This is a genomic window from Citrobacter sp. Cpo147 (assembly GCF_030332405.1).
Taxonomy (GTDB): Bacteria; Pseudomonadota; Gammaproteobacteria; order Enterobacterales; family Enterobacteriaceae; genus Citrobacter; species Citrobacter portucalensis.
Window position 1 is genome coordinate 1,266,667 of the sequence record NZ_JAOWHX010000030.1, and the last position, 57,671, is coordinate 1,324,337.

At 52.4% G+C, this 57,671-nt stretch carries 54 protein-coding genes, 1 other RNA gene and 1 other annotated feature (2 of these 56 only partly in view); of the genes, 21 read left to right on the forward strand and 34 right to left on the reverse strand.

Translation table 11 applies throughout. From position 1 onward, the window contains the following. Together OGY06_RS08640 and ybaK are read left to right on the forward strand one after the other, a co-directional pair. Nucleotides 1-689 carry the 3' portion of a TraB/GumN family protein gene (locus tag OGY06_RS08640; protein WP_286605098.1) on the forward strand. 106 nt of this gene lie to the left of the window's left edge, so the window shows 689 of its 795 coding nt (coding positions 107-795); its start codon lies beyond the left edge, outside the window; its stop codon occupies nt 687-689. Between the two features lie 200 nt (nt 690-889). Further along, complete coding sequence (gene ybaK, locus OGY06_RS08645; RefSeq protein WP_003831056.1) at nt 890-1,369, forward strand: Cys-tRNA(Pro)/Cys-tRNA(Cys) deacylase YbaK; 480 nt, start codon at nt 890-892, stop codon at nt 1,367-1,369. A gap of 107 nt (nt 1,370-1,476) precedes the next feature. Here the strand turns inward: ybaK and ushA are convergent, their stop codons facing one another. After that, entirely contained in the window at nt 1,477-3,129 is a 1,653-nt protein-coding gene (gene ushA / locus OGY06_RS08650; RefSeq protein WP_063941324.1) for a bifunctional UDP-sugar hydrolase/5'-nucleotidase UshA, read from the reverse strand. A 174-nt stretch (nt 3,130-3,303) separates the two neighbouring features. Here ushA and fsr point away from each other — a divergent pair, with 174 nt between their 5' ends. After that, nucleotides 3,304-4,524: a fosmidomycin MFS transporter gene (gene fsr, locus OGY06_RS08655; protein WP_003021788.1), complete on the forward strand. Its 1,221-nt coding sequence runs from the start codon at nt 3,304-3,306 to the stop codon at nt 4,522-4,524. Nucleotides 4,525-4,749: 225 nt separating this feature from the next. Then, nucleotides 4,750-6,429, forward strand: a complete 1,680-nt coding sequence (gene ybaL / locus OGY06_RS08660) for a YbaL family putative K(+) efflux transporter (protein WP_003021783.1) — start codon at nt 4,750-4,752, stop codon at nt 6,427-6,429. A gap of 45 nt (nt 6,430-6,474) precedes the next feature. Here ybaL and gsk read toward each other — a convergent pair whose 3' ends face one another. Next, a complete protein-coding gene (gene gsk, locus OGY06_RS08665; RefSeq protein WP_003021781.1) occupies nt 6,475-7,779 on the reverse strand; it encodes an inosine/guanosine kinase in 1,305 nt (434 codons plus the stop codon). 152 nt (nt 7,780-7,931) lie between these two features. On the opposite strand from gsk, the gene aes reads away from it, so the two are divergent. Continuing rightward, complete coding sequence (gene aes, locus OGY06_RS08670) at nt 7,932-8,891, forward strand: acetyl esterase (RefSeq protein ID WP_063941323.1); 960 nt, start codon at nt 7,932-7,934, stop codon at nt 8,889-8,891. On the opposite strand, the gene hemH is transcribed toward aes, so the two are convergent. The 8 genes from hemH to OGY06_RS08710 all read right to left on the reverse strand — a co-directional run bounded on the left by hemH (nt 8,888) and on the right by OGY06_RS08710 (nt 17,078). After that, entirely contained in the window at nt 8,888-9,850 is a 963-nt protein-coding gene (gene hemH, locus OGY06_RS08675) for a ferrochelatase (protein ID WP_003831052.1), read from the reverse strand. The genes aes and hemH overlap by 4 nt on opposite strands. Nucleotides 9,851-10,012: 162 nt before the next feature. Next, nucleotides 10,013-10,657: an adenylate kinase gene (gene adk / locus OGY06_RS08680; protein WP_003021773.1), complete on the reverse strand. Its 645-nt coding sequence runs from the start codon at nt 10,655-10,657 to the stop codon at nt 10,013-10,015. A gap of 182 nt (nt 10,658-10,839) precedes the next feature. Continuing rightward, nucleotides 10,840-12,714, reverse strand: a complete 1,875-nt coding sequence (gene htpG / locus OGY06_RS08685; RefSeq protein WP_286605100.1) for a molecular chaperone HtpG — start codon at nt 12,712-12,714, stop codon at nt 10,840-10,842. 110 nt (nt 12,715-12,824) lie between these two features. Then, nucleotides 12,825-13,430, reverse strand: a complete 606-nt coding sequence (recR, locus tag OGY06_RS08690; RefSeq protein WP_003831050.1) for a recombination mediator RecR — start codon at nt 13,428-13,430, stop codon at nt 12,825-12,827. Beyond that, nucleotides 13,430-13,759: a YbaB/EbfC family nucleoid-associated protein gene (locus OGY06_RS08695; RefSeq protein ID WP_003021764.1), complete on the reverse strand. Its 330-nt coding sequence runs from the start codon at nt 13,757-13,759 to the stop codon at nt 13,430-13,432. Before OGY06_RS08695 ends, recR begins: the two co-directional genes overlap by 1 nt. Before the next feature lie 57 nt (nt 13,760-13,816). Next, a complete protein-coding gene (dnaX, locus tag OGY06_RS08700) occupies nt 13,817-15,745 on the reverse strand; it encodes a DNA polymerase III subunit gamma/tau (protein WP_003831049.1) in 1,929 nt (642 codons plus the stop codon). Then, nucleotides 14,420-14,484 (reverse strand) — a sequence feature (DnaX frameshifting element). It overlaps the preceding gene by 65 nt. A 210-nt stretch (nt 15,746-15,955) precedes the next feature. Further along, nucleotides 15,956-16,507: an adenine phosphoribosyltransferase gene (gene apt / locus OGY06_RS08705; RefSeq protein WP_003021759.1), complete on the reverse strand. Its 552-nt coding sequence runs from the start codon at nt 16,505-16,507 to the stop codon at nt 15,956-15,958. A gap of 193 nt (nt 16,508-16,700) precedes the next feature. Next, on the reverse strand, nt 16,701-17,078 hold the full coding sequence (locus OGY06_RS08710; RefSeq protein ID WP_032934350.1) for a DUF454 family protein: 378 nt from the start codon (nt 17,076-17,078) through the stop codon (nt 16,701-16,703). A 69-nt stretch (nt 17,079-17,147) separates the two neighbouring features. Between OGY06_RS08710 and priC the strand changes: the two genes are divergently transcribed. The 3 genes from priC to OGY06_RS08725 all read left to right on the forward strand — a co-directional run bounded on the left by priC (nt 17,148) and on the right by OGY06_RS08725 (nt 18,850). Continuing rightward, nucleotides 17,148-17,675, forward strand: a complete 528-nt coding sequence (gene priC, locus OGY06_RS08715) for a primosomal replication protein N'' (protein ID WP_175310247.1) — start codon at nt 17,148-17,150, stop codon at nt 17,673-17,675. Nucleotides 17,676-17,689: 14 nt separating this feature from the next. Next, nucleotides 17,690-17,857 (forward strand): pleiotropic regulatory protein RsmS, encoded by a 168-nt coding sequence (rsmS, locus tag OGY06_RS08720; protein WP_065772037.1) that lies wholly within the window; start codon nt 17,690-17,692, stop codon nt 17,855-17,857. A 69-nt stretch (nt 17,858-17,926) separates the two neighbouring features. After that, entirely contained in the window at nt 17,927-18,850 is a 924-nt protein-coding gene (locus OGY06_RS08725; RefSeq protein ID WP_286605102.1) for an Rpn family recombination-promoting nuclease/putative transposase, read from the forward strand. 39 nt (nt 18,851-18,889) lie between these two features. On the opposite strand, the gene mscK is transcribed toward OGY06_RS08725, so the two are convergent. Further along, nucleotides 18,890-22,255: a mechanosensitive channel MscK gene (mscK, locus tag OGY06_RS08730; protein ID WP_003831046.1), complete on the reverse strand. Its 3,366-nt coding sequence runs from the start codon at nt 22,253-22,255 to the stop codon at nt 18,890-18,892. Nucleotides 22,256-22,383: 128 nt separating this feature from the next. Then, the gene (gene acrR / locus OGY06_RS08735) at nt 22,384-23,034 is read right to left on the reverse strand and encodes a multidrug efflux transporter transcriptional repressor AcrR (protein WP_003831045.1); all 651 of its coding nucleotides are present in this window, start codon (nt 23,032-23,034) and stop codon (nt 22,384-22,386) included. 141 nt (nt 23,035-23,175) lie between these two features. On the opposite strand from acrR, the gene acrA reads away from it, so the two are divergent. The 6 genes from acrA (at nt 23,176) to OGY06_RS08765 (ending at nt 29,970) form a co-directional block, all read left to right on the forward strand. Further along, complete coding sequence (gene acrA / locus OGY06_RS08740; RefSeq protein ID WP_003831044.1) at nt 23,176-24,369, forward strand: multidrug efflux RND transporter periplasmic adaptor subunit AcrA; 1,194 nt, start codon at nt 23,176-23,178, stop codon at nt 24,367-24,369. A 22-nt stretch (nt 24,370-24,391) separates the two neighbouring features. Next, nucleotides 24,392-27,541, forward strand: coding sequence for an efflux RND transporter permease AcrB (acrB, locus tag OGY06_RS08745; protein WP_063941319.1), 3,150 nt, complete (start codon nt 24,392-24,394; stop codon nt 27,539-27,541). A gap of 488 nt (nt 27,542-28,029) precedes the next feature. Further along, nucleotides 28,030-28,404 (forward strand): Hha toxicity modulator TomB, encoded by a 375-nt coding sequence (tomB, locus tag OGY06_RS08750; RefSeq protein WP_003021733.1) that lies wholly within the window; start codon nt 28,030-28,032, stop codon nt 28,402-28,404. A gap of 27 nt (nt 28,405-28,431) precedes the next feature. After that, on the forward strand, nt 28,432-28,650 hold the full coding sequence (hha, locus tag OGY06_RS08755; RefSeq protein ID WP_002892050.1) for a hemolysin expression-modulating protein Hha: 219 nt from the start codon (nt 28,432-28,434) through the stop codon (nt 28,648-28,650). 181 nt (nt 28,651-28,831) lie between these two features. After that, nucleotides 28,832-29,383 (forward strand): maltose O-acetyltransferase, encoded by a 552-nt coding sequence (maa, locus tag OGY06_RS08760; RefSeq protein WP_003835924.1) that lies wholly within the window; start codon nt 28,832-28,834, stop codon nt 29,381-29,383. Between the two features lie 116 nt (nt 29,384-29,499). Further along, the gene (locus OGY06_RS08765) at nt 29,500-29,970 is read left to right on the forward strand and encodes a YlaC family protein (RefSeq protein WP_063941318.1); all 471 of its coding nucleotides are present in this window, start codon (nt 29,500-29,502) and stop codon (nt 29,968-29,970) included. Between the two features lie 78 nt (nt 29,971-30,048). On the opposite strand, the gene ykgO is transcribed toward OGY06_RS08765, so the two are convergent. Together ykgO and OGY06_RS08775 are read right to left on the reverse strand one after the other, a co-directional pair. Further along, entirely contained in the window at nt 30,049-30,189 is a 141-nt protein-coding gene (ykgO, locus tag OGY06_RS08770) for a type B 50S ribosomal protein L36 (protein WP_005125190.1), read from the reverse strand. Nucleotide 30,190: 1 nt separating this feature from the next. Continuing rightward, on the reverse strand, nt 30,191-30,451 hold the full coding sequence (locus tag OGY06_RS08775; protein ID WP_003831037.1) for a type B 50S ribosomal protein L31: 261 nt from the start codon (nt 30,449-30,451) through the stop codon (nt 30,191-30,193). Between the two features lie 188 nt (nt 30,452-30,639). On the opposite strand from OGY06_RS08775, the gene pdeB reads away from it, so the two are divergent. Then, nucleotides 30,640-32,193, forward strand: a complete 1,554-nt coding sequence (gene pdeB / locus OGY06_RS08780) for a cyclic di-3',5'-guanosine monophosphate phosphodiesterase PdeB (protein WP_003831035.1) — start codon at nt 30,640-30,642, stop codon at nt 32,191-32,193. A gap of 51 nt (nt 32,194-32,244) precedes the next feature. Here the strand turns inward: pdeB and OGY06_RS08785 are convergent, their stop codons facing one another. Beyond that, nucleotides 32,245-32,598, reverse strand: a complete 354-nt coding sequence (locus OGY06_RS08785; RefSeq protein WP_286605105.1) for a DUF1428 domain-containing protein — start codon at nt 32,596-32,598, stop codon at nt 32,245-32,247. A gap of 64 nt (nt 32,599-32,662) precedes the next feature. Beyond that, nucleotides 32,663-33,292, reverse strand: coding sequence for a membrane protein YczE (yczE, locus tag OGY06_RS08790; protein WP_286605107.1), 630 nt, complete (start codon nt 33,290-33,292; stop codon nt 32,663-32,665). Between the two features lie 86 nt (nt 33,293-33,378). Between yczE and yczR the strand changes: the two genes are divergently transcribed. Beyond that, nucleotides 33,379-34,806 (forward strand): MocR-like transcription factor YczR, encoded by a 1,428-nt coding sequence (yczR, locus tag OGY06_RS08795; protein WP_286605109.1) that lies wholly within the window; start codon nt 33,379-33,381, stop codon nt 34,804-34,806. A gap of 59 nt (nt 34,807-34,865) precedes the next feature. On the opposite strand, the gene OGY06_RS08800 is transcribed toward yczR, so the two are convergent. The 3 genes from OGY06_RS08800 to ffs all read right to left on the reverse strand — a co-directional run bounded on the left by OGY06_RS08800 (nt 34,866) and on the right by ffs (nt 35,627). Beyond that, nucleotides 34,866-35,084, reverse strand: coding sequence for a hypothetical protein (locus tag OGY06_RS08800; RefSeq protein ID WP_003831030.1), 219 nt, complete (start codon nt 35,082-35,084; stop codon nt 34,866-34,868). After that, complete coding sequence (locus OGY06_RS08805; RefSeq protein WP_286605112.1) at nt 35,081-35,332, reverse strand: hypothetical protein; 252 nt, start codon at nt 35,330-35,332, stop codon at nt 35,081-35,083. The genes OGY06_RS08800 and OGY06_RS08805 overlap by 4 nt, the downstream gene beginning before the upstream one ends. 198 nt (nt 35,333-35,530) lie before the next feature. Further along, nucleotides 35,531-35,627, reverse strand: an RNA gene (gene ffs / locus OGY06_RS08810) — signal recognition particle sRNA small type. Between the two features lie 162 nt (nt 35,628-35,789). Here ffs and OGY06_RS08815 point away from each other — a divergent pair. Further along, nucleotides 35,790-36,101, forward strand: a complete 312-nt coding sequence (locus tag OGY06_RS08815; protein WP_003831028.1) for an MGMT family protein — start codon at nt 35,790-35,792, stop codon at nt 36,099-36,101. A 31-nt stretch (nt 36,102-36,132) separates the two neighbouring features. Here OGY06_RS08815 and OGY06_RS08820 read toward each other — a convergent pair whose 3' ends face one another. After that, a complete protein-coding gene (locus tag OGY06_RS08820; protein WP_003021666.1) occupies nt 36,133-36,702 on the reverse strand; it encodes a YbaY family lipoprotein in 570 nt (189 codons plus the stop codon). Between the two features lie 212 nt (nt 36,703-36,914). On the opposite strand from OGY06_RS08820, the gene tesB reads away from it, so the two are divergent. After that, the gene (gene tesB / locus OGY06_RS08825) at nt 36,915-37,775 is read left to right on the forward strand and encodes an acyl-CoA thioesterase II (RefSeq protein ID WP_003831027.1); all 861 of its coding nucleotides are present in this window, start codon (nt 36,915-36,917) and stop codon (nt 37,773-37,775) included. A 50-nt stretch (nt 37,776-37,825) separates the two neighbouring features. Here the strand turns inward: tesB and amtB are convergent, their stop codons facing one another. The 5 genes from amtB to decR all read right to left on the reverse strand — a co-directional run bounded on the left by amtB (nt 37,826) and on the right by decR (nt 43,777). Next, entirely contained in the window at nt 37,826-39,112 is a 1,287-nt protein-coding gene (gene amtB, locus OGY06_RS08830; RefSeq protein WP_257661421.1) for an ammonium transporter AmtB, read from the reverse strand. Nucleotides 39,113-39,143: 31 nt separating this feature from the next. Then, nucleotides 39,144-39,482, reverse strand: coding sequence for a P-II family nitrogen regulator (gene glnK, locus OGY06_RS08835; RefSeq protein WP_003021657.1), 339 nt, complete (start codon nt 39,480-39,482; stop codon nt 39,144-39,146). 248 nt (nt 39,483-39,730) lie between these two features. Continuing rightward, nucleotides 39,731-41,509, reverse strand: a complete 1,779-nt coding sequence (locus OGY06_RS08840; RefSeq protein WP_008783952.1) for a SmdB family multidrug efflux ABC transporter permease/ATP-binding protein — start codon at nt 41,507-41,509, stop codon at nt 39,731-39,733. Next, nucleotides 41,502-43,274, reverse strand: a complete 1,773-nt coding sequence (locus tag OGY06_RS08845) for a SmdA family multidrug ABC transporter permease/ATP-binding protein (protein WP_126319017.1) — start codon at nt 43,272-43,274, stop codon at nt 41,502-41,504. Before OGY06_RS08845 ends, OGY06_RS08840 begins: the two co-directional genes overlap by 8 nt. A gap of 44 nt (nt 43,275-43,318) precedes the next feature. Continuing rightward, nucleotides 43,319-43,777, reverse strand: a complete 459-nt coding sequence (decR, locus tag OGY06_RS08850; RefSeq protein ID WP_003831023.1) for a DNA-binding transcriptional regulator DecR — start codon at nt 43,775-43,777, stop codon at nt 43,319-43,321. A gap of 116 nt (nt 43,778-43,893) precedes the next feature. On the opposite strand from decR, the gene OGY06_RS08855 reads away from it, so the two are divergent. Further along, on the forward strand, nt 43,894-44,949 hold the full coding sequence (locus OGY06_RS08855; RefSeq protein WP_122984023.1) for a PLP-dependent cysteine synthase family protein: 1,056 nt from the start codon (nt 43,894-43,896) through the stop codon (nt 44,947-44,949). Between the two features lie 50 nt (nt 44,950-44,999). On the opposite strand, the gene cof is transcribed toward OGY06_RS08855, so the two are convergent. Continuing rightward, on the reverse strand, nt 45,000-45,818 hold the full coding sequence (gene cof / locus OGY06_RS08860) for an HMP-PP phosphatase (RefSeq protein ID WP_286605114.1): 819 nt from the start codon (nt 45,816-45,818) through the stop codon (nt 45,000-45,002). 144 nt (nt 45,819-45,962) lie between these two features. Between cof and OGY06_RS08865 the strand changes: the two genes are divergently transcribed. Continuing rightward, on the forward strand, nt 45,963-47,663 hold the full coding sequence (locus OGY06_RS08865) for an SgrR family transcriptional regulator (RefSeq protein WP_286605116.1): 1,701 nt from the start codon (nt 45,963-45,965) through the stop codon (nt 47,661-47,663). Nucleotides 47,664-47,728: 65 nt separating this feature from the next. Further along, on the forward strand, nt 47,729-48,424 hold the full coding sequence (gene queC / locus OGY06_RS08870; RefSeq protein ID WP_003021638.1) for a 7-cyano-7-deazaguanine synthase QueC: 696 nt from the start codon (nt 47,729-47,731) through the stop codon (nt 48,422-48,424). A 105-nt stretch (nt 48,425-48,529) separates the two neighbouring features. On the opposite strand, the gene fadM is transcribed toward queC, so the two are convergent. The 8 genes from fadM to tig all read right to left on the reverse strand — a co-directional run. After that, nucleotides 48,530-48,928 carry a long-chain acyl-CoA thioesterase FadM gene (gene fadM, locus OGY06_RS08875; protein ID WP_003021636.1) on the reverse strand — a complete coding sequence of 133 codons (399 nt, stop codon included), beginning with the start codon at nt 48,926-48,928 and terminating at the stop codon, nt 48,530-48,532. 106 nt (nt 48,929-49,034) lie between these two features. Then, nucleotides 49,035-49,409, reverse strand: a complete 375-nt coding sequence (locus OGY06_RS08880; protein WP_003831017.1) for a helix-hairpin-helix domain-containing protein — start codon at nt 49,407-49,409, stop codon at nt 49,035-49,037. Nucleotides 49,410-49,555: 146 nt separating this feature from the next. Then, a complete protein-coding gene (gene ppiD, locus OGY06_RS08885) occupies nt 49,556-51,430 on the reverse strand; it encodes a peptidylprolyl isomerase (RefSeq protein ID WP_286605118.1) in 1,875 nt (624 codons plus the stop codon). 268 nt (nt 51,431-51,698) lie between these two features. Then, nucleotides 51,699-51,989, reverse strand: a complete 291-nt coding sequence (gene hupB, locus OGY06_RS08890; RefSeq protein ID WP_219352570.1) for a nucleoid-associated protein HU-beta — start codon at nt 51,987-51,989, stop codon at nt 51,699-51,701. A gap of 190 nt (nt 51,990-52,179) precedes the next feature. Then, on the reverse strand, nt 52,180-54,534 hold the full coding sequence (lon, locus tag OGY06_RS08895) for an endopeptidase La (protein WP_003831014.1): 2,355 nt from the start codon (nt 54,532-54,534) through the stop codon (nt 52,180-52,182). A 184-nt stretch (nt 54,535-54,718) separates the two neighbouring features. Beyond that, nucleotides 54,719-55,993 (reverse strand): ATP-dependent protease ATP-binding subunit ClpX, encoded by a 1,275-nt coding sequence (gene clpX, locus OGY06_RS08900; protein ID WP_003831013.1) that lies wholly within the window; start codon nt 55,991-55,993, stop codon nt 54,719-54,721. A 126-nt stretch (nt 55,994-56,119) separates the two neighbouring features. Beyond that, nucleotides 56,120-56,743, reverse strand: coding sequence for an ATP-dependent Clp endopeptidase proteolytic subunit ClpP (gene clpP, locus OGY06_RS08905; protein ID WP_003021624.1), 624 nt, complete (start codon nt 56,741-56,743; stop codon nt 56,120-56,122). Between the two features lie 247 nt (nt 56,744-56,990). Continuing rightward, nucleotides 56,991-57,671, reverse strand: the 3' portion of a protein-coding gene (gene tig, locus OGY06_RS08910) for a trigger factor (protein WP_003021622.1). Its footprint extends 618 nt past the window's final position; 681 of the gene's 1,299 nt are visible here — the last part of the coding sequence; its start codon lies beyond the right edge, outside the window; its stop codon occupies nt 56,991-56,993.

The following is a 57,671-nucleotide window of genomic DNA, read 5'->3' on the forward strand; positions in this document are numbered from 1 at the left end:
TGATTGGCAGTATTCACATGGGCAGTCGCGATATGGCACCTCTGCCTGCCAAATTACTCAAAAAACTCAACCATGCCGATGCGCTGATTGTCGAAGCGGATGTTTCCTGTAACGACGCGCCGTTTGCTAACCTTCCTACATTTGCCGCACTCGAAGAACGAATCAGCCCGGAGCAGTTAGAAAACCTGCGTAAAGTCACCAACGAACTGGGCATTTCCCCATCGCTGTTATCTACTCAGCCGTTGTGGCAAATCGCCATGGTATTACAGGCGACACAGGCACAGCAGTTGGGTCTACGGGCAGAATACGGGATTGATTACCAATTGCTGAAAGCGGCAAAACAAGCGCATAAACCCGTTATCGAGCTGGAAGGCGCATCCAGTCAAATCGAGCTGTTATGTCAGTTGCCTGATAACGGACTGGCCCTGTTGGACGATACTCTGACGCACTGGCATACCAATGCCAGATTGTTGCAACAAATGATGGGCTGGTGGCTTAAAACACCGCCACGCAATAGCGAACTGACGCTTCCCAATACCTTTAGCCAGTCGTTGTATGACGTATTGATGCATCAACGTAACACAGCCTGGCGCGATCGGCTCAGAGCGATGCCTGCTGGTCATTACGTCGTGGCCGTTGGCGCGTTGCATCTGTACGGAGAAGGAAATTTGCCGGAGATGTTACGGTAAAAAAATGGCCAATATTTCTATTGGCCCGTCAAAGAGGAATTTCATCATTATTATGATCCCAATGCTTAAAGCATCGGTGTAGTTCGATTGTCGCTCAAAGTCATCATCCTGCCAATACTATTGCGCAAGATGGTACTATTTTTTAGACAGACATCAGGCGTATGCTTGAGTCGTATTTTGTCTGGTCCAGGATAATTGCTATGACACCCGCCGTTAAATTACTCGAAAAAAACAAAATTTCTTTCCAGATCCATACCTACGATCACGATCCGTCCGAGACGAACTTTGGTGATGAAGTGGTGCGCAAGTTAGGTTTGAATGCGGACCAGGTCTACAAAACGCTGCTGGTTGCCGTGAATGGCGATATGAAGCATCTGGCAGTTGCGGTCACGCCTGTAGCCGGTCAACTGGATCTCAAAAAGGTCGCTAAGGCGCTGGGGGCTAAAAAGGTTGATATGGCCGATCCAATGGTTGCGCAACGAACCACCGGTTATCTGGTGGGGGGGATCAGCCCATTAGGACAGAAAAAGAGATTGCCAACGCTCATTGATGCCCCTGCCCAGACGTTTGACACCATTTATGTTTCCGGCGGCAAACGCGGGCTGGATATCGAACTGGCAGCAGGCGATCTGGCGAAAATTCTGGATGCGAAATTCGCCGACATCGCACGCCGTGATTAAGCGATTTTAGAATGATTGCCTGATGGCGCGCAGCTTTAAGGCCTACAAATCACACTGACTTGTAGGCCGAATAAGGTGCAAGCACCGCCATCCGGCGCTCCGCCCTGTTACTGCCAGGTAACTTCACCCTTCGGCTCATACATACTGGCATCCAGCGGTGAGTTCTTCTGCACGTACTCTTTCAGCACTTCAGCATCAATAAACCCGGTATTCACATAGCCTGGTTTGTTATCAATTCGCGGATAGCCATCGCCGCCGGTCGCATTGAAGCTCAGGGTCGCCATGCGATAGGTTTTGGCTGAGTCAACGGGTTCGCCTTTGATTTTCAAATCGTTAAGCTTGCCATCTTTCGCCACAAAGCTGACATTAGCAAACTGCGGATAGGCCCCGGAGTCCGGCTTCATTTGTGCTACAGCGGTCAGATAGTCAATCACTTCTTTCCCACTCATGTCTGCATACACCACGATGTTTCCGAACGGCTGTACTTTCAGCACGCTCTTATAAGAGATATCGCCACCTTCGATGGAATCACGGATGCCGCCGCCGCTCATTACGCCAAAATCAGCGCTGGTTCGCGCCATTTGCGCAGCCAGCAGTAAATGTCCCATGTTGGTCTGCACGAAACGGACTTTGCTTCGGTCGCCTTCGAGGCGCGCATTGACGCTACCGATTTTCACGTCGAGCTGCGCTTTACCTTTATTCTGGAACGGCGTCAGCAGCGAAAGCATTTGCTGATTTTCAGCTATTTCCGGGGTGTAGAGTACGCGCTCACTTTTACCGTTGTCCCAGGTCACTTTTTTCTTCAGGTTGACGGGGATGAGCTGGTAGTTAACCATTTTCATTTCGCCGTTACGGAACTCAAAGTCAGCCCGGCCCACATATTTCCCCCACTCGTGCGCCTGCACAATCCAGATCCCATTTTGCTTGTCTGGCGCACACGGCGTACCCGGTACGTAATCAACCTGCTTCTTGTTCTCTGAAGCCATACACACCGGATCCTGCGAGTGACCACCGACAATCATCGCCAACGATCCCGCCGGCAGGCTACGCGCCATTTCGACATCGCCAGGGGCGTTCGAGCCGTGGTTGCCGTTGTCATAATGTCCCATATGGGTGGTTGCGATAATGATGTCTGGCTTTTCACCCATATTCAGTTCCTGAATAACCAGTTTGGCTTCATCAGCAGGTTTACGGAACTCAATATCGGTAAAGAACTCGGGGTTGCCTATTTTCGCCGTATCGTCAGTAGTCAAACCGAGTACGGCAATTTTTAAATCCTGGCGCTTAAAGATAGCCCACGGCTTAAACAAACGCTCGCCGGTGCTTTTCTGATAGATATTGGCCGAGAGAAACGGGAATTTGGACCATTTTTCCTGCTGGCGCAGTACGGTCATGGGATTATCAAACTCGTGGTTTCCGACCGCCATCGCATCATAGCCAATCAGGTTCATCCCGCGAAAATCAGGTTCCGCATCCTGCAGATCGGACTCCGGTACGCCGGTATTAATATCGCCACCGGAAAGCAGCAGTACGCTTCCCCCTTCCTCTGCCACCTCTTTACGAATACCGTCCACCAGCGTTTTTTGTGCCGCCAGTCCGTATTCTCCGTATTCGCTGCGCCAGAAGTGACCGTGATGATCGTTGGTATGCAAAATGGTAATTTTATAGGTTTTATCTTTTTCGTACGCTTGTGCAGGCTGACCTGCCAGCGTAAATGCGGCTAATAACGCCAGCGCCACGCCCCGTTTTAAAAACTTCATATTTCTCTCCCTGAGCCAAAATCAACGACTGAAATTACAATGATATGAAATAATAGTCGAAAATGTTTTCAGAAATGAGACTTCCTTCAAACACCTTCCGCAGGTATGTTAGTCAGGTAATAATAACAAAATAGATTACCCTCATAATCGCAACCCAAACAGAAGTGACTTTCTATGGCAATAAGTGAACCAACCCAGCCTGTGGCTGGCGCGTCAGCGTCGGTTGCTAAAGCACGCACCTCATTTGGCATTTTAGGAGCGATCAGCCTCTCCCATTTGCTAAACGATATGATTCAGTCGCTGATTCTGGCGATTTATCCGCTATTGCAGTCAGAGTTCTCGCTAACGTTCATGCAGATCGGGATGATCACCCTAACCTTCCAGCTTGCTTCTTCGCTGCTGCAACCGGTGGTGGGTTACTGGACGGACAAATACCCGATGCCGTGGTCGCTGCCCATTGGGATGTGCTTCACGCTGAGCGGACTTGTTTTGCTAGCCATGGCCGGCAGCTTCCATATGGTGCTGCTCGCCGCGGCGCTGGTTGGCACCGGCTCTTCGGTATTTCATCCGGAATCGTCCCGCGTGGCACGCATGGCCTCCGGCGGTCGTCACGGCCTGGCACAGTCAATTTTCCAGGTTGGCGGCAACTTCGGTAGCTCTTTGGGACCCTTGCTGGCAGCTGTCATCATCGCGCCATATGGTAAGGGTAATGTGGCCTGGTTTGTTCTGGCTGCGTTATTAGCGATTGTCGTCCTGGCACAAATCAGCCGTTGGTACGCTGCGCAGCATCGGATGAGTAAAGGAAAACCGAAAGTCGCCATCGTAAATCCGTTACCGCGCAATAAAGTGGTGCTGGCGGTAAGCATCCTGCTGGTGCTGATTTTCTCCAAATACTTCTATATGGCGAGCATCAGCAGCTATTACACCTTTTATCTGATGCAAAAATTCGGATTATCGGTACAAAACGCCCAGTTTCACCTGTTTGCCTTCCTGTTTGCCGTCGCGGCCGGGACGGTGATTGGCGGACCATTGGGCGATAAAATTGGCAGAAAATATGTTATTTGGGGGTCTATCCTCGGCGTTGCGCCATTTACCCTCGTTTTACCCTACGCAACGCTGGAATGGACCGGGATTTTAACCGTGATCATTGGTTTTATCCTCGCATCGGCGTTTTCTGCTATTTTGGTCTACGCACAGGAACTGCTTCCTGGGCGTATCGGCATGGTTTCTGGGCTATTTTTCGGTTTTGCCTTTGGCATGGGCGGCTTGGGAGCCGCGGTGTTAGGGCTGATAGCCGACCATACCAGCATCGATTTGGTCTACAAAATATGTGCTTTCCTGCCACTTCTGGGGATACTGACCATATTCTTACCTGATAACCGACACAAAGCCTGATTTTCTGACGGCCAAAAGTAAATTTTGGCCGTCATTACTTGCAGTAGCCATCAGCCTTTACCTCTCACATATCACCGTACTTTTCCGATCCGTGCTTTTTTGCGCGTAAAATCCCGTTTTCTTCAAAATTCAATAATTATTCATAAACATAAACATTAAAATTGTCATAAACTATTACTCGTAGTTTGGGTTTTTAGGATCATCACAGCAACCAAAGGAGACGGAATGCATCACGCCACCCCGCTTATCACCACCATTGTCGGCGGCCTTGTGCTCGCTTTTATATTAGGCATGATTGCCAATAAACTGCGTATTTCTCCTCTGGTGGGATATCTGTTAGCGGGCGTTCTGGCCGGTCCATTTACACCTGGTTTTGTTGCTGATACTAAGCTCGCGCCTGAGCTGGCTGAGCTTGGCGTTATTCTGCTGATGTTCGGCGTGGGGCTACACTTTTCGTTGAAGGATTTGATGGCGGTAAAGTCTATCGCCATTCCCGGCGCGATTGCCCAGATAGCGGTGGCAACGCTGCTGGGTATGGCGCTTTCAGCCGTATTAGGCTGGTCGCTGATGGTGGGGATCGTGTTTGGTCTGTGTCTTTCAACCGCCAGTACCGTGGTGCTACTGCGCGCGCTTGAAGAACGACAGCTCATTGACAGCCAGCGAGGGCAAATTGCCATTGGCTGGCTGATTGTCGAAGATCTGATGATGGTGCTGACGCTGGTTCTCCTGCCAGCCGTCGCCGGGATGCTGGAAAAAGAAGATGTCGGCTTCGCTTCGCTGGCCGTCGATATGGGCATTACCATCGGTAAGGTGGTGGCGTTTATCGCGATTATGATGCTGGTGGGTCGTCGCCTGGTACCGTGGATTATGGCCCGCAGCGCCGCAACCGGTTCACGCGAACTGTTTACCCTCTCAGTCCTCGCCCTCGCCTTAGGTATCGCCTTTGGCGCAGTAGAGCTGTTCGATGTCTCCTTTGCGCTGGGCGCGTTCTTCGCTGGTATGGTGCTGAATGAATCTGAACTAAGCCACCGTGCGGCGCATGATACCCTGCCGCTGCGCGATGCGTTCGCCGTGCTGTTCTTCGTCTCCGTCGGGATGCTGTTCGATCCGTTAGTTCTGATCCAGCAGCCGTTGGCGGTACTGGGCACGCTGGCGATTATCATCTTTGGTAAATCCCTTGCCGCCTATTTCCTGGTGCGCCTGTTTGGTCACTCCCAACGCACGGCGCTCACTATTGCCACCAGCCTGGCGCAGATTGGTGAATTTGCCTTTATCCTGGCGGGTCTGGGAATGGCGTTAAACCTGCTGCCGCAGGCCGGACAGAATCTGGTACTGGCGGGGGCAATCCTGTCCATCATGCTCAACCCGGTGCTGTTCGCGGTGTTAGAAAAATATCTCGCCAAAACAGAAACGCTGGAAGAGCAGACGCTGGAAGAGGCTATCGAAGAAGAGAAGCAAATTCCGGTGGATATCTGCAATCATGCCCTGCTGGTTGGCTTTGGTCGCGTCGGCAGCCTGCTGGGTGAGAAATTGATGGCTGCAGGGATCCCGCTGGTGGTGATCGAAACCTCACGTACCCGGGTGGATGAACTGCGCGAGCGTGGGATCCGCGCGGTACTGGGAAATGCCGCCAACGAAGAGATTATGAATCTGGCGCATCTGGATTGCGCGCGCTGGCTGCTGCTGACCATTCCCAATGGTTATGAAGCGGGTGAAATTGTCGCTTCTGCACGTGAGAAATGCCCGTCGATTGAGATTATCGCCCGCGCGCATTATGACGATGAGGTGGAATATATTACCGAACGCGGCGCCAACCAGGTCGTCATGGGTGAGCGCGAAATCGCCCGTACCATGCTGGAGCTGATTGAAACGCCGCCTGCAGGTGAAGTTGCTACGGCCAGTTAGTGTCCGTGCCGGATAGCGTTATCGCTTATCCGGCCTATGCAAGATTTAACGGTCCCAGTACGACTCTTCCAGACTGTCTTCACGTTCCGGCAAACCGCGCGTCAGGCGCGGTGAATGCTGGTTCAGCACCTGATAACTCACGCGATTAGCATATTTACACACCTGGGCTAACGACGAATAGGTCAGCCAGGTGAACTTGTGCTTGCTGGAGTTAGGCACGTTGCTGCGGTGATAGCTGTTGGCGGTAATATCATGCAGCAATGCCGCCAGCGCGCCATCACCTGCGCCGTTGGTGTTCATTATCTTTTCAGGTCCGCCCATATACGGTGCGATGTGCGAATACACACGCAGCGGATTGGTACAGTCTTTATGGCGCATGGCGCGGCTGAATTCGTACTGGTTAAATTCGGCAATAGCACCGGGCAGCAGCGGATGCTGGGTTTTACGTTTGACTTCTTCTTCCGTAAAGCCCGCCATATACAGACCCGCCGGACCCGCCGTGCACAGCACCAGATCCACCCAATCCAGCGCCTTGTCAGATGCCAGCAGCGGATCGTTCTCGCCAGTCAGCGCTTCAGCCTCTTCTTCATTCATCGCCAGAATAGAGACATGCTCTTTCAGGAATGCCTGCCACCACTGCGGGTTATCGGCAATGACGAATTTGGTGCCCAGGGTCAGAACCACCGGCACATTGTGTTTTTTGGCATATTCAATCGCCTTCATGGTCGCTTCCGGCATCGGCTCACCCGGCTCGCAGCGCACCAGATAAGACGTCAGCACCAGCGCGGATGCTCCGGCAATCACCGATTCAGGGATGCTATCCGCCCGTAGCTTATTCATATGCCCAGGGCTGATTGCGAAGGTACGCTCACCTGACTCGCCAATCAGCGTAAAGCAGCGGCCAATCGGTCCGTTAACGCCTTGCAGGTAGTTCAGGTCGGTACGGCTGGAGGTATTGCATAAATAGCGGTACGCATAGCTGCCAATCTCGATATTGCTGCACATCACGCCCAGCAGCACCGAGCGGTCATCCGCCAGCACGGAGTAGTTGTGCATCGTGTTACCGATAGTACCGCCCGCAAACTGATGGGTGATCAAATTTTCACGCACCAGTTCCTGGTAGAGCGCTTCGGCGACATCATCGGCAATCACCAGAGAATGCCCGGCACTTAATCCATAACGTTTTACAAAGTCATCATCCACTTTGGCTTCAATATCCACCAGCGTCTGGTCGATGCCCACCACCCAGGCTGCGCTGGTTTCATTTTCTGGCTGAATTTGTTGCAGCAACGGATCGCGCGCGCTGACGGGAAAATAGTGTTTGGATTTGCGTTTACCGGGAAATTTCATGGTCGATTTTACGGGTGGTTAACTGAGCGATGCATGGTAGCACATTCCCTGCCACGCATGCGATGCGGCGCTAAGTTTCAATATCAGACGGTGAGATCGCAGTTTAAACGGGATTAATTTCTACAATAACTCACCTTCACAAGGAGCGTTTTATGAAGCCGGAAAACAAGATCCCCGTACTCGACAGAATTTCGGATGAAATGAAAAGCGTGGTGAATTTTCATCGCGACGATCTGCCGCCGTGGCCCGCTGCAGATGACTTCGTGGCCCAGCGCCAGCACTACATTCATGAACGGCAGCTGTGGAATGCCGATGCCCCAGAGATGAATACCCGCGAATGCGTTATTTCTACCGCATGCGGCCCCGTGGCCACACGTATTTACTCACCGCAGCCCCATAGCCTGGCAACGTTGTATTATCTGCACGGCGGCGGTTTTATTCTCGGTAATCTGGATACCCACGACCGTATTATGCGCTTGCTGGCGCGCTATACGCAGTGCACGGTAATTGGTATCGACTATTCGCTTGCGCCAGAAGCCCGTTTCCCGCAAGCCATCGAAGAGATTGCCGCCGTCTGCCAGTATTTTCATCAGCACGCTGGCGACTATTCTCTTAATGTGAATCATATCGGTTTTGCGGGCGATTCCGCCGGAGCCATGCTGGCGCTTGCCAGCGCGCTGTGGCTACGGGATAAACGCATTGTCTGCGGCAAGGTGGCTGGGGTGCTGTTGTGGTATGGGCTTTACGGCCTGCAGGATTCACTGAGCCGACGGCTGATGGGCGGAGCGTGGGATGGGTTAACCCGCGAGGACTTGCAGATGTACGAAAACGCGTACCTGCGTAGCGCTGACGATCGCGAGTCACCGTATTATTGCCTGTTTAATAACGATCTGACGCGTGACGTGCCGCCGTGTTTTGTCGCCGGCGCTGAGTTTGATCCGCTGATTGACGATAGCCGCTTACTATTCCAGACGTTGCAGGCGCATCAGCAGCCCTGCCAGTACAAAATGTACCCCGGCACGCTACACGCCTTCCTGCACTATTCGCGAATGATGAAAACCGCCGACGATGCGTTGCGGGAAGGCGCTCGTTACTTCAGAGCCCAGCTTTAACGGTAAGCGTCGGTCAGTTTAACCATCATTTCGATATGTTCCGGTGCGGCATTAAGCGCCGGAATATACTCATATTGCTTACCGCCAGCCTCAAGGAAAATTTCCCGGTTTTGTACCGCTATCTCTTCCAGCGTTTCGAGGCAATCTGCCGAGAAGCCCGGACACATAACCTGGATATGTTGTGTCCCTTTCTCCGCCAGCATTTTTAACGTTTCGTCGGTATATGGCGTCAGCCATGGTTCGCGACCAAAGCGAGACTGGAAGGTCATCATTACTTTTTCTGGCGGCAGGCCAAGCGCTGAAACCAACTCTCGGGTGGTATCACGACAGCGCTGCGGGTAGTCATCTCCTTCATCGGCGTACCGCTGCGGAATGCCGTGGTAGGAGAGCAGCAGCAAATCAGGTTCACCGTGTTGAGCAAATGAATCCCGGGCACTCTTCGCCAGCGCATCGATGTAGCTGCTGTCATCGGCGTAATCACGAATAAATGAAACGCCAGGAATACCGCGTTTACGCGCTAAGATACGCGCCAGTTCGTCCCAGACGGCCGCCACCGTCGAACAGGAATATTGCGGGTACAGCGGTAACACCACCATGTGTTCAACCCCGCTTGCCAACAGTTCATCGACCGCGCTTTCAAGCGACGGCGAACCGTAGCTCATTCCCAGCGCGACAGGGGTATTTGGTAGGCGTTCTGCCAGCGCCCGCTGTTGTGCCTTGCTATAAACCATCAGCGGGGAACCGTCTTCCATCCAGATTGACTGGTACAGCTTGGCTACGCGTGGCGCACGCAACGGTAAAATCACCCCACGCAGCAGCGGCCACCACAGTGCAGGTGACGTATCAACTACGCGTGGATCGCTTAAAAACTGGCGCAGGTAGCGCTTAACGGCTTCGGGGGTTGGGGCATCGGGAGTGCCGAGGTTTGCCAGCAGGATACCGGTTTTCGTCTGACGCATTACCGCCTCTTATCGATTCAAATTGTTGATAATTGTAGCGGAAAAGCGATAAAGAAGAACTAATTGCTGTGAGAGGTAAGACGAGAATTTGCCTGATGGCGCTACGCTTATCAGGCCTACGCGATAATGGCAGGCCTGATAAGAGGTTTATTACGCGAAAAATTAGCCGAGGATTTTTTCCAGCGCTGCGCGCACGTCAGCAACGGCCTGAGTGCCATCAACTTTCGCGTATTTGGTGTTACCCGCCTGCGCTTCTTTAGAGTAGTAGCCGATCAGCGGAGCTGTCATCTGATGGTATTCCACCAGGCGCTTACGTACAGTTTCTTCCTGATCGTCTTTACGGGTGGTCAGCTCTTCGCCGGTAACATCGTCTTTACCTTCAACCTTAGGCGGGTTGAATTTGATGTGGTAAACGCGGCCAGAAGCAGCGTGTACGCGACGACCTACAATACGGTCAACGATCAGTTCGTCAGGAACATCGAACTCCAGAACGTAGTCCACGTTGATGCCCGCTTCTTTCATGGCGTCTGCCTGCGGAATAGTACGCGGGAAGCCATCCAGCAGGAAACCATTACGGCAGTCTTCCTGAGCAATACGCTCTTTTACCAGCGCGATCACCAGCTCATCAGTCACCAGCTTACCGGCGTCCATGATGTCTTTCGCTTGTTTGCCCAGCTCGGAGCCAGATTTCACGGCGGCACGCAGCATATCACCGGTGGAGATTTGCGGAATACCATACTTCTCCATGATGAACTGAGCCTGAGTTCCTTTACCCGCGCCCGGAGCGCCAAGCAGAATGATACGCATTACGAAAATCCCCTTAAAGGTTGTCGATATTTTTTAAAAAGCGCTAAACGATACCACCATCACGCAATTGGCTCAAGAAAGACGCCCGACGCTGAAACGGTTAACGGTGGGAAAATTAAAAATAAGGCGAGAAAATGCCGGATGGCGGTGGAAACACCGTATCCGGCATTACATTACGGGTATCAGGACACCAGCAACTGGTTCATACGACGGATGAACTGGTTAGGGTCTTCCAGCGTGCCGCGTTCAGCAAACAGCGCCTGATCCAGCAGCAGTTCGACCCACTCTTTAAACTGCGCTTCATCCTGGGTATCCGCCGTGCGTTTTACCAGCACGTGGTCCGGGTTGAGTTCAAAGATATATTTCACTTCCGGTACGGCCTGGCCCGCAGCGGCAAACAGTTTCGCCATCTGGGTGCTCATTTCATCCGCATCGGTGGTGACGATGGCTGGCGTGTCGGTCAGACGGTGAGTCAGACGCACTTCTTTCACGCGGTCGCCCAGCAGGGTTTTCACGCGCTCAACGAACGGTGTCAGCGCTTTTTCCGCTTCTTTTGCCGATTCATCAACTTCATCCGCCAGCTTGTCGATGGACTCGTCAGCTTTAGCAACAGACTGGAATGCCTTACCGTCGAACTCGGTCAGGTAGTTCATCATCCACTCATCGATGCGGTCAGAAAGCAGCAGGACTTCAATGTCTTTCTTACGCAGCAGTTCCAGGTGCGGGCTGCTCTTCGCTGCCGCATAGCTGTCTGCGGTGATGTAGTAGATTTTCTCCTGCCCTTCTTTCATACGCGACACGTAGTCTTCCAGCGACACGGTCTGTGCGGAGGAGTCAGTGTGCGTAGACGCGAAGCGCATCAGCTTAGCGATCGTTTCCTGGTTGGCGTGATCTTCCGCCGGGCCTTCTTTCAGTACCAGGCCGAACTGTTTCCAGAAGGTTTGGTATTTTTCCGCGTCGTCTTTCGCCAGTTTTTCCAGCATCTGCAGTACGCGTTTGGTCAGCGCGCTGCGCAGGTTACGGGTGACTGTGCTGTCCTGCAGGATCTCACGGGAAACGTTCAGCGGCAGATCGTTGGAATCTATCAGACCGCGCACAAAGCGCAGGTAGTTCGGCATGAACTGCTCGGCGTCGTCCATAATAAACACACGCTGGACGTACAGTTTCAGGCCATGCTTGTGATCGCGGTTCCACATATCCCACGGAGCCTGGGACGGGATGTACAGCAGGCTGGTGTACTCCTGCTTACCTTCCACACGGTTGTGGCTCCAGGTCAGCGGGTCAGTGAAGTCGTGGGCGATGTGCTTGTAGAATTCGTTGTACTCGTCGTCTTTGATTTCCGACTTGTTACGGGTCCACAGCGCCTGCGCCTTGTTGATCTTTTCCCAGGAAACCACGGTCTCGCCGTCTTTCTCTTCGGATTTTTCGATCTCTACCGGCAACGCGATATGGTCGGAATATTTGCTGATGATGGAACGTACGCGCCAGTCATCAAGGAACTCATCTTCGCCTTCACGCAGATGCAGGGTGATTTCGGTGCCGCGATCGTCTTTGGTGATGTCGGCAACGGTGTACTCACCTTCGCCCGCAGATTCCCAGAACACGCCGTTTTCCGGCTTATCGCCCGCAGCACGGGTACGCACGGTGACTTTGTCCGCCACGATGAACGCAGAGTAGAAGCCCACCCCGAACTGGCCGATCAACTGGCTGTCTTTCGCCTGATCGGAACCCATGGATTCGAGGAAAGATTTAGTACCGGATTTCGCAATGGTCCCCAGATGATCGATAACGTCATCACGGTTCATCCCCACGCCGTTATCGGCAATGGTCAACGTACGCTTATCTTTATCGAAGGAAACACGTACACGCAGCTCACCGTCGCCTTCATACAGGTCCGGGTTAGACAGGGCGCGGAAACGCAGCTTGTCTGCCGCATCCGAGGCGTTAGAGATAAGCTCACGCAGGAAGATTTCTTTATTGGAATACAGAGAATGGATCATCAGGTGCAGAAGCTGTTTTACTTCTGACTGAAAACCACGAGTTTCTTGTCCTTTCATGTAGATCTACCTCAACAAAGCCATTTTCAATGGTAAAAACACGTTGAGGGTGAAATGGGGACAAGCGGGAAGGATTTCAAGCGGAAGCCGCCGTCGCGGCCTCCGTTTGTTCAGAATTTAATCTTGTGTCGTCCTGCCAGAGAGTGCGACAGCGTAGTGCCATCGACCATTTCCAGCTCGCCGCCTACCGGAACGCCATGGGCGATACGGCTGGCTTCAACGCCATATTGCATGCAAAGCTCAGCAATATAGTTGGCGGTCGCCTCTCCTTCGACCGTGGGATTGGTCGCCAGGATCAGTTCGTTGATTTGCTCAGACTCCAGTCGCTGTTCGAGACGATCCAGCCCGATATCATCAGGGCCAATACCGTCCAGCGGCGACAGGTGTCCCATCAGCACGAAGTAACGTCCGGAAAACTGCCCGGTTTGCTCAATGGCGTAGATGTCCGCCGGACTCTCCACCACACAAATCTGACCATTTTCCTGGCGACGCGGGTTCGAGCAAATGTTGCAGACGTCTTGTTCTGTGAAGGTGCGGCAATCGGCACAGTGGCCGATTTCCGACATTGCCTTCGTTAACGCCTGTGCCAGACGCATCCCGCCGCTGCGATCGCGCTGAAGTAGCGTGAACGCCATGCGCTGCGCCGACTTCGGGCCAACGCCGGGCAGACAGCGCAGTGCTTCCATAAGCTGAGTTAACAGCGGGCTGGTTTGCATCAGAACGGCATCTTAAAGCCAGGCGGCAGCTGCATTCCGGAGGAAACAGAGGCCATCTTCTCTTTCTGCGTCTCTTCAATGCGACGCGCCGCGTCGTTGAATGCCGCAGCAACCAGATCTTCCAGCATCTCTTTGTCGTCTTCCAGCAGGCTTGGATCGATCTCCACGCGACGGCAGTTGTGCGCGCCGTTAATGGTCACTTTTACCAGACCCGCGCCAGATTCGCCGGTCACTTCCAGCTTGGCGACTTCTTCCTGCATCTGCTGCATTTTTTCTTGCATCTGCTGGGCCTGTTTCATCAGGTTACCCAGACCGCCTTTACCAAACATAGGCTTCTCTCTCAATCACGTTAAGGGATGACGACCGTCAAACCATTAGGCTGACGATCAAATGGGGCGAATACTCTCTTCGTCCAGCTCCGCATCGAAAAAACGACGCAGCGTCTGGATGTTATTATCCGCAATAATCGACTCACGCGCCTGCGCGAGCTTCTCTTCATAAATGGCCTGACGCCACTCCAGCGGCGTACGCACCGCTGGATTATCATCTTCAACGATGGTCAATTCAACCGTTGACCCCGTTAAGGAACTCAGAGCTTCGGCCAGTTTTTGCTGCGCACCGCTGGAATTTAGGTGTCGCTGCGTGGAACGCAGATGCAGGCAAACTACGTTGCCATTCTCTTCTTTCCAGGCATTAAGCGCCACCTGCTCCACCAGTTTAGGCAGCGAGAGCTGACTCACCTGGGCGGCCCACGGGTCGCGTTCAATGGCTTCAGCCGCAAGCTTTGCCGCCAGTTCCGGCGTTTTTTCATGCTCAAGCGCTTTTTTCAGCGCTTTCGGCGTGGCAACGACTTCTTTAACTTCTGCAACAGGATTGGTCGCTTTCCAGCGATACGCTTCTTTCTTCGCCGGTGCTTTTTCCAGCGCAGAGACCGCCGGACGCGCCTGAACACGTTCCGACACCGAAGCCAGTCTTTCCAGCGCAGCATTATTCACCGGCCGCGCGCGGGAAGCGGCTGCCGGTTCACTCTTTTTTGCTTTGGTTGCTCCCTGAGCGCGTTGCAACTGGCTACGCGCCGCCAACACCTGACTGGTGGCATCGGAGAGCGGCACATTCTGTTGCTGTTGTGCAGGCGCAGGCTGCTGCTGCACCTGCGTCGGGGTCATCACCGCAGTGGGTGCGACCGGGGCAAACGACTGTCGTGGAACTTCAGGTTCAGGGAGCGGCATGCGCGGATGAAAAGCCAGCGCACGCAGCAGCGTCATTTCGACGCCCATTCGCCTGTCCGGCGCATATGGCAGTTCCTTGCGCCCGATTAACAAAGTTTGGTAGTAAAGCTGCACATCGGTTGGTGGAACAATTCGCGCCAGTTCACGCATTCGCTGTTCAATGGCGGCCATATCGCTGCCGAGCGCGGCAGGCGAAAGCTGAACCATGGCAATACGATGCAGCAAAGCCGACATCTCAACCAGCAGCGCTTCCCATTCGATACCGCGCGCAGCGGCGTCGTTTACCAGCGCCATCACGCGTTCGCCGTCCGCAGCCACAACCGCTTCAACGAGCGAGAGCGCCTGGTCGTCGTCCAGCGTGCCGAGCATAGTGCTGACCGCCTCGGTCGAGACCTGGCCATCGCCGCTGGCGATCGCCTGATCGGTCAGGCTCAGCGCATCACGCAAGCTACCGTCCGCGGCGCGAGCCAGCAGTTGCAGTGCACGTGGTTCATGGGCGATATGCTCTTCTTTGAGGATATGCTCAAGCTGATGGCGAATCTGTTCGACATCCAACGCTTTAAGATGGAATTGCAGACAGCGCGACAGGATAGTCACCGGCAGCTTCTGCGGATCGGTAGTCGCCAGCAGGAACTTAACGTGCGCGGGCGGCTCTTCGAGCGTTTTCAGCAAGGCGTTAAAACTGTGGCGCGACAGCATGTGCACTTCATCGATCAAGTAGACCTTAAAGCGACCACGCGCAGGCGCATACTGGACGTTATCCAGCAGGTCACGGGTGTCTTCGACTTTGGTGCGCGAGGCGGCGTCGATTTCAATCAGATCGACAAAACGCCCCTGCTCGATTTCCCGGCAATTATCGCACACGCCACACGGCGTGGCGGTGATGCCGGTTTCACAGTTTAATCCCTTCGCCAGCAAACGGGCGATAGAGGTTTTCCCGACGCCACGGGTGCCGGAAAACAAATAAGCATGATGAATACGCCCTAACGACAAGCCGTTCGCCAGTGCCGTCAGCACATGTTCCTGGCCGACGACGTCAGCAAAGGTTTGTGGGCGCCATTTTCGGGCTAAGACCTGATAACTCATTGGCAGGCTCTGAAAGGCTGGAGGGTGGATTCACAGGGGGATAATGCTAACACAACCTCGCAGCGACGGCGAGGTTGACACGTTATATTCGGGCGTTATCGTTGCAGTCAGTTTGGTTTCGGGCAGCGCACAGAAACCGGAGCGTACACGCAGTACGTGAGGATTTCGAGCACTGACCGGGGCCAAAATGGCAAAAAAGATAGCCCTAAATTAGTGGCCCGGGAATGGAACCAGGCTATAACAGGTAAGCCCCTGTTTTTCCAGACGCTGTTCGCCGCCCAGATCAAACAGGTTAATGATAAAAGCAGCATCGGTAACTTCACCACCCAGACGGCGGATCAGCTTCACAGTCGCTTCAATCGTGCCGCCAGTTGCCAGCAGGTCGTCCACAACCAGCACTTTATCGCCAGGTTTGATGGCATCAACGTGGATTTCCAGCTGATCGGTGCCGTATTCCAGCTCATAGGTCTCAGCAATAACTTCACGCGGAAGCTTACGGGGTTTGCGTACCGGAACAAAGCCGACGCCCAGACCCAACGCTACCGGCGCGCCAAACAGGAAGCCACGCGCTTCGGTGCCAACCACTTTAGTGATACCCGCATTTTTGTAGCGTTCAACCAGCAATTCAATGCTGAGGGCGTAGGCTTTCGGGTCTTCCAGTAAACTGGTGACATCACGAAAGAGAATGCCCGGTTTTGGGTAGTCGTGGATGCTTTTGATGCTATTTTTGAGAAACTCAAGCTGCTGTGCTGTCGCGGTCATAAGTTTGTGCCTGATTAATACAGTATTACTTCACGGCGCACTAAACACGTCATCCTCGACGTATCTTGAATGATTTTGTGTCTATATAAGAGCCAAGGTTACACTTGCTTAACCTTTGACCACCTGCGCCTGTGCTCGAAAACGGTCGAATTTACTGGCTGTGAGAGACAATTGCAACAGCGATTATTGCGCTTTACTGCTTTTGTTGTTTTTCATCAATCACCGGAATCCGCCACATAAAAATCAGTAAACAGGCAAGAATAACCAGCAGCAGGCCGCGCACCCACATCATATTGACCAGCCACAGTGAAATACCAAACGTCACCAGGATCAACAAAACAGCGCGCGGTTTTGCTCCCGGCGGCATCGCACGGTGTTTTTGCCAGTGGCGCAAATACCCGCCGAACCACGAACGGTAAAGCAACCAGTCGTGAAAACGCGGCGATGAGCGGGCAAAACACCAGGCTGCCAGCAGTATAAACGGCGTCGTCGGCAACAGAGGCAATACAACGCCCAGCGTACCTAGCACTACCGCTATCCAGCCAATGATGATTAGAATAATGCGTTGCATAATATGAGTACTTAACACAGAGAATCGCTACTTTAGCATAACGGTTCTCATTTTCATCGGAGTGTTGTTGTGAAAACCGCCATGCTGTTACAGACGCTCGAAAACCAGCTTAACCGCCTGCGACAGCGTTGTGCTCCGCTGGCGCATCACACAACGCTTAGCGCCCGCTTTGACAGGCATCTGTTTCACACGCGCAGCACGTTGCTGCAGGCTTGTCTGGATGAGGCTGACGATAATCTTACTGCCCTGCGTCGTGCCGTTGAGCAGCAGCAACTCCCGCAAATCACCTGGCTTGCGGAACACCTTGCTTCACAGTTAGAGGCGATTTCACGTGAAACCGCCAGTTGGTCCCTTCGAGAGTGGGACAGCGCTTCTCCAGGTCTGGCGCGCTGGCAGCGCAAGCGGGTCCAACATCAGGAATTTGAACGCCGTCTGGTTGAAATGACGCGTGAACGCAAAGAGCGTCTGGCTCAGGCTACCGGCTTTGAAGAACAGCAAAAACTGCATCGTGAAGTAGAAGCATTCGAGGCGCGACTGGCGCGTTGTCGCCATGCTCTGGCAAGAATAGAAAACGTGCTGGCGCGTTTAACCCGTTAATCCCCGGAGAATTTATGTCATTAGAGAACGCCCCGGACGAGGTCAAACTGGCCGTCGATTTGATTGTTTTACTTGAGGAAAATCAGCTACCAGCACGAACAGTGCTACGCGCGCTGGAGATCGTCATGCGTGATTATGAAAACAAACTTAAAACTGCGGAAGGCACCTCGCAAACTGATTAATTGCCCTCTGGTCTGCCATTGGCTTCGGTGTCAGAGTCGTCGCAACATCACGACGATAACGGACAGATCATGGAACGACTCCCCACCACACCCCACGACGCGGTCTTTCGGCAAATGCTGACGCAAAAGGAGGTTGCCCGAGATTTTTTGCAGATCCATTTGCCTGAAGCATTTCTCAATATATGCGATATGGATACATTAACGCTGGAATCAGGCAGCTTTATTGAGGACGATTTACATACCAGCTATTCAGATATCCTCTATTCCCTGCAAACAACACATGGACCCAGCTACGTTTACGCACTGATTGAACATCAGAGTAAGCCCGATAAATTCATGGCCTTTCGCCTGATGTGCTACGCAATTGCCGCCATGCAACACCATCTTAACGCCGGGCATAAGACATTACCTCTGGTCGTTCCTATCCTGTTTTACCATGGTATGGAAAGTCCGTGGCCTTATACCCTTAACTGGCATCACCTGTTTAGCGAACCAAAGCTTGCGAAAGCGCTTTACGGCAATGAATTTACACTGGTAGACCTGACCGTAATGCCAGATAATCAGATCTTGCAGCATCAACGGGTAGCGATGCTGGAACTCCTGCAAAAACATATTCGTCGACGGGATCTGAGTGAGCTATTGGATCAACTGGTCACACTCTTAACACAAGAGCATCTGACAGAATATCAAATCGACGTTTTGATTAATTACATGCTTAAAGCAGGAAATACCACGGAACCCGGCGTACTTGTCCGCCATCTGGCGCAGAGTGCGCCACAGTACAAGGAACAGCTGATGACGATTGCCGAATGGTTGGAAGAAAAAGGCAGAGTGGAAGGCATACAACAAGGGCTGGAAAAAGGGTTAGAAGAAGGTCGGCAGGTTGAAGCGCGTAATATCGCACAAAAAATGCTCGCCCGCGGCCTGGAACTGGAGCTGATTACGCACCTTACAGGCCTGACGCAGGAAGAACTGGTCGCGCTGGCGCACTAAATGCAATCAGGGCGGCAAATATGCCGCCCTGATTGCAACTTAACCTACCGAAGGCGTCGGATCATCACCTTTAATGATGTCACGCTTAACCTCGGTCACGGTATCACCTTTCGCGTTATGCAGGTGCACTTCGAGCTGGTTAAAGGCGATATCAATGTCGTTTTCACGGCACAAACGATCGACCGCACGGTTCAGTTCATCAACCGTGTGGCTACGATCGCGCAGTTCACGCACGTATAAACGCAGTTCATGATCCAACGTGCTGGCGCCGAAGGCGGTAAAGAACACTGCAGGCTCTGGATCGTGCATCACTTTCGGGTGTTCCATCGCCGCCTGCAGCAGCACTTTCTTCACTTTATCCAGATCCGAACCGTAGGCCACGCCGATGCGGATCACCAGACGCGTGGTGGTATCGGAAAGCGACCAGTTGATCAAACGCTCCGTCACAAATGCTTTGTTCGGGATGATCACCTCTTTGCGATCGAAGTCGGTAATAGTGGTGGCACGGATACGGATCTTGCTGACCGTTCCTGAGAACGTACCGATAGTCACGGTATCGCCGATGCGGACCGGGCGTTCAAACAGAATAATCAGACCCGAAACAAAGTTACCGAAGATTTCCTGCAAGCCAAAACCAAGACCAACCGACAGGGCTGCTGCCAGCCACTGTAGCTTATCCCATGAAACACCGAGCGATCCGAAGACCGTCATCGCGCCGATGGCGATGATCGCGTAGTTAAGGATCGTGGTGATCGCATACGAAGCACCCTGACGCATCTTCAGTCGCGACAGCACCAGCACTTCCAGCAGGCCGGGTAAGTTACGGATCAGCGCCCACGCGACCATTGAGGCAATAACCGCAAACAGCAGACTGCCCATGGTGACGTCTTTCACCACCGCAGCTCCCGCTTCGGTGCCGTTGTAATGCCAGAGCGTAATGCTATCGAGATAACTGAACACGGTGATTAGATCGGACCAAATTGCCCAGAACAGAATACCAAACAGGGCAACCATCACCAGCATTGTTATACGCAGCGTTTGCTGGTTAACCTGCTCAAGCGCAATGGTCGGTTCTTCCTGCGGCTCGGCTCCTTCCGCCCCTTCTTTCACCAGGTTCTGACGACGCGCTAAGGCACGGCGCCAGGCGATACGACGTGCCGCCACACTCAATCCACGCAGTACCGTCTGATACAGCAGGTTCCAAAGGATAACCAGATAGACCGTTTCAATCCAACGGCCGGCCAGGCGCAACGTGGTGTAGAAATACCCTGTCGCCGTCAGCACCATTAATGCAATCGGGATAATTGAGAGGACGGTAATAGTGACCAGACGCAGGCCATGTGACTCTTTGTCACGCCAGCTTTCGCGGCACATTGGCCATACCAGGAAGGCGATCAGCAGCAGGTTGAGGAAAATAACTACCTGACCCAGCACATCGTCCATCAAATTAAGCGGCGACAGTTCAGCAATGACCGACCAGAAGTTAAGCGGCAACAGCGCCAGGCTAATACGCACGATCTGGCGGCGCCAGTGGCTGGTCTGCTGCGCTGGCATGCCAAAATGACGTATCGCCACGCCATCTTTTTCCAGCACCTTCCAGCACAGACCAAACACCAGCCAGAAGACTGTCATCTTCTTACTGAACGCCCACAGCAGGTCGCTGATATTCAACTGCATGGTAAGCAGAATCAGGCCCACGGCGAGGATAATCAGGCACGCCGGCAACGCTCTGATCAGATCGATCAGTATCGCTTTTGGCGTATTGAGCTGACTGTCATTACGCAGATTCCCTACTGCGGCGGCTAATTTCGCCTGATACTCTTTCAGCCATTTCAAACGCCAGCGGATTAACCCGGCAATAAGCAGCAGCGGCAGGCCCGCCAGGAACGCAATAAAGACCGCTGGCCAGGCTTTTTCCCAGTTCACTGTGATTTTCATCGACTTAAACTGGTCTTTGAGCGTTTGCGGGAAGGCTTTGATCCAGTCCCAGTCCATCGGACGGTTACTATTAACCCAGAAGATTTGCTGCGTGAGGATCCCTTTCAGGTTCTTCGACACGCTCATTAGCTGCTGTTGATTGATTTGCAGGTTAATCGCCATCATCAACTGGTTGCCCAGCTGCTTGTTCAGCTGATCCAACAGTTCACGGCGCATATCCACAACCTGCAGCAGGGCATCATGGACTTCACCATTCACTTCGTTGCTGTGCCCTTCTTCCAGTTTGGCGACAAACGCATCGTTCTGGAATAGCGCATCGCGCTGCTGGTTAATCTCAAACTGTTCCAGACGCAAATCAGCGATCCGGTTAGTCATATCGGCAAGTTCATCCGCCGACGGCAGTGTTTGTTGTTGCTGATACAGAATACGCGACAGCAGCAGACTGCCTTTCAGGACAGCGATCTGTTCTTTAATATTGCGTTCGGATTGCAGCGCGCGGTCAAGCCAGTTTTTGACTTTGATATTCTGCTGCATTAGGTTGTTGCCGTTTTCGGTCGCGGCAATCAGGCGCTGACTTAGCTGATGGTTAACATCCAGTTCCTGCTTCACTAACGGATTTGACTGAATACGCTCGGCTTCATCCGGCGTTACCGCTTCCTGAGCCGTCTTTTCGGTTAACGTCAGTCGTTTGCTGTTCACCGCTTCTTGCAGAAGCTGGAGCTGATGTTCAAGCCTGTTACTGTTAGCTGTTACGTAGTCACGTTGTTTTTGCAAGGTATCCTGCAAAACAGTATTGCCTTCCAGGCTCTTACGCTGTTGGTCGATCTGCGCATTCAGCAGCGCCTGCTGCGCCTGCAGCAACACCTGCTGGCTCGGGCGTAACGCCGCCTCTCCCACATTGGTGCCATCGAGTCGATTGCGGATTTGCTGCATTTGCTGCGACGCGGTGTACATCGCATTCTGCACACGCTCTGGCTGCGTCTGGAGCGACACCAGTTGGCTGTTGTAAGCGGCAAGATCGTTTTGCGCACTTTGCAGGTCATCCAAAACCTGTGCCACGCGCGACTCAAGCTGTCGTAAGGAGAGTGTACTCAGCGTTTTTCGCGTTTCATCGTCGTTATCAACATCACTGAGCGAATTTAACGCATCCGTCGCCTGACGCATTTTCTCCGGTGCCTGGGCAACTTTCTGGCGAAGCTGTACGGTCTCATCTTTCACGCGATCGATTTTATCCAACGTGGCGATGGTATCGATGAGATCCTGTTGGACCAGCTTATCCTGCGCGGAGAGATCTTTTTGTTTACTCAGCGCGTCCAGTTGGCTCTGAATATCCGCTTTCGTCGGCAGTTCACCACTCTGTTGCGCCCGCGCAAAAGCAGACGACTGGCAAGATAGCAAGAGAATGAAGAAAAGAATGGTAATAGCAATAAGATGCTGTGAACGTTTATAGAGCTGCAACATAGTCATGAGAATGAACGTTTCTGAACCGGAAAAGTGACCGAAAATAGTCAAGCGGCAAGAATATCACGGCTGTGACCGGCAGAATAGCAGCAGGCAAAACGACCAGGAGAATTCCTGGTACAGGCCCAAAACGTTTAGTGGATTTCCGCCACGCCAAGCCGCAGAGTTGGGCACATAAGGCACATCTCCAGCAGCACAGCCACGTATTCCCGAGCTTCTTTTTTCAGATCAAACGATTCGGGGGCAAATAACCAGTTTTCTATGATTCCGGTAATGTAGCTACGCAACAGGACCGCCACGCGACGGGTGTTCAGGTTTTCCGGCAGCATATTGGCATCCATACAGTGCCGCAATGTTTGTTCGATACGATCGTAATTTTCAATACAAAGATGGCGTTGAGCTAACTGAACAGAGGCCATTTCCCCGACAAATTCGCATTTGTGGAATATAATTTCCAGCAACAAACGTCGGCGTTCTTCTGTCACGGTAGCTTCAAGAACGTAAATTAAAATTTCTCTTAATACTGATAGTGGATCGTCGGGGAATTTTGCCTGATACTCAGTCTCTAACTCATCAATGTTAGGTTTTGCTAGCTCCCAGATTTCACTGAATAAATCCGACTTGTTTTTGAAATGCCAATAAATCGCGCCGCGCGTGACACCAGCGGCTTTTGCGATCTCCGCAAGCGAGGTGGATGATACCCCTTGTTGCGAAAACAAATGCAGAGCAACATCGAGAATATGCTGTCGTGTTTCCTGTGCTTGTTGTTTGGTTTTTCGTGCCATATGTCAGTGAATTTACAGGCGTTAGATTTACATACATTTGTGAATGTATGTACCATAGCACGACGATAATATAAACGCAGCAATGGGTTTATGGGCTTTAAGCCATTGATCAATTTGAAATCGGACACTCGAGGTTTACATATGAACAAAAACAGAGGGTTAACGCCTCTGGCAGTCGTTCTGATGCTCTCAGGCAGCTTAGCGCTAACAGGATGTGACGACAAACAGGCCCAACAAGGGGGCCAGCAGATGCCAGAGGTTGGAGTTGTTACACTCAAAACTGAACCTCTACAGATAACAACCGAGCTTCCGGGTCGCACCAGTGCGTTTCGCATCGCAGAAGTTCGCCCTCAGGTTAGCGGTATTATCCTGAAGCGTAATTTCACCGAAGGTGGTGACATCGAAGCGGGTGTATCTCTCTATCAGATTGATCCTGCGACTTACCAGGCCGCTTACGAAAGCGCAAAAGGCGATCTGGCCAAAGCACAAGCCGCAGCAAATATCGCTCAACTGACGGTTAAACGTTATCAGAAACTGCTGGGTACTAAGTACATCAGTCAACAGGATTACGATAGCGCGCTGGCAGACGCACAGCAGGCAAACGCCGCCGTTGTTGCCGCGAAAGCCGCGGTAGAAACAGCACGCATCAATCTGGCCTATACCAAAGTGACGTCGCCGATCAGCGGCCGCATTGGTAAATCATCCGTTACGGAAGGGGCTCTGGTGCAAAACGGTCAAGCGACCGCACTGGCGACCGTTCAGCAGCTGGACCCGATCTACGTGGACGTAACGCAGTCAAGCAACGACTTCCTGCGCCTGAAACAAGAGCTGGCCAACGGCACGCTGAAGCAAGAGAACGGCAAAGCGAAAGTCGAACTGGTAACCAATGACGGCATTAAATTCCCGCAGTCCGGCACGCTGGAGTTTTCTGATGTGACGGTTGATCAAACCACCGGATCGATTACGTTACGCGCCATCTTCCCTAACCCGGATCACACCTTACTGCCGGGTATGTTCGTCCGTGCACGTCTGGAAGAAGGGATTAACCCAACTGCATTACTGGTTCCGCAGCAAGGCGTTACCCGTACACCGCGTGGCGATGCCAGTGCATTGGTTATCGGTGCAGACAACAAAGTTGAAACTCGCCAAATTGTCGCCGCACAAGCGATTGGCGACAAATGGTTAGTCACTGATGGACTTAAGCCGGGCGACCGCGTGATTGTTACTGGGCTGCAGAAAGTACGTCCTGGCGCGCAGGTAAAAGCGCAGGAAATCACCGCTGATAACAACCAGCAAGGCCAAAGCGGTAGCCAGCCTGAACAGTCCAAGTCTTAACTTAAACAGGAGCCGTTAAGACATGCCTAATTTCTTTATCGATCGCCCAATATTTGCGTGGGTGATCGCCATTATCATCATGTTGGCAGGGGGGCTCGCGATCCTCAAATTGCCGGTAGCGCAATATCCGACTATTGCACCGCCAGCAGTGACGATCTCCGCGACCTACCCTGGCGCTGATGCCAAAACAGTACAGGATACTGTTACGCAGGTTATCGAACAGAACATGAACGGTATCGATAACCTGATGTACATGTCCTCTAACAGTGACTCCACGGGTACCGTGCAGATCACCCTAACCTTCCAGTCTGGTACTGATGCGGATATCGCGCAGGTTCAGGTGCAGAACAAACTGCAGCTGGCCATGCCGTTGCTGCCGCAGGAAGTACAGCAGCAAGGGGTTAGCGTTGAGAAGTCATCCAGTAGCTTCCTGATGGTTGTCGGTGTTATCAACACCAACGGCACCATGACGCAGGAGGATATTTCCGACTACGTTGGCGCCAACATGAAGGACGCTATTAGCCGTACTTCTGGCGTGGGTGATGTTCAGCTGTTTGGTTCTCAGTACGCGATGCGTATCTGGATGGATCCGAACAAACTGAACAACTTCCAGCTGACGCCGGTTGATGTAATCAGCGCCATCAAGGCGCAGAACGCCCAAGTTGCAGCCGGTCAGTTAGGTGGTACGCCACCGGTTAAAGGCCAGCAGCTTAACGCGTCAATCATCGCGCAAACCCGTCTGACCTCCGCTGATGAGTTCAGCAAAATTCTGCTGAAAGTGAATCAGGATGGTTCCCAGGTTCGTCTGCGTGACGTGGCGAAAGTGGAACTGGGCGGTGAGAACTACGACATCATTGCGAAGTTCAACGGTAAACCGGCATCCGGTCTGGGTATCAAGCTGGCGACAGGTGCTAACGCCCTGGATACAGCAAACGCTATCCGCGAAGAACTGAAGAAGATGGAGCCGTTCTTCCCGTCAGGTCTGAAGATCGTTTACCCATATGACACCACGCCGTTCGTGAAAATCTCTATTCACGAAGTAGTAAAAACGCTGGCGGAAGCAATCATCCTCGTGTTCCTGGTAATGTATCTGTTCCTGCAGAACTTCCGCGCGACGCTGATTCCGACTATCGCCGTGCCGGTGGTGCTCTTGGGTACGTTTGCCGTCCTTGCGATTTTCGGCTTCTCGATAAACACCCTGACGATGTTCGGGATGGTACTCGCCATCGGCCTGCTGGTGGATGACGCCATCGTTGTGGTCGAGAACGTTGAACGTGTAATGGCTGAGGAAGGACTACCGCCGAAGGAAGCAACGCGTAAATCGATGGGCCAGATTCAGGGCGCACTGGTCGGTATCGCGATGGTACTGTCAGCGGTATTTATCCCAATGGCGTTCTTCGGTGGTTCTACCGGTGCAATTTACCGTCAGTTCTCCATCACCATTGTTTCTGCGATGGCGTTGTCTGTACTGGTGGCATTGATTCTGACCCCTGCCCTGTGTGCGACCATGCTCAAACCGATTGCTAAAGGCGATCACGGAGAAGGCAAAAAAGGCTTCTTCGGCTGGTTTAACCGCATGTTCGATAAGAGCACGCATCATTACACCGATAGCGTGGGCGGTATTCTGCGCAGCACCGGTCGTTATCTGGCGCTGTATCTGATCATCGTCGTGGGCATGGCCTATCTGTTCGTTCGTCTGCCAAGTTCGTTCCTGCCAGATGAAGACCAGGGGGTATTCCTTTCTATGGCTCAGCTGCCAGCGGGTGCAACGCAAGAGCGTACCCAGAAGGTGCTGGACGAAATGACGGATTACTACCTGACCAAGGAAAAAGCGAACGTTGAATCGGTGTTTGCCGTTAACGGTTTCGGTTTTGCAGGTCGTGGTCAGAACACCGGTATCGCGTTCGTTTCTCTGAAAGACTGGAGTGAACGTCCAGGCGAAGAGAACAAGGTTGAGGCGATTACTCAACGTGCGATGGGCGCATTCTCGCAGATTAAAGACGCTATGGTCTTTGCCTTTAACCTGCCAGCGATTGTGGAGTTAGGGACCGCGACCGGTTTCGACTTCCAGTTGATTGACCAGGCAGGTTTAGGTCATGAGAAGCTGACTCAGGCGCGTAACCAGCTGTTTGGTGAAGTCGCGAAGCATCCTGATCTGTTGGTCGGCGTACGTCCTAACGGTCTGGAAGATACGCCGCAGTTCAAGATCGATATCGATCAGGAAAAAGCGCAGGCTCTGGGCGTTTCCATTAGTGATATTAATACAACGCTGGGTGCAGCATGGGGCGGAAGCTACGTGAATGACTTCATCGACCGTGGTCGTGTGAAGAAAGTTTACGTCATGTCTGAAGCGAAATACCGTATGTTGCCGGAAGATATTGGAAACTGGTATGTCCGCGGCAGCGATGGACAGATGGTACCGTTCTCCGCCTTCTCTACCTCACGTTGGGAATACGGTTCACCGCGTCTGGAACGCTATAACGGTTTGCCTTCCATGGAAATCTTAGGCCAGGCCGCTCCGGGTAAAAGTACCGGTGAAGCCATGGCAATGATGGAGCAACTGGCCAGCAAACTGCCTTCCGGTATCGGTTATGACTGGACCGGTATGTCCTACCAGGAACGACTGTCCGGCAACCAGGCCCCTGCCCTGTATGCCATTTCACTGATCGTCGTGTTCTTGTGTCTGGCAGCGTTGTATGAGAGCTGGTCAATTCCGTTCTCCGTAATGCTGGTGGTACCGCTGGGTGTTATCGGTGCATTGCTGGCAGCAACGTTCCGCGGCCTGACCAACGACGTTTACTTCCAGGTAGGCCTGCTCACAACCATTGGGTTATCGGCGAAGAACGCGATACTTATCGTCGAATTCGCCAAAGACTTGATGGATAAAGAGGGTAAAGGTCTGATAGAGGCGACGCTGGACGCAGTACGCATGCGTTTACGTCCAATCCTGATGACGTCACTGGCCTTTATTCTGGGCGTAATGCCGCTGGTCATCAGCTCCGGCGCAGGTTCCGGTGCACAGAACGCCGTTGGTACTGGCGTAATGGGCGGGATGGTGACGGCTACCGTGTTGGCTATCTTCTTTGTTCCGGTGTTCTTTGTGGTGGTACGCCGCCGCTTTAGCCGCAAAAATGAAGATATTGAGCATAGCCACTCAGTAGAGCATCATTGATACATCTCTAAAGATAAGGCCGCGCAAGCGGCCTTTTTTCTGAAAAAATCATAAAAATCACTTATTGCCATTCCGTTTATTTTCTATCGGATAAATAAGCGATATAATCCTTGCAGCCTTAAAGGCTATTCTTAAAAAAACAGCGAGAGTTCTTATTTACTTTAATAAATATTAAGATTATTCCTATCCACTGGTTCACATTGTCGGTTGTTGCCTTTCGTTGCTAAACCTAAACAAGATAACCCGATGATTGCCCGAAGAATAAAGAAATTGTCCCATTTCGAATAGCGGCATTTATCTGTTAAAATGTAAAAATGACGTAGCATCATAATTTTACATAATTGTAATTTTTCGTGATATGACGATGAAATCTTTTTTAGAGTAGATTATAGTTAAATCATCAGGAGTCGCGGGCAAGTTCCAGGTAGTTGTTGTATCCATCCCGAAAGGTGTTCGGTTAGTTTAAACCACTAAGAAGGGGATGCGTTATGGATGAATACTCACCCAAAAGACATGATATCGCGCAGCTTAAATTTCTCTGCGAAACTCTGTATCATGACTGTCTTGCAAACCTTGAACAAAGTAACCATGGCTGGGTTAATGACCCTACCTCTGCAACCAGCTTGCAGCTCAATGAACTGATAGAGCATATTGCAACCTTCGCACTTAATTATAAAATTAAGTACAATGAGGACAATAAGCTGATCGCGCAGATAGATGAATACCTGGATGACACTTTTATGTTGTTCAGCAGTTATGGTATTAATACGCAGGATCTGCAGAAATGGCGGAAGTCAGGTAATCGACTGTTTCGCTGTTTTGTCAATGCCACCAGGGCTAATCCTGTTAGTTTGTCTTGTTAAAAATTATTACAATCATAGGTAAGAGTTATGTCCGATAAACCATTAACTAAAACAGATTATTTGATGCGCCTGCGACGTTGCCAGACAATTGATACGCTAGAGCGCGTTATTGAAAAAAATAAATATGAATTGTCCGACAACGAACTGGCTGTATTTTACTCAGCAGCAGATCATCGCCTTGCTGAATTGACCATGAATAAGCTTTACGACAAGATTCCAACTTCTGTTTGGAAATTCATTCGCTAATTGCACTCAAGGTTAAGTCAGGTATAGCGGTACCGTTGTCTGGCTGACCATTTTCGTATTTACAATGGTTATTTAATTCAAATCGCGTGACTATGATCACAGCAAAGAAGCGGGAACGTTCCCCTTTTCTGCATTACGTTTTACTGTGCTGAAATAACCTTCAGTACACAGGGAATTCGTAATGCGTAATGAAAAGCAAAAAATGATCGCCGGCGAATACTATCGCCCGGCTGATGAAACGCTGCGCAGTGACCGACTACGCGCTCGTCAGTTGATCCATCGCTACAATCTCACCGCTCCCGATGAAAAAAATGAGCGCCAGGCAATCCTGCATGATCTGTTAGGTCAGAGTGAGGGGGCCTATATTGAACCCTCTTTCCGTTGTGATTACGGTTATAACATCTATCTTGGTAAAGACTTTTACGCTAATTTCGACTGCGTTATGCTCGACGTCTGTCCAATTCATATTGGCGACAACTGCATGCTGGCACCTGGCGTTCATATCTATACCGCGACCCATCCGCTGGATGCTACCGAGCGTAACAGCGGCCTGGAATTCGGAAAGCCCGTGACTATCGGCAATAATGTCTGGATAGGTGGCCGTGCAGTGATCAATCCCGGCGTCACGCTGGGCGATAACGTGGTTGTGGCATCAGGCGCAGTGGTCACTAAAAGCGTTCCGGCAAACACCGTGGTTGGGGGCAATCCCGCAAGAATCATCAAAACGCTGTAATCTAAAATGTAACTGTTATGCTAAATTGCGGTTAATCTGTTACTTTCTTCAAAGGGTATCCCCTTTTAAAATAGGGCGATCCCTCCTGAATTTTGCAGATATCACGAAGGCAAGAGATGACAGAAATACAGCGCCTGCTTACTGAAACAATCGACGACTTAAATATTCGCGAGAAGCGCGACAACAAACCGCGCTTTAGCATCAGCTTTATTCGCAAACACCCAGGGCTGTTTATCGGCATGTATGTTGCGTGGTTTGCCACGCTGGCGGTGATGCTACAGTCAGAAACGTTAGTCGATTCAGTATGGCTGCTGGTGGTACTGTTCGTTGTACTCAACGGCTTTTTCTTTTTCGACGTTGCGCCACGATACCGCTTTGAAGATATCGACGTTCTGGATTTTAGAGTTTGCTATAACGGAGAATGGTACAACACGCGCTTTGTCCCCTCCTCACTCATTGATACCATCCTGCACTCACCGTCCGTGGACAGCGAACATAAAGCGCAGCTGCAAAAGATGATATCGCGCAAAGGCGAACTCTCGTTTTACGATGTCTTTACGCTTACCCGCGCCCAGAACAGCCAGTAACGGCATCTCAGCACAGATAAAAAAAGTGCGTTCCTGCGAAGGTAACGCACTTTAATCCCTGAAATGCTGGCAAAGAAACTAACGTCTTTTTTTACGCCCCTGTACTGCTTTAAAGCGCGGATTCGTTTTGCAGATAACATACAAACGCCCTTTGCGTTTTACTATCTGGCAGTCAGGATGGCGCTGTTTTGCGCTGCGAAGTGAATTGAGTACCTGCATTTTAACCCCGCTTAACGCCAATAAAATGACCAAAACGTTTTTGGAAACGTGCTGCACTGCCTTCATTATCAAAGGTTTTTTGTTTCCCGGTATAGTACGGATGCGATTTGGAAGAGATATCAAGGGTCACGTACGGGTACATTTTCCCCTCAAACTCAATCTCACGCTCAGTCTTGATGGTCGAACCGACCTTAAAGAATTCATTGGCACTGGTATCGTGAAACACCACGGTACGGTAAAAAGGATGAATATCCGATTTCATGGCAACCTCAATTTGTTACGTTATAACATATCTAACAAAATACACCACTCTTGTACTAACCACAACCTGATTTACGCTATAGGGAGTCAAACGGGATGATAAGTGGCCGTAAATATATGATGCCAATCGAATAGCTTTTTGGGGTTTCGGATATACTTTCCCTACGCTGTGTAAATAAGGATATCACTGTGACAACACGACATCTGATAAGCCTGGTGACTGGGGTACTGTTCCTTTCCATCCTCGCGCCTGTAGGTTTAAGCCTGTGGCTGGCACATCGTCAGGTCGAAACGAAATTTATCGATGAGCTCGACATGTTCTCAACGCGGGTCGCATTACGTACGGAACGCGTAGGCGAGCAGGCGAAAAAAGCATTGCGCCATATTGAAGCATTTCAGGGGGTGCCTTGTAGTGAAGAGCATCTGCTGGAAATGCGTCGTTTGTCATATAGCTATCGCTATATTCAGGAAGTGCTGTACCTCAAAGATAACGTTCCGCAATGCTCATCTCTGGAAAAAAGAAGCCAGGCTGACGCATTTCCACCCGCAATGAAAGTCACGCCTGATGGATATCGCGCATGGCTTACCACGCAAAATGATTTGGGCATCAAGCGTTTTATGGCAGCATTAGGGAGCGAACATTATGTTGTGATGGTCGATCCGGGTTCTTTCATTGACGTCATCCCGTTTGGCTCATGGCCGATTGAAGTGACTATCATTGGCACCGTGCGCAACGTCGTGGTTGCCAGTAGCGCCGATTTGCCATCGGACGTTTTACAGCATGTACAGCAAGAACGATCGATTACTCATTTTAAAAAAGATGGCAGCATTTATAACGCCCGCCCCTTTCCTGAGTTGGGTATCACGATCGTAACCTGGGCATCTACCCTGCCGTTACAAAAAACCTGGCACCGGCAGGCACTGATCTGGCTCCCGGCAGGCATTCTTATCGGCTTGCTCACCGCCGCCTTTGTTTTGCGTATTTTGCGCCGCTTACAGTCGCCCCATCACCAGTTGCAGGACGCTATCCAGCATCGGGACATCAAAGTCCACTACCAACCAATTATCTCGCTCAAAACGGGGAAAGTGGTTGGGGCAGAGGCGCTGGCTCGCTGGCAGCAGGCCGACGGAAGCTATCTGTCGCCGGAAGTCTTCGTCGCGCTGGCGCATGAAACCGGGCTGACAGAGTCCCTCACCCGGTTGATTATTGAAAGCGTATTTGAAGATTTAGGCAAATGGCTGCGTCAGCATCCGGAGCAGCATATATCCATCAACCTAGAGTCAGCCGATCTGTCCTCCGAAACGCTTCCTGCCCTGTTAAGCCAGAAGGTGAACCGCTGGCAGCTTAAGCCTGCGCAAATCGCGCTGGAGCTAACTGAACGCGAATTTGCCGACCCAAAAAACAGCGCGCCGTTTATTGCCAAATACCGTCAGGCGGGTCATTCAATCTATATTGATGACTTTGGTACCGGCTATTCCAGCCTGAGCTATTTGCAGGATCTGGATGTAGACATCCTGAAGATAGACAAATCGTTCGTTGATGCATTGGAGTACAACAACGTCACGCCGCATATCATCGAGATAGCGAAAACGCTGAAACTTGAGATGGTGGCGGAAGGTATCGAAACCGAGAATCAGGAAACCTGGCTACGCAAGCACGGCGTGCAGTACGGTCAGGGTTGGCTTTACAGCAAAGCGCTGCCGAAAGCGGAATTTATTCTGTGGGCAGAAAAACGGCTTTAACATGGCTGTTGATGTTGAGATGGCTGGCGGCACGCCGCACAGCCAGTCACATCACTCTTCCATAATGGGCGCAAATCCACCGTAGATCATTCGCTTGCCATCAAATGGCATAGATTCACCGAATTCCTTCATACGGGGATCGGACATCATCTTCTGATTCGCCTCATCGCGGACCTCTTTGGATGGATATTCAATCCAGCTGAATACCACTTCTTCATGATCCTGCGCTTTCACAGCCATGCGAAAATCGGTCAATTTGCCGTCGGGGACATCATCTGCCCAGCACTCCACCACGCGCAATGCACCGAACTCCTTGAAAAGCGGAGCTGCTTTTGCCGCCATCGCAATGTACGCCTCCTTGTTTTCAGCGGGTACGGCAACCACAAAGCCATCAACATACTTCATGAGAAAAACCTCCGAAGTGTACTGCGCGGCAAGCCGATTCCGGCCGCGTCAGTCGAGGTTAAGTTTAGTCGCCACCAGGCGATCGCGCCCCAGGCGCATTCCTGATACGCGTACGCGACTGCGGCTGATGCCGAAACCACGGCAGGCAAAGCTGAATCAACGGTCCGATAGCCAAGGCATACAGCACCGTACCAACTCCCACGGTTCCACCCAGCAGCCAACCGATAAGCAGCACCGACACTTCGATTGCGGTTCGAATTCGTCGTACTGGCCAGCCGGTACGCGCGTGGATACCGGTCATCAGACCATCACGCGGACCGGCGCCAAAACCGGCGCCAATGTACAGGCTGGTTGCTAACGCATTCAATATTACCGCTGACACCAGCAGCCCGCTGCGCGCCAGCAGAGATTCAAATCCAGGAATCACCAGCAGCGCGGCATCTGCCGCCAGCCCGATCATAATCACGTTACTCAACGTGCCAAAGCCAGGACGCTGGCGCAGCGGTATCCACACCAGCAGCACCAACACGCCCACGGCAATAATCACCACGCCGATATTCATTGACAATAAATTGGCTACACCAAGGTGAAACACGTTCCAAGGATCGGCTCCTAAATCAGCACGGACAAACATCGCCGTCGATACACCGTACAGCACCAGCCCGATATATAACTGAAGTAAACGACGCAGCATGCATTTCCCTCCCACTCTCGGATAACTTTCATCTTCACCGCAATTGGCACTATGATTAATGTCCAGTTTTCAAAAAGTGGACTGCTATGTCATCTCGCCGTTATGGAAGTCAGTCTTTGCAACGCCTGCTCGGACACTGGCTGGAAAGCCCCTCGCGAACGCCCATCTGGCGACAGCTGGCAGAAGCGTTACGTCTGCTTATTCTCGATGGTCGACTGGCGCTGGATAGCCGTTTACCAGGTGAACGCGAGCTCGCCGTCGTTCTGCAAGTAAGTCGAACTACCGTCGCCAGCGCTATGGCGCAACTGCGTGAAGAGGGATATCTGGAAAGCCGTCATGGTAGCGGCTCACGGGTGATCCTGCCGGAACATATTCGCCATGTGCCAACCCGGACCAGTACCGGCACAGCACTTGATTTGTCCACGGCGGCGCTAAGTGCCGGACCCGAAATTCATCAGGCTTACCAACAGGCGCTGTTCGCCATGCCACAGCATCTGTTGAGTTCCGGGTATCTGCCACAGGGACTGTCGGTATTGCGTGAATCCATCGCTCAGCATTATTGCGATCGCGGGCTCCCGACGCAGCCCGATGAAATCATGGTCGTGAATGGTGCTGTCAGCGGCATGGCGCTGATCCTACGTTTGCTCACCGGCCCCGGCGATCGCGTAGTGGTAGATCACCCTACTTATCCGCTGGCGATTGCCGCGATTCAAGGCGCATCCTGTCGCCCCGTCGGCGTGTCGCTACCCGAGCACGGTTGGGATACCGCGGGTCTGGTCGCCACCCTCGCGCAAACCGCACCGAGAATGGCCTACCTGATGCCGGACTTTCACAACCCGACCGGGCGTTGCATGGACGCTGCAACTCGCCAGGTCGTGGCGGATATTGCCGAACGAACCCGCACTACCCTGGTGGTCGATGAGACGATGGTGAACCTGTGGTATGACGCCCCGCCGCCGCCGCCACTTGCCGCATTCAATCGCGACGCGCCGATCATTCTATTGGGTTCGGCCGGGAAAAGCTTTTGGGGGGGATTACGTCTGGGCTGGATCCGGGCGTCGGCACGAACCATTGCGGCGCTGGTACAAACCCGCGACACCTTCGATTTAGGCTCCCCGGTGCTTGAACAACTCGCCACCAGTTGGCTGCTGGATAACGCCCCTAACTTTCTTCCTGACAGAAGACGCCTGCTCACATCGCGGCGAGATCTGTGCTCGGACCTGATGAACTCACATTTCCCGGAATGGCAGTTTACCCAGCCACAGGGAGGACTCTCTTTCTGGGTTGAACTGCCCGATACGCTGGCGACGCTCTTTGCCACTCGCGCCGAAAGTGCAGGCATTCAGCTGGGTACCGGTACGCGGTTTGGCCTTGATGGCGCATTCGATCGCTTTTTGCGTATGCCCTTCACGTTACCGGATGACACAGCGCGTGCTGCTTTCAGAGTGTTGCAACCCATTTGGGATAACCTGCGATTGCAGGCCAGCAGCGGAAAAATGCGTAAAATAATCTAAGCGACGAGTCAAAAGACCCGCCATTGAATACCGTGATGGACAAGGAAGTCCCAGCAATATTACTGTTGAGGAGGAACCGGGAATCCCTTCAGGGAAATTACGAAATTCTCACCGTCTTTCTTAATTTTTGCCCCGGCATCACACCAGTCGGAGGCAATACGGAAGAACTCATCGCTGCCGACATTCCAGCTCAGACGAACATGTTTCACATAACCGGAACGCAGCATTTCACAAGCTTCGCCGTAATTACAGGCGGTTGAGAGCGGTTGTTGTTTCATTTTTTCTTCTTCAGTAGTCTGCGCAACGCTTTGATTTCTTTAGGAGTCAGTGCTTCAACTACGGACTCTTCCGTATGCTGGCTATCGATATCCTCAGCGGAGATTCCTGCCTCTTCAACGGCGGTAAACGCAATCAGCAGCAGTTTTTCCGTCGCAACACTTAAATTTTCGTTATGCACTTCAGCGTAATGGCGAAGCTTTTCTTTTAGCGCCTCATCAATTTTAACATTCAATACAGCGGTCGACATCGTAGAAAATCCTTGTGGTCAGCCAAAACACACCGAATGTAAGACCCTGTCGTTACAGCGCGATGGCGGCGGCAAAAGCATCAAATAACATCCCCGAAACACATTGACAGCATTTGATGACAATAAAATGACAATACGATGACAAAGAAAAGAAGATAAGCAGAAGGGAAATTGCCGGACGGCAGAATTGGGTGGGGGCCCTGCCAGCTACATCCCGGCACACACGTCATCTGCCTTGGCTGCTTCCTTCCGGACCTGACCTGGTAAACAGAGTAGTGTTGCGGGAGAACCAACAGAGCCCCCATTGAGAGCGTTGTTAACCAACGCGCAGGCGCATTATCACTGCTGCACCCTGTAATTGCAACCCATCCAGCATCGGATGCTGTTTTCTTGTGCAATGCAGCTTCACTCCTTCGCCATTCAGCATTATGCTGGAGGATTAGCGCAGGAATAAATGATGGATATACAAGACTCTTTCCCCCAACGCGTCTGGCAAATCGTCGCGTCAATCCCCGAAGGTTTCGTCACCACGTATGGCGATGTTGCCAGGCTTGCCGGTTCGCCGCGTGCTGCGCGCCAGGTAGGCGGCGTGCTTAAGCGTCTCCCCGAAGGCAGCACTCTGCCCTGGCATCGGGTGGTCAATCGCCATGGTACCATTTCGCTGACCGGCCCCGACCTGCAACGGCAGCGTCAGGCGTTACTGGCAGAGGGAATTGTGGTTTCTGGAAGCGGACAGATCGATTTACAGCGTTATCGCTGGGTGTACTAACCCTCTCCAGGCGGAGAGGGTTACGACTACCTTAGTACTGCGTGGGGGCAGGAACGGCAGAAGACGGATTCACCTGGGTTGGTGACGTTGACGGCACCGTGGTGGCAGCCCCACCGCTCGCCTGAACCGGTACTGCCGTTTGCTGTACAGGGACCAGCGTCAGGTCAGCTTTTGTACCACCCTGATTAATGACCGTCTGAACGGTATCAGTAATAAAGACCAGTTTGTCATTAACCGTAATTGCCGCACTCAGCAGAATACGAGCGTTAGGCTGAATATCTGCTGGATTAAACGGTAATACGAAGCTGAATGGCGCCTGCTTGCCTTCAGTACGGACCGCTTTTTGCGACAGCACTTTTGACGGTGCATCGGCCAGCGACGCATCTGACAGCGTGACGGTCAGCACCGCATCGGGTGGCAAGGCCACTTTCTGGCGGATCCATACCGTACCAGAAACATTTGGCTGTTGAATTTTAGACTGTGTGTCAGCAATTGACGTATTAGGGCTTGGCGCAGGTGTCTGAATATCTGCACTTTTATCAGCACAGGCCGCCAGAGCGACCGCAACCGCTAAACCACTTACCATGTGCACGAGTTTCATTAAATTCTCCTTATCATCTATGCACCAGCGAGAACTTTCCTCGCCAGAAGAGTGGTTAACAAAAACATAACGTGACTAAGTGTGGCACAAGACAGCTGTTTTTGCCTGTAATAGGCCTTTAATTCAGACAATTGCACCCATCGGACCACTTTCAAAATTGCGTTATACTCTGCCTACCTCGCTGCGAGAACGATATAACCTGGAGAGCACGTATGAGTCTGGCGCTGAAAAATTTGCTGACATTGTTAAATCTGGAAAAAATTGAAGAAGGACTCTTTCGGGGCCAAAGTGAAGACTTAGGGTTGCGTCAGGTTTTTGGGGGACAGGTTGTCGGTCAGGCGCTGTATGCCGCCAAAGAAACCGTACCGGAAGAGCGTCTGGTCCACTCTTTTCACAGCTATTTTTTACGCCCCGGCGATAGCCAAAAGCCCATCATCTATGATGTTGAAGTCTTGCGTGATGGTAACAGCTTCAGCGCGCGCCGCGTTGCCGCAATTCAGAATGGTAAACCCATTTTTTACATGACCGCCTCTTTCCAGGCACCGGAAGACGGATTTGAACATCAGAAAACCATGCCGGATGCGCCGGGTCCCGATGAGCTGAAATCAGAAACGGAAATTGCCCGTTCAGTGGCGCATTTACTGCCGCCGCTGTTGAAAGAAAAATTTATCAACGATCGTCCGTTGGAAGTGCGCCCGGTTGAATTTCATAACCCCTTAAAAGGTCACGTCGCACCTCCGGCGCGCCAGGTATGGATCCGCGCAAACGGCGAGCTGCAGGACGATCTACGCGTCCATCAATATCTGCTGGGTTATGCCTCAGACCTGAACTTCCTGCCTGTTGCGCTGCAGCCGTACGGGATTGGTTTTCTGGAGAAAGGGATTCAGATCGCCACCATTGACCATTCAATGTGGTTCCACCGTCCGTTCAATATTAATGAGTGGCTGTTGTATAACGTCGAGAGCACTTCGGCCTCCGGTGCCCGGGGTTTTGTACGCGGGGAGTTTTATACCCAGGACGGCGTACTGGTCGCCTCTACCGTGCAGGAAGGGGTAATGCGTAATCGCAATTGAGAATTACCGGATGGTGGCGCAAAAGCGTTGCCATCCGGCAGATTGAAACATCAAGCGTTGTAGGCGTTTTCGCCGTGACTGTTCACATCCAGACCTTCGCGTTCCTGCTCTTCCGGTACGCGCAGACCCACCGTCATATCTGCCAGCTTATAGCCAATGAAGGCCACCACGCCGGACCAGACGATGGTGATCGCCACGCTTTCCAGTTGCACCAGCAGCTGATGCCCCATGGTCACGCCCTCGGCAAAGCCCACGCCGCCCAAAGAGCTGGCAGCGAAAACGCCGGTCAGGATGCAGCCAACAATACCGCACACGCCATGCACGCCAAACACATCACACGGATCGTCCACGCGCAGAAAACGCTTCAGCATGGTCACACCCCACAGGCCAGCCAGCCCTGCAACGACACCGATAATCAGCGCTCCTCCGACACCAATGTAGCCACATGCAGGTGTTACGCCCACCAGACCTGCAATAGCACCAGAACAAGCGCCCAGCAGAGACGGTTTGCCACGCAGCGTCCATTCACCGAAGATCCATCCGAGGATGGCGGCAGCGGTGGCGACCACGGTATTAACGAAGGCCAGTGCGGCAATTTCATTCGCCGTTCCCGCTGAACCGGCATTAAAGCCAAACCAACCAATGTAGAGAATAGCGGTACCGGTGAAGACCATCGGCAGGTTATGCGGTTTAAAGGCTTCTTTGCCAAAACCGACGCGTTTGCCAATCAGATACGCACCAACCAGACCAGCAATCGCTGCGTTGATGTGCACGACCGTCCCGCCGGCAAAATCCAGTGCGCCGTGAGAAGCCAGTAAGCCGCCGCCCCAGACCATATGGGCAATGGGGATGTACGACAACGTTAACCACACCACCACAAAAATCAGCACTGCAGAGAAACGAATACGCTCAGCAAGAGCCCCGACAATCAGCCCAACGGTGATGCAGGCAAAAGATCCCTGAAAAGCAACGTGAATGTATTGGTAGAAGCTCCCCGTGACCGCCGTCAGCTCGATGTTCTTCAGCAATACCCAGTTGAAGTTGCCGAAGAAATTATTCCCTTCGCCAAAGGCCAGTGAGTAGCCATAAACCACCCATAGAATACAAACCAGAGCGAATGTCACCGTCACCTGAGTCAGCATCGACAGCACGTTCTTACCGCGAATCAAACCGCCGTAGAACAACGCAATGCCAGGGATAGTCATAAACAGCACCAGCGCGGTACAGATCATCATAAAAGCGTTATCTGCTTTATCCGCAACCGCCGGTGCCGCCATCGCCAGTCCCGGCAGTAGCGCCAGTGAAGCAATACCTGTTTTCATCGTTGCTATCTTCATTTTTTGGTTTCCTATCACTGTGTGCCAGAAGTTACAGTGCGGCTTCGTCGGCTTCGCCGGTACGAATACGAATCACACGTTGCAGCTCGGCGACGAAGATTTTGCCGTCGCCAATTTTTCCGGTGTATGCCGCCTTACTGATGACATCAATCACGCCATCCAGTTGGTCGTCGGCAATCGCCACATCAATCTTCACCTTTGGCAGAAAATTGACGCTATATTCAGCCCCACGGTACAGCTCAGCATGACCTTTCTGTCGGCCAAACCCCTTCACTTCGGTGACGGTCAGCCCCTGAATACCAATAGACGACAGTGCTTCACGGACGTCTTCCAGTTTGAACGGTTTGATTACCACGGTAACCAGCTTCATAGATCCCCTCCAGTCAGAATTCAGTAGTGGCTGCAGATACACGAGAGGAATATTGCAAGGGGTGTGCCAGGAATGAAAAACGCGGAATGATTCAGGTTCGCCGGGTGCTGCCGGGAGAGAAACAGAAAAAACGCACTATAACGGTGCATAGTGCGTTACATTTTTGCACCAGATTGTTGATTGCCGGATGGCGGCGTAAACGCCTTACCCGGCCTACGATACCGCGTGGCCGGATAAGCACTGCGCCGTCAGGCGATAACAGAATCCTCTTGCGTGCTGGCGGCTAACTCTTCGCCCGCCAGCTGCAGCTGATACATCTGCCAGTAACGACCTTGCGCCGCCAGTAATTGCTGATGCGTACCACGCTCAACCGCCTGACCGCGATGCAGCACCAGAATGGTATCCGCATCGACAATCGTCGATAACCGATGCGCAATCACCACCAGCGTAGTGTGTTCACGGACCGCCGCCAGCGCGTGCTGAATGGCCTGTTCAGTACCGGAATCAATACTGGCTGTGGCTTCATCGAGGATCAGCACCTGCGGCGTTTCAACCAATACCCGCGCCAGCGCCAGCAGCTGTTTCTGCCCAACGGAGAGATTATTGCCCTGCTCGCCCAGCCGGGTATGAATCCCCTCGCTCAAACCCCGAGCCAGTTCTGCCAGTTGCACAGTCTCCAGCGCCTGCCAGACCCGCTCTTCTGAGATATCGCGACCCAGCGTGACGTTTGCCAGGAAGGTATCCGCCATCACCACCGGATCCTGCTGCACCATCGCGATGCCCTGACGTAACGCACCGTGGCTCAGAGAAGACAACGGACGTCCGTCAAGGCGGATTTCCCCCTGCGTCAGCGGGTAATATCCCATCAGCAGGCTGGCCAGCGTGCTTTTGCCGCTGCCTGTGTGTCCGACCAAAGCCACAAAGCTGCGCGAAGGCACGGACAGACTGATGTTTTGCAGCACCAGATTGTCGTCGCGATAGGCAAATGAAACGTTATCCACCTCAATGTCTCCGCTTTTGAGCGGGCGATCGTCTTCACCATAGCGCTGACGAGGCCCGTCCATCAGTTCGAACACTCGCTCACCAGCGACAACCGCCTGCTGCAGCATTGATTGCTGGGTGGTCAGCTCGATCAGCGGTTCGTTCAAACGGCCGAGGTAGCTGATGAACGCGTACAGCACGCCAACCTCAATGGAGGTGCCAGAGGTAAAACTGAACAGCATCAGCAAGCCGCAGAGGATCAGCGCCGAGAAAAGGCTCAGCAGCGGACGCAGCAAAAAACCATCCAGTCGCAGGGTTTGCATGCGCGCCATATAGTGCGAGCGGCTGGCCTCGCCCATTCTCTCGCCAAACCTTGCCTGCTGGCGGAACTGCTGGATAACGCTCATGCCGTTGATGACTTCGTTAAAGCCATCGTTAATATCCGCCAGATAAGCGCGCACCCGACGCACAATCGGGGTGCTGTAGCGTTGGTAAATAACCATCACCACCAGCACGGCCGGGAAAATGGCCATCGCCACCAGCGCCATACGCCACTCGAGGCTGAACATCGCGACCAGCATGGCGCCAATTAAGGCCGCGCTGCGCAGAACCGTTGCGACCACCGTCACGTACAGGTCACGAATCACTTCGGTGTCATTGGTCACGCGGGAGATAAGCTGCCCGACGGGCTGAGTATCAAAGGCGCTGAGCGGCTGGCGCAGCGCAGCGTCCATTACGTCGGTACGTAACTGTTGTACTACGCCAACCGCCGCCTGGTTAAACAGTAACGACTGCGCGTAATGCAGCCCTGCCGCCAGCAGTTGCAGACCGACATAGGCGGCAACCAGCCCGGCAACCATCGCCAGCGGCAGATTGTTCTTCGCCACCATGTTATCGATAAAATAGCTAATCAGCAGTGGGCCGCTGACTTCCGCCGCAGCCGCCACCCACAACATGACGACCGCAATCGCCAGCTGTTTTCGCCATGGTGAACCGTATGCCAGTAACCTTTTCAGAGTTGGCCATAATTGCCCAAAACTACGCATTAGCCACCTCCTCGTTTATCTCTGGCGCATCAGACAGTGCCGCTTCCAGTTGCTGATAGCGGTACATATCACGATACCAGCCAGGCTGCTGCACTAAAGAATCATGCTCACCGCGCTGGGCAATATGCCCATGCTGCATCACGATAATCTCGCTGGCTTCCGTCAGGGCCGATAAACGGTGAGCGCTAATAATTACGGTTCGGCCTTCGCCCCACTGGCGCAGGTTATGCAGGATCTGATGTTCGGTACGACCATCTACCGCCGACAACGCATCATCCAGAATCAGGATTTCAGCGTTCAGCAGTAACGCTCGAGCGATAGAAATACGCTGTTTTTGCCCGCCAGACAGCATCACCCCGCGTTCGCCCACTTCGGTGTCGTAGCCCTGCGGAAGACGTAAAATATCCTCATGAACGCTGGCAAGGCGCGCCACATGCTCGATCTCTTCCTGCGTGGCCTGCGGACGTCCTAAGGCGATGTTATTACCGACGGTATCGGAAAACAGGAATGGCGTCTGGCTGACAACCGCCAGTCGGCTGCGCCAGCTATCCAGCTGTAAGCGCGTTAATGGGATATCATGAAAGCGCACATCGCCCTGGGTGATATCAAAATGACGCTGGATCAGCGACAGCACCGTACTTTTTCCCGAGCCGGTCGGACCACAGATGCCCAGCATCTGTCCAGGTTTGAGCTGGAAATTCACATTTTCCAGCGCCGGGTGGGTGGTTTGCGGGTAACAAAATTCGCGAATCGCCACCGCCAGCTCGCCGCGTCCTTCCGGCACCGGTTCAGTACCGTCATCCACTACCGGCGCTTCTGCCAGCATGGCGCGAATTCGGCTATACGCGGCGCTGCCGCGTTCGACGATGTTAAACATCCAGGCCAGCGCCAGCATCGGCCAAATCATCAGACCGAGATACATCATAAAGCTGGTGAGCTGCCCGAGCGTCAGCGAGCCGTGTACCACCATCCAGCTTCCCCCGGCAATCGCCAGCAGGTTAGCCATACCAATGGCGATATAAATCGTGGGATCAAAGCGGGCGTCAATGCGCGCCACGCGCAGGTTTTTCTTACCGGTATCTTCAGCATCAGCGGCAAATAATGCCGACTGTCGATCCTCCAGACCAAAGGCCTTGATCATACGAATACTGGTCAGGCTTTCCTGAGTACGATCGTTGAGACTGGAAAACGCCGCCTGCGCCAGCTTAAAACGGTTATGGAGTCGATCGCCGTAACGTTTGATCATCAACGCCATCACCGGCATCGGCAGCAGCGCAATCAACGTCAGTTGCCAGCTTATCTGCGTTGACATCACGATCAGCACCGCACACCCCATGACCAGCGAATCCACCAGCGTCAGCACCCCTTCTCCGGCGGCAAATACGACGCGATCGACATCGTTGGTTGCCCGCGCCATCAGATCGCCCGTACGGTGCCGCAGATAAAATTCTGGATGCTGGCGACTCAACTGACGGTAATAATCTTCCCGCAGCTCAACCGCCAGTTGGTAGGATGCGCCAAACAGCAGCACGCGCCAGACATAGCGCAGCAAATAAACCACCACGGCAATCAGGGCAATTGTCCCCACCCACATCAGCAGCCGCTCGGTGGTGAAACGTTGAGTCGTCACGCCATCCACAATGATCCCGACCACTTTCGGCGGAATAAGCTGAAGGATAGCGATGATGATAAGCAAGGCCACTGCCCCGAGGTAGCGACGCCACTCCCGGCGGAAGTACCAGCTTAATTGAGCAAATAATCGCACGCGTTATGTCCTGACAAGATTTCCGGCAATAAGCGCCGGGAGAATTATTCAATAGGTAGAGCAGTTGTGTATTTAATCTGTTCCATGGCAAAGCTGGAGGTGACGTCAGACAGGCCCGGTACGCTATTCACCAGGCGCTTATAGAATTCATCATAGCTTTTCATATCAGCAACCTGCACTCGCATCAGGTAGTCATACTCCCCTGCCATACGCCAGAACCCCAGAACCTCGGGCATTCCGGTCACTTCAGTGACAAAGCGGCAATACCATTCGCTGCTGTGATGCTGAGTTTTGATCAGCACAAACGCGGTGAGTCCCAGCCCCAGTTTTTCTGGATCCAACAGGGCGACTCTGCCCAGCAGGATACCGTCATCCTCAAGTCGTTTGAGACGTTTCCAGCAGGGGGTGGTAGTCAGATTAACGGCATCTGCTAATGCCTGCAAAGAAAGGGTGCAGTCCTGTTGCAGCAAGCCGAGTAGCTTGCGGTCAATTTTGTCTAACATATCCACTCCACAGAGAAGAATTTTCTCCTTACATTCTATTTTAAAGGCTAAATGGCAACAATTTTTTCCGTGCTTTTCGCTATTCTGGGCACAAAATGACAAATGGATATCTATTAATGATGAATAGCTCCTGGGTTAAAAACGCCATCAATGAAATCAACGCGGATTATCAGCGTTCTGCGGATACGCATCTCATTCGCCTGTCGCTACCGGCGTTCCCGGGCATTCAGCTCTATTTAAAAGATGAGAGCACGCATCCGACCGGGAGTCTGAAGCATCGTCTGGCGCGCTCACTGTTTCTGTACGGATTGTGCAATGGCTGGATCAAAGAAGGCACCACCATCATTGAATCATCGTCCGGTTCAACGGCGGTCTCTGAGGCTTATTTCGCTCGACTGTTAGGGTTGCCATTTATTGCCGTCATGCCTTCCTGTACGGCAAAACGTAAGGTTGAACAGATTGAATTTTACGGCGGTCGCTGTCATTTCGTGGAAAGCGCCTGCGAAATCTATGCGGCCTCTGAGCAACTAGCGCGTGAGCTGAACGGTCATTACATGGACCAGTTCACTTACGCTGAGCGCGCCACCGACTGGCGCGGCAATAATAATATCGCCGACAGCATCTTTCGTCAGATGCAGTGCGAGCCCAACCCCGTTCCCCGCCATATTGTGATGAGCGCCGGAACCGGTGGCACCTCAGCAACCATTGGCCGCTATATCCGCTGTCAGGGCTACGACACTCAACTGATGGTAGTGGACCCGGAAAACTCGGTCTTTCTGCCCTTCTGGCAGGATCGCGATGCCACGTTACGCAGTCCGGTAGGAAGTAAAATTGAAGGCATTGGCCGCCCGCGTGTCGAACCGTCTTTCATTCCTGACGTGGTCGATGAAATGCTGCGCGTGCCGGATGCCGCAAGCGTGGCCACCGCACACTGGCTGGAAACGCAGTTGGGCCGTAAAGTCGGCGCCTCTACGGGTACCAATATGTGGGGAACGCTGCAACTTGCCGCCCGTATGCGCGATGCCGGAGAAAGCGGCTCACTGGTGACGCTGTTGTGTGACAGCGGCGAACGCTATCTGGAAACCTACTACAACCCACAGTGGGTCGACGCGCACATCGGTGATTTAACGCCGTGGAAAGCGGAGCTCGCCCGACTACTGAACACCCATTAATGGGATAAAAAAAAGCCAGACGCGAAGTCTGGCTTGCTGGAAGGGATCTCTCATTCGGGGGAATAAGGTAGATGTGGATTGTCCAGCCAATGCGTCAAAAAGTGTGACACTGCCTGATTACGGCAATGCCCAATCACCGATAAATGAGGCAGTTCAGCAATCAGTTGCGGCATCGCGTTACCCATAATCAGGCCGCGCCCAACGCTGCCTAACATTTCGCGATCGTTCATAGCGTCGCCAAACGCCATACACTCGGCCATTGAATAACCTAAATGGTCGCTCAACACCGCCAATGCCGATCCTTTATTACAGCCCAGCGGCAGCACCTCAAGGCAATCAAACGCGGAAAAACAGAGATTCGCCTGTTCACCCAGCGCTTCATTCAGTTGAATGCGCAATTGGATCAGAGAGTCATGATCGCCGCAGAAACAGACTTTCGTGACCTGATGCGCCGGAATACGTTTCACATCGACGATCTGGTAGCTAAATCCGCTATACACATGCGCCTGCAGCAGCGAGGGGATCTCTTGTCCGGTGAACCAACCATTGTCATTAAAGACATGCATGCTGGCCGTAGTATCCCACTTCTGATGTAACACAATATCCGCGACATTCGGATCCAGATCCTGACGGTGTAACACATTTCCCTCAAGAGAATGAATGCGCGTGCCATTCCCCGTAATCAAAAAGGCATCCAGTGAGATAGAGCCTAAAATATGGCGCATCTCAAGCACATGGCGGCCGGTAGCAAATGTCAGAGTAATATCGCGTTCACGCAGGCGCGACAGCGTTGAAAGCGTTTCGTCACCTAAATGGTGATTCGGCATCAAAAGGGTGCCATCCATATCAAATGCAGCCAGACGAGCCATTTCTTTCTCCACACTGTGACGCGGTTAACTTGTGATCCAGTATCACCTGAGATATACGGAAGTAATAGTGAATAGATAAAATGAATTGTTCCGGGTTTCTCTACGCATAAACCGTTAACGGACATCCTGAAGGAAAAAGTATCAATGCGTCTGCTTAATCGCCTGAACCAGTACCAACGCCTGTGGCTGCCCTCGAACGGCGAACCGCAGTCGGTGACCGTCGGGGAACTGGCCGAACGCTGTTTTTGTAGCGAACGCCATGTGCGTACCCTGCTAAAGCAAGCGCAGGATGCGGGCTGGCTGGAGTGGCATGCCCAGTCGGGGCGCGGGAAACGCGGGCAACTGCGGTTTTTAGTGACGCCAGATTCACTGCGCAACACCATGATGGAACAGGCGCTGCAAAAGGGAGAGCAGCTTAGCGTACTGGAACTGGCTCAGTTGGCTCCGGGCGAATTAAGAACACTGCTACAACCGTTTATGGGCGGTCAGTGGCAAAACGACACGCCAACCCTACGTATCCCCTATTACCGCCCGCTCGACCCCTTGCACCCCGGTTTTCTCCCTGGTCGCGCGGAGCAACACCTCGCCGGACAAGTTTTCTCTGGCCTGACCCGGTTTGACAGCACTACGCAACGTCCTTGTGGAGACTTAGCCCACCACTGGAATATTTCCGCTGACGGCCTGCACTGGGATTTCTATATTCGTTCCACCCTGCATTGGCATAACGGTGATACGGTAAGCAGCTCACAGCTACATCAGCAGTTGCTGAAGCTGTTAGAACTCCCCGCGCTGAATAAGCTGTTTATCAGCGTAAAGCGCATTGAGGTGACGCATCCCCAGTGTCTGACCTTTATTCTGCATCGTCCCGACTTCTGGCTGGCGCACCGTCTGGCAAGCTACAGCAGTCACCTGGCGCATCCTGAGCACCCGTTTGTGGGTACCGGCCCGTTCCGGTTGACGCTGTTTACTCCTGAGCTGGTGCGTATCGAGAGCCATGATCACTACCATCTGAGTCATCCGCTGCTAAAAGCCATTGAATACTGGATAACCCCACAGCTCTTCTCCCAGGATCTGGGCACCAGCTGTCGCCATCCGGTGCAAATTGCGATTGGTAAACCCGAAGAGTTGCCTATGCTAAGCCAGGTAAGCAGCGGGATCAGTCTTGGTTTTTGCTATCTCACGCTCAGAAAAAGCGCGCACCTGAATACGCAGCAGGCCCGTAGACTGATCAATATCATCCACCGTTCTTCCCTGCTACAAACGCTTGAAGTGGATGAAAATCTGATCACGCCAAGCAATGCACTGCTCCCCGGATGGACTATCCCACAATGGGATGAACTCGATGAGGTGGCATTACCGGAAAAGCTGACGCTGGCTTATCACCTGCCGGTAGAACTTCACGCTATGGCTGAACAGCTTCGCCAGGCGCTGGCGCTGCTCGGCTGTGAATTAACGCTTATTTTTCATAATGCTAAAAACTGGGATGGCGATCATCCCTTAGCCCAGGCCGACCTGATGATGGGCGACAGGCTGATTGGTGAGGCACCTGAATATACTCTCGAACAGTGGTTGCGCTGCGATCAGCTCTGGTCACATGTATTGAATGCGCCAGCATACACACATTTGCAAACGACCCTGGATGCCCTTCAAATCCAGGCCGATGAGGACGATCGCCACGCTGCTTTACAACAAGTTTTCGCCACGCTAATGCATGACGCTACCCTGACCCCACTGTTCAATTATCACTATCGCATCAGCGCGCCACCGGGCGTGAACGGCGTACGCCTGAATCCTCGTGGCTGGTTCGAGTTTACCGAAGCCTGGCTGCCACCTCCTTCAGCGTGAAGAAGCTGGTCGACGGCACGTCCAGGCGCTACCATAAGGGCTTCGTTATTTTGTCAGGAAAAGCCATGAAACGTGCCGTTGTTGTATTCAGTGGAGGTCAGGACTCCACGACTTGTCTGGCGCAAGCGCTGCATCAGTATGATGAAGTGCACTGCGTGACCTTTGATTATGGTCAGCGCCATCGCGCTGAGATTGATGTCGCACGTGACCTGGCCTTAAAACTTGGCGCGCGGGCGCACAAAGTACTTGATGTCACATTGCTCAGTGAACTGGCTGTCAGCAGCCTGACCCGCGATAACATTCCGGTACCCGATTACGAACCGGATGCGAACGGCATTCCCAATACCTTTGTGCCAGGACGCAATATTCTGTTCTTAACGCTGGCAGCAATTTACGCGTACCAGGTGCAGGCAGAGGCGGTCATTACCGGCGTTTGTGAGACCGATTTCTCCGGCTATCCGGACTGTCGCGATGAGTTCGTTAAAGCCCTGAACCATGCTGTAAGCCTGGGGATGGCGAAAGATATTCGCTTTGAAACCCCACTGATGTGGATCGATAAAGCCGAAACCTGGGCACTGGCCGATTATTGGGGCAAGCTGGACCTGGTACGCGAAGAAACGCTGACCTGCTATAACGGCATCAAAGGTGACGGTTGCGGTCACTGTGCGGCGTGTAATCTGCGTGCCAACGGCCTGAACCATTATCTGGCGGATAAACCGGCAGTGATGGCGGCAATGAAGCAGAAAACCGGGTTAAAGTGATTGTATTGCCGGATTGCGCTTTGCTTATCCGGCCTACAGGCAGTCGCAGCAACTCATGTAGGCCGGATAAGACGCTTGAGCGTCACCTTCCGGCAGTCGCAGCCACTACTGCACCATCTGCTCCAGTTTTTCGCGCAACTCCCCTTCCAGCGGCAACGCTTTTTGCGTTTTCAAATCAATACAGACGAACGTAATCAGCGCGTCTGCCACCACCTGCCCTTCCGGCTCCAGGGTAATGGTCTGGTTTAACACGCCACTTTTGCCATTTAACTGTTGAACCTGACTGGTGATGGTCAGCAGATCGCTCAGCACCGCAGGTCGCCGGTAGTTGATATTAATATTCACGACCACAAAAGCGATGTTGTGTGCGGTCATCCACTGAAAGCTGTCGCTGTTTTCCAGACCATCCCAGCGGGCCTCTTCCAGAAACTCCAGATAGCGGGCATTGTTAACGTGCTGATAGACATCAAGATGAAAACCACGGACTTTGATTTGTGTTTGCATAGCGCAGGAGCCTTACGTTGTTTTTATAGGAACAGACTTTTGAGTAAAGAGGTCATAACTGGTATGACCTCTACAGTCTGGCAAACTTTCAGCGCTCTGCAAGTTATTAAAGTGTTAAAACTGCCAGGTTACGCTCAACCAGTGAACTGCCCATGCCCGGCACCTGTTTTAAATCATCCACCGTTTTAAACGGCCCGTACTCCTCACGATAGCTCACAATCGCCTGCGCTTTCTTTAGACCCACGCCATTCATAACTCGCGCTAAATCCTCCGCAGAAGCGCTGTTGATGCTTACCCTGGTGCCCTCATCGTCGCTTGCTTTAGCGGGCAGTGTGGCTTTGCTTTGTGCCGCCCCTGGGTTTTCCGCTTTGGTTTGAGTCGCCTGGCTTTTGGCGACAGGCTCAGCCGCCAATGCGGTTTGGGCCATACCAGCGCAGGTCAATGAAAGAGTGATAAGCAGAGCTTTGATTCCATGTTTCATACTGTTTTCTCCTTGTTTGTTAACAGTGGAATCACGATAGCGAGGTGCAGAACGGCAGACAAACGGCAAATATCAGAAATGGAAAAGGCCGCGAAAGCGGCCTTTGGTAGATACAACTTTTTGCAATTTTTTGCGAACTGCCTCGGTTATTGCTGCTGTTCCAGCGCATCACCGATTTTAATTTTTGCGGCTTTACGCAGGTTGCTCATCAGCGCTTCGAAGACAATCTGCGCGTTGTTCTGAGTGATCCCCTGAACCATCGCTTTCTTCTGCGCTTCAGGCATAGAACCAGCTTTCACCTCGTCCAACGCCAACAGAACAACGTTACCCTGCATGTCGTTCGCGACGCCGTAGCTCGGTTTGTCTTTCGCCGGCAGGCTCAGACCAAAGGCAGCCTGGCTCAGCGGATCCTGACCCGTACGGCTCAGCGTTTTCGCCTCACCAAAGCTCAGACCCGCCGCTTTCATCGCTTCATCGCCTTTACCGGCTTTCAGATCCGCCAGCAGTTTATCGGCATCAAGCTTCGCCTGCTGCTCTGCTTTATTGTGCTTAACGAGCGCAGTTACCTGCTCTTTCACTTCAGCCAGTGGCTTCACGGCTTCGGCTTTGTGCTCTGCAATACGCAACACGAACGCACGATCGCCGTCCACGGTGATGATATCGGAGTTACTGCCAGGCGTACCGTTCTCACCAACCAGACCACCATTGAAAATGATGTCAGCGACTGGTTTGAAATTCAGTTCTTCCGGCAGGCTGTCACGGCTAAACCAGCCCGTTTCAACCGCTTTCATACCCGCAGCCTGCTCTGCACCCGCCAGAGATTCGTTATCGTTGCTGGCCGCGTCGCTGACTTTCTGCTGCAGCGCATAGTAGGCATCCAGCGCTTTTTCCTGCTTCACTTTTGCCGCAATCTCGTCACGGGCTTCGCTCAGCGGTTTAACTTGCGCAGGCTGTACGTCGTCAAGACGCGCAACGAGGAAACCAACGGAAGACTTAATTACGCCAGACAGTTGGCCTTTTTCTTTCAGACCAGCATTTTTCAGCTCATCCGGGGTAGTGGAATCTTCCAGCCATCCCATATCACCGCCTTTACGAGCAGAGATGATATCGGCAGATTTTTCTTTCGCCAGCGCATCGAAGTCACCGCCTTTGTTCAGCTCATCCAGTACCGCTTTGGCTTCATCTTCCGTTTTGGTCTGAATGATGCTGTAGCGGTTACGCTGCGGCTGAGTGAACTGATCCTGATGCTGGTCATAGTAAGACTGAATATCAGCATCGCTGGCCGTCTCCTGCATAGCAGCAGCGTCCAGCTTGATGTAGCTCACGCGGAACTGTTCCGGCGTCATAAAGTTGTTTTTATTCTGCTCGTAGTAGCTGGCAACTTCCTGCTCGGTAACAGACTGCTTCGCGGCCAGTGCGTTAACGTCAATCGTCGCCTCGCGCACGATACGCTGCTGTGCGACCAGCGCCGCCAGTTCATCCGTTTCGCCTTTCAGCATGAAGTCCGTACCGGCAACACCGTTAATCAGCTGCTGTGTCGTGAGCTGATTACGTAATGCCTGTGCGTACTGGTCTGCAGTCATTCCCATTTGATTGACAATCGCGTTGTAGCGGTTGTTATCAAACTTGCCGTCCACCTGGAACGCAGGCGTGGCGAAAATGGCCTGTTTAACCTGATCGTCGCTGATGTTGAGCTTAAGCTCGCGGGAATACTGATCCAGCAGCGCTTCGTCAACAAGACGATTCAGCACCTGCTGACGCAGCGTTTTCATATAACCTTCGTTCGCGGCCAGCTCGGAGTATTGATCGCCCAGCTGTTGCTGCATGCGGTTACGTTCGCTGTTGAACGCATTCTCGAACTGCCCGCGGCTGATCTCCTGGCCATTCACTTTGGCGGCGAAGTTATTGCCCCCGCCAATCAGGTAACCACTCACGCCGGTCAAAATGAACGACACGATAATGATACCGAAAATAATCTTGAGCACGAGACTGTTAGCAGCCGTGCGTAAGCTGTCCATCATGGTGTAACCACACTCCGCTGTAGATGACTATACGCGTTATCCTCTCTGCTGCCCCCGCGTTGATGACAACAACGGCAACAAGGATTTTGAGTATATATGCTTCACGCAGCATAGCGTTTCCTGAACGCTGCGCACAAAGGTCTATTGTGACAAGAAACAGGGGCAATTGTCAGCCCACAACGCGTAGAAAGTACCGGAATTACAAATAAAAAAGGCACATCAGTCGATGCGCCCTTGTACTTCGTCACATCCCCAAAGGGGAAATCACTTAGTTTACCGCGTCTTTCAGTGCTTTACCTGCACGGAAGCCCGGTACTTTAGCCGCGGCGATGGTGATCTCTTTACCTGTTTGCGGGTTGCGACCAGTACGGGCAGCACGCTCTTTAACGGCAAAAGTACCAAAACCTACCAGCGCTACGTCATCACCTTCTTTCAGAGATTCGGTAACAGAAGCAATAATTGCATCTAACGCACGTCCAGCCGCAGCTTTAGAGATATCAGCCCCTGCAGCAATTTTGTCGATCAGTTGAGATTTATTCACTCTTCTCTTCCTCTTTATAATTTATATCGCACCTGAATCCTTCAAAGTGCGACCGCGCAGCAGTTATATCAGGCCTGCCATGCCCTTACAACACCCGTTAATGATGGCAAGCCTAATCCGTTATCTAAATTAGCTATACAAAAAAAGGCTGGCAAGCCCGAAATGGCCTGCCAGCCCTGTTTTTATTAATGCTCTTTGCGCGAGGTCACTATTTTGCCGTCACAACCTGCATTCCAGAGGGTTCATTTTGCAACGCAAGAGTCAGAACTTCCTCAATACGTTTCACCGGGTGAATATTAAGATCGGCAATTACGTTGTCCGGAATCTCTTCCAGGTCACGTTTGTTCTCATCGGGAATTAAGACCGTCTTAATGCCGCCACGGTGTGCCGCCAGCAGTTTTTCTTTCAAACCACCGATAGGCAGAACCTGACCACGCAGGGTGATCTCACCCGTCATCGCTACGTCGGCGCGAACTGGGTTACCGGTAAGACAAGACACCAGCGCAGTACACATAGCAATACCCGCACTTGGACCGTCTTTCGGCGTCGCCCCTTCAGGTACGTGAACGTGGATGTCGCGTTTTTCGTAAAAGTCCGGGTTAATACCCAGTTTTTCCGCACGCGCGCGCACCACGGTCAGCGCAGCCTGAATCGACTCCTGCATGACTTCACCCAGAGAACCGGTGTAGGTCAACTTACCTTTACCCGGTACGCAGGCGGTTTCGATAGTCAGCAGATCGCCGCCAACTTCCGTCCACGCCAGACCCGTCACCTGACCAACGCGGTTTTCGTTATCCGCGCGGCCATAGTCAAAGCGCTGTACACCCAGATAGTCGTGCAGATTGTCGCCATTGATCTCAATATGTTTCAGCGATTTATCCAGCAGCAGCTGTTTCACCGCTTTACGGCACAGTTTAGAGATTTCACGTTCCAGACTACGCACGCCTGCTTCACGAGTGTAGTAACGAATAATGCCCACAATGGCGCTATCGTCGACCGTCAGCTCACCTTTTTTCAGCGCATTACGCTCAATCTGTTTCGGCAACAGGTGACGTTTGGCAATGTTCAGCTTTTCGTCTTCGGTATAACCGGACAGACGGATCACTTCCATACGATCCAGCAACGGTGCCGGAATATTCATGGAGTTAGAGGTCGCAACAAACATCACATCGCTGAGATCGTAGTCCACTTCCAGGTAGTGATCGCTGAACGCCACGTTCTGCTCTGGATCCAGCACTTCGAGCAGTGCGGAAGCCGGATCGCCACGCATGTCGGAAGACATTTTGTCGATCTCATCAAGCAGGAACAGCGGGTTTTTAACGCCCACTTTGGCCATTTTCTGGATCAGTTTACCCGGCATAGAACCGATATAGGTCCGGCGGTGACCGCGAATTTCGGCTTCATCACGCACGCCGCCCAGCGCCATACGGATGTATTTACGCCCAGTTGCCTTAGCGATGGACTGCCCCAGAGAGGTTTTACCTACCCCCGGCGGTCCAACCAGACACAGGATCGGCCCCTTGATTTTATTTACACGGCTTTGAACCGCGAGATACTCAAGAATACGGTCTTTGACACGCTCCAGACCATAATGGTCGGTATCGAGGATTTCCTGCGCCTGACGTAGGTCTTTTTTGACCTTGCTACGCGCATTCCACGGCACCTGTACCATCCAGTCGATGTAGCCACGCACCACGGTCGCTTCCGCCGACATAGGAGACATCATTTTCAGCTTCTGCAGTTCTGCTTCCGCTTTCTCTTTTGCCTCTTTCGGCATTTTCGCCGCGTCGATTTTACGCTTCAACGCTTCGTTTTCGTCCGGTGCATCGTCCATCTCACCGAGTTCTTTCTGAATAGCTTTCATCTGCTCGTTCAGATAGTACTCGCGCTGAGATTTTTCCATCTGCTTTTTCACGCGGTTGCGAATGCGTTTCTCAACCTGCAGCAGATCGATTTCAGACTCCATCATCGCCATCAGATATTCCAGACGTTCGTTAACGTCGGACATCTCCAGCACGGACTGCTTGTCAGCCAGCTTCAGCGGCATGTGTGCAGCGATGGTATCCGCCAGACGTGCAGGATCGTCAATGCTGTTCAGCGACGTCAGCACTTCTGGTGGAATTTTCTTGTTCAGCTTGATATAGCCTTCGAACTGGCTAATAGCGGTACGCACCAGCACTTCCTGTTCGCGCTCATCAATAGCAGGCGAGTCAAGGTACTCTGCTTTCGCAGAGAAATGCTCGCCGTTGTCAGACAGCGCAGAAATACGCGCACGCTGTAACCCCTCGACCAGCACTTTTACGGTGCCGTCAGGCAGTTTCAGCATCTGCAAAATAGAGGCCACGGTCCCGACGGTGAAAAGATCGTTTACACCCGGCTCATCCGTTGACGCTTCTTTCTGTGCGACCAGCATGATTTTTTTATCATGGTCCATAGCCGCTTCCAGACAACGGATAGATTTTTCCCGCCCTACAAATAAGGGTATGACCATGTGCGGATAAACCACCACATCGCGCAACGGCAATACGGGGATTTCAATGCGTTCAGAACGCTCAGGATTCATAGAGCTCTCTCTTAGTTTAGTTTCCGCCAGGTAATCAGGTGGTACGACTGTGCTTCACACCACCTTTAACATGTATGTCAGTATATGGGGATGTTTCCCACACATTCAACGCCATGTTTACGGAAAAATAAAAGGGGAGATAAAATCCCCCCTTTTTAATTAAATGTCTGTATGAATTGATGAATTATTCGCCAGATGCCTGCTGCGCTTCCGGCTTACCGTAAATCAGCAATGGCTTGCTCTGACCGCCAATCACCGACTCATCGATCACCACTTTTTCGACGTCTTCCATAGAAGGCAGATCGTACATGGTGTCGAGCAGCGCGGCTTCGACGATAGAACGCAGACCACGAGCACCGGTTTTACGCGCCATCGCTTTCTTAGCGATCGCATCCAGCGCTTCCTCACGGAATTCCAGATCGACACCTTCAAGATTGAACAGCGCCTGGTACTGCTTGGTCAGGGCGTTTTTCGGCTCTTTGAGGATCTGGATCAACGCTTCTTCGCTCAGCTCGCTCAGCGTTGCCACAACCGGCAGACGACCGATGAACTCAGGGATCAGACCAAATTTGATCAGATCTTCCGGTTCGACCTGCGACAGCAGTTCACCTTCGCTGGCTTTATCAGACTGCGCTTTTACCGTTGCGCCAAAACCAATGCCGGAGCCGGTTTCAACACGGTTAGCAATCACTTTATCCAGACCGGCAAAGGCACCACCGCAGATAAACAGGATCTTGGAGGTATCAACCTGCAGGAATTCCTGCTGAGGATGTTTACGACCACCCTGCGGCGGCACGGCAGCAACCGTACCTTCGATCAGTTTCAACAGCGCCTGCTGTACGCCTTCGCCGGAAACGTCACGGGTAATGGACGGGTTATCAGACTTACGAGAAATCTTGTCGATTTCATCGATATAGACGATCCCACGCTGTGCTTTCTGCACGTCGTAATCGCATTTCTGCAACAGCTTCTGAATAATATTTTCAACATCTTCACCCACATAACCGGCTTCGGTCAGCGTGGTGGCATCAGCCATAGTGAACGGAACGTCCAGCAGGCGCGCCAGCGTTTCAGCCAGCAGCGTTTTACCGGAACCCGTCGGGCCAATCAGCAGGATGTTACTTTTGCCCAACTCAACACCATTGCTGGTGTCGCCGTTGCGCAGACGTTTGTAATGGTTGTATACCGCGACCGCCAGCACTTTCTTCGCCTGCTCCTGACCGATAACGTAATCGTCCAGGTGGTTGCGAATTTCATGTGGCGTCGGCAGCGCACTGCGTTCACGGTGCGGTGCTACTTCCTTAATCTCTTCGCGAATGATGTCGTTGCATAAATCAACACATTCGTCGCAGATATACACGGATGGACCGGCAATCAGCTTACGCACTTCATGCTGGCTTTTGCCGCAAAAAGAGCAGTACAACAATTTGCCCGAGCCATCTTTGCGTTTATCTGTCATGGGTCAAAACCTCTTCTTTGTTCTTTGTGCCGCACACGACGACGCAAATGCCATTCTCAGGCGCAAGACGCTAGTCAGCGTTGTGCCGCTCCAGGTAATTATAGCGGCACACCTGCGCACTGGGCATTAATTACGATGGGTCAAAATCGAGTCGACCAGACCGTACTCTACCGCTTCAGAAGCGGAGAGGAAGCGATCGCGCTCGGTATCACGTTCAATCTGCTCAAGAGATTGACCCGTATGATGCGCCATAAGTTCGTTCATGCGCCCTTTTACCTTCAGGATTTCACGGGCATGAATTTCAATATCCGTTGCCTGGCCCTGGTAACCGCCCAGAGGCTGGTGGATCATGACGCGAGAGTTAGGCAGGCAAAAACGTTTGCCTTTCGCCCCGGCGGTCAGCAGGAACGCACCCATTGAGGCCGCCTGGCCCATACAAATAGTGCTGACGTCCGGCTTAATAAACTGCATGGTGTCATAGATAGACATCCCGGCAGTGATCACTCCACCAGGGGAGTTGATGTACAGGTAGATATCTTTTTCTGGGTTTTCTGCTTCCAGGAACAGCATCTGCGCCACGATCAGGTTAGCCATATGGTCTTCGACCTGGCCGGTCAGAAAAATGACGCGTTCCTTAAGTAGACGAGAATAGATATCAAAAGAGCGCTCACCACGTGAGGTCTGTTCAATGACCATCGGCACCAGCGCCATATGGGGTGCAAAGTTATCTCGTTCGCCGCTGTATGACATTTCCGTCTCCTGGATAAAATTTGAAAAAACCTGCTGTGCTGATTGTAACCTTATGGACGGATTATCAGCTAGTCCCTCAGTAATGGGTACGACATCGCCATAATTCAAGCATAACAATCTTTTGTTGTAACGCTAACACTGAAACGCTGTTTTCGCACTCTTCCCATGCAAAATGCGTGACAAAAAAAAACCCGCCACCAAAAGGTGACGGGCTTGCGTACGAAATTCGAGCTAAAAAAGCGACGAATTACGCCTGCTGGTTCATCAGTTCGTTGAAGGAAGTGGCTTTTTCAGTCACTTTCGCTTTCGCCAGAACGGCTTCAACAGCCTGCTCTTCCAGAGCGACGTTACGCATGTTGTCCATCAGCTCTTTGTTTTTGCTGTAGAACTCAACAACTTCTTTCGGATCTTCGTAAGCAGAAGCCATCTCTTCGATCAGGCCTTTAACGCGATCTTCGTCAGCTTTCAGTTCGTTGGTACGAATCACTTCGCCCAGCAGCAGACCAACAACTACGCGACGCTTAGCCTGTTCTTCGAACAATTCACGCGGCAGTTCCAGAGCTTGTTTCTCGTTGCCACCGAAACGCTGTGCAGCCTGACGACGCAGAACGTCGATTTCGCTGTCGATCAGTGCAGCCGGAACGTCGATGTCGTTAGCTTTTACCAGACCTTCGATCGCCTGAGACTTAACGCGGTTACGCACAGCGCCTTTCAGCTCGCGTTCCATGTTTTTACGGACTTCAGCGCGCAGACCTGCTACGGAACCATCTTCAACGCCGAAACGTTTGATGAATTCTTCAGTCAGTTCCGGCAGTTCGCGTTCTTCAACTTTCTTCAGGTTGATAACGAACTTCGCAGCTTTACCTTTCAGGTTTTCAGCGTGGTACTCTTCTGGGAAGGTCACGTCGATAGTGAACTCTTCGCCAGC

Excerpts from the sequence above, each read along its gene's own strand:
- dnaX (WP_003831049.1), bottom strand. The coding sequence starts at position 15,745 with ATGAGTTATCAGGTCTTAGCCCGAAAATGGCGCCCACAAACCTTTGCT.
- acrB (WP_063941319.1), top strand. The coding sequence starts at position 24,392 with ATGCCTAATTTCTTTATCGATCGCCCAATATTTGCGTGGGTGATCGCC.
- OGY06_RS08880 (WP_003831017.1), bottom strand. The coding sequence starts at position 49,409 with ATGAAACATGGAATCAAAGCTCTGCTTATCACTCTTTCATTGACCTGC.
- tesB (WP_003831027.1), top strand. The coding sequence starts at position 36,915 with ATGAGTCTGGCGCTGAAAAATTTGCTGACATTGTTAAATCTGGAAAAA.
- apt (WP_003021759.1), bottom strand. The coding sequence starts at position 16,507 with ATGACCGCGACAGCACAGCAGCTTGAGTTTCTCAAAAATAGCATCAAA.
- rsmS (WP_065772037.1), top strand. The coding sequence starts at position 17,690 with ATGTCATTAGAGAACGCCCCGGACGAGGTCAAACTGGCCGTCGATTTG.
- OGY06_RS08765 (WP_063941318.1), top strand. The coding sequence starts at position 29,500 with ATGACAGAAATACAGCGCCTGCTTACTGAAACAATCGACGACTTAAAT.
- yczE (WP_286605107.1), bottom strand. The coding sequence starts at position 33,292 with ATGCTGCGTCGTTTACTTCAGTTATATATCGGGCTGGTGCTGTACGGT.
- acrR (WP_003831045.1), bottom strand. The coding sequence starts at position 23,034 with ATGGCACGAAAAACCAAACAACAAGCACAGGAAACACGACAGCATATT.
- cof (WP_286605114.1), bottom strand. The coding sequence starts at position 45,818 with ATGGCTCGTCTGGCTGCATTTGATATGGATGGCACCCTTTTGATGCCG.
- ushA (WP_063941324.1), bottom strand. The coding sequence starts at position 3,129 with ATGAAGTTTTTAAAACGGGGCGTGGCGCTGGCGTTATTAGCCGCATTT.
- OGY06_RS08800 (WP_003831030.1), bottom strand. The coding sequence starts at position 35,084 with ATGAAACAACAACCGCTCTCAACCGCCTGTAATTACGGCGAAGCTTGT.
- recR (WP_003831050.1), bottom strand. The coding sequence starts at position 13,430 with ATGCAAACCAGCCCGCTGTTAACTCAGCTTATGGAAGCACTGCGCTGT.
- OGY06_RS08710 (WP_032934350.1), bottom strand. The coding sequence starts at position 17,078 with ATGCAACGCATTATTCTAATCATCATTGGCTGGATAGCGGTAGTGCTA.
- fadM (WP_003021636.1), bottom strand. The coding sequence starts at position 48,928 with ATGCAAACACAAATCAAAGTCCGTGGTTTTCATCTTGATGTCTATCAG.
- acrA (WP_003831044.1), top strand. The coding sequence starts at position 23,176 with ATGAACAAAAACAGAGGGTTAACGCCTCTGGCAGTCGTTCTGATGCTC.
- OGY06_RS08855 (WP_122984023.1), top strand. The coding sequence starts at position 43,894 with ATGATGAATAGCTCCTGGGTTAAAAACGCCATCAATGAAATCAACGCG.
- OGY06_RS08865 (WP_286605116.1), top strand. The coding sequence starts at position 45,963 with ATGCGTCTGCTTAATCGCCTGAACCAGTACCAACGCCTGTGGCTGCCC.
- lon (WP_003831014.1), bottom strand. The coding sequence starts at position 54,534 with ATGAATCCTGAGCGTTCTGAACGCATTGAAATCCCCGTATTGCCGTTG.
- OGY06_RS08840 (WP_008783952.1), bottom strand. The coding sequence starts at position 41,509 with ATGCGTAGTTTTGGGCAATTATGGCCAACTCTGAAAAGGTTACTGGCA.
- ybaK (WP_003831056.1), top strand. The coding sequence starts at position 890 with ATGACACCCGCCGTTAAATTACTCGAAAAAAACAAAATTTCTTTCCAG.
- decR (WP_003831023.1), bottom strand. The coding sequence starts at position 43,777 with ATGTTAGACAAAATTGACCGCAAGCTACTCGGCTTGCTGCAACAGGAC.
- ppiD (WP_286605118.1), bottom strand. The coding sequence starts at position 51,430 with ATGATGGACAGCTTACGCACGGCTGCTAACAGTCTCGTGCTCAAGATT.
- amtB (WP_257661421.1), bottom strand. The coding sequence starts at position 39,112 with ATGAAGATAGCAACGATGAAAACAGGTATTGCTTCACTGGCGCTACTG.
- hha (WP_002892050.1), top strand. The coding sequence starts at position 28,432 with ATGTCCGATAAACCATTAACTAAAACAGATTATTTGATGCGCCTGCGA.
- yczR (WP_286605109.1), top strand. The coding sequence starts at position 33,379 with ATGTCATCTCGCCGTTATGGAAGTCAGTCTTTGCAACGCCTGCTCGGA.
- hemH (WP_003831052.1), bottom strand. The coding sequence starts at position 9,850 with ATGCGTCAGACGAAAACCGGTATCCTGCTGGCAAACCTCGGCACTCCC.
- maa (WP_003835924.1), top strand. The coding sequence starts at position 28,832 with ATGCGTAATGAAAAGCAAAAAATGATCGCCGGCGAATACTATCGCCCG.
- fsr (WP_003021788.1), top strand. The coding sequence starts at position 3,304 with ATGGCAATAAGTGAACCAACCCAGCCTGTGGCTGGCGCGTCAGCGTCG.
- OGY06_RS08725 (WP_286605102.1), top strand. The coding sequence starts at position 17,927 with ATGGAACGACTCCCCACCACACCCCACGACGCGGTCTTTCGGCAAATG.
- ybaL (WP_003021783.1), top strand. The coding sequence starts at position 4,750 with ATGCATCACGCCACCCCGCTTATCACCACCATTGTCGGCGGCCTTGTG.
- OGY06_RS08695 (WP_003021764.1), bottom strand. The coding sequence starts at position 13,759 with ATGTTTGGTAAAGGCGGTCTGGGTAACCTGATGAAACAGGCCCAGCAG.
- mscK (WP_003831046.1), bottom strand. The coding sequence starts at position 22,255 with ATGACTATGTTGCAGCTCTATAAACGTTCACAGCATCTTATTGCTATT.
- clpP (WP_003021624.1), bottom strand. The coding sequence starts at position 56,743 with ATGTCATACAGCGGCGAACGAGATAACTTTGCACCCCATATGGCGCTG.
- OGY06_RS08820 (WP_003021666.1), bottom strand. The coding sequence starts at position 36,702 with ATGAAACTCGTGCACATGGTAAGTGGTTTAGCGGTTGCGGTCGCTCTG.
- OGY06_RS08785 (WP_286605105.1), bottom strand. The coding sequence starts at position 32,598 with ATGAAGTATGTTGATGGCTTTGTGGTTGCCGTACCCGCTGAAAACAAG.
- ykgO (WP_005125190.1), bottom strand. The coding sequence starts at position 30,189 with ATGCAGGTACTCAATTCACTTCGCAGCGCAAAACAGCGCCATCCTGAC.
- clpX (WP_003831013.1), bottom strand. The coding sequence starts at position 55,993 with ATGACAGATAAACGCAAAGATGGCTCGGGCAAATTGTTGTACTGCTCT.
- glnK (WP_003021657.1), bottom strand. The coding sequence starts at position 39,482 with ATGAAGCTGGTTACCGTGGTAATCAAACCGTTCAAACTGGAAGACGTC.
- htpG (WP_286605100.1), bottom strand. The coding sequence starts at position 12,714 with ATGAAAGGACAAGAAACTCGTGGTTTTCAGTCAGAAGTAAAACAGCTT.
- adk (WP_003021773.1), bottom strand. The coding sequence starts at position 10,657 with ATGCGTATCATTCTGCTTGGCGCTCCGGGCGCGGGTAAAGGAACTCAG.
- aes (WP_063941323.1), top strand. The coding sequence starts at position 7,932 with ATGAAGCCGGAAAACAAGATCCCCGTACTCGACAGAATTTCGGATGAA.
- tomB (WP_003021733.1), top strand. The coding sequence starts at position 28,030 with ATGGATGAATACTCACCCAAAAGACATGATATCGCGCAGCTTAAATTT.
- gsk (WP_003021781.1), bottom strand. The coding sequence starts at position 7,779 with ATGAAATTTCCCGGTAAACGCAAATCCAAACACTATTTTCCCGTCAGC.
- OGY06_RS08815 (WP_003831028.1), top strand. The coding sequence starts at position 35,790 with ATGGATATACAAGACTCTTTCCCCCAACGCGTCTGGCAAATCGTCGCG.
- queC (WP_003021638.1), top strand. The coding sequence starts at position 47,729 with ATGAAACGTGCCGTTGTTGTATTCAGTGGAGGTCAGGACTCCACGACT.
- OGY06_RS08805 (WP_286605112.1), bottom strand. The coding sequence starts at position 35,332 with ATGTCGACCGCTGTATTGAATGTTAAAATTGATGAGGCGCTAAAAGAA.
- OGY06_RS08775 (WP_003831037.1), bottom strand. The coding sequence starts at position 30,451 with ATGAAATCGGATATTCATCCTTTTTACCGTACCGTGGTGTTTCACGAT.